Here is a 57,118-nt window from a genome sequence, read left to right on the forward strand (position 1 = left end):
CCCTTTGTCATAATAGCGGGACCGGGACTGCTTGCTGACAAGGCAGAAGATCCCGAATTTGTGAAAGAGAACAACCTGTCGCTGGATGTTAACTACTACATAAAGAAACAGATACTGCCACCCGTTGAGCGCATCCTGCGTGAGTTTGGAGTGGATGCATCATTTTTGGATTATGATGAAAAACAAATGGGGCTGGGAGATTTCGGGGGGGGTGGCAGCATTGTGAACGAGCATGTAGCCACACAGGATGACATGGGACCAAAAAAAGCGAAAAAAAGCCAGTCAAAACTATTTGATTTTTAAATTCACGAAGGAGTTTACCATGGAAGTCCATCTCATAAACAGTTCGCCATACGATGCCAACGCGTACCTGATAGTTGCTCATAGACCCGTGTTAATAGATGTGGGCATGAATGCGTCCCATCTCCTTGACCGGATATCAGCCATAATAGAGCCCACTGATATTGGGACCATAATCCTGACCCACGGTCATTATGACCACTGGGGTGCGGTGGAAGAAGTGAGCAGTGCAACGGGAGCAGATATCGTCATCCATGCCCGGGATGCACCCATGCTTGCAGATAAAATGGCCAGCGCGGCTGCAATGTTCAGGGGCAAAGCTGCATCTTTCATTCCCGAAAGGATGCTTCATGAGAACGATACGATAGACCTGGGGAACGGTAGTGGTCTTGAGGTTATCCATACACCGGGACACACGCCCGGATGCATATGTCTGTACCACGCACCTACAAGATCATTGTTCTCCGGCGACACCGTGTTCCAGGGCGGCGGTTTCGGGCGCACTGACCTTGCCGGTGGTGACCAGCGCTTGCTTGTGGAATCACTGGAACGGCTGGCAGGGATGGATGTGAATGTGCTCTATCCCGGGCACGGTGAGGTGACAGCGGTTGATGCATCAGGCCAGATACGCCTGTCACTGCAACTTGCAAGGACGTATATGCGATAGGAAACCGCTGCCAAACGATTATCACTCTGAACGAATAATGGGATAGTATGGACTACGACATTAAGGTGCATACGTGGTGGGAGCACAGGATAAGGAAGATAAGTATACGGTCCGGTGAAAATAAATTAAGTATCTGGTTCGCCCATTTTGGGGAACTGGACCTGGAGGACAGGAAGACCCAGAACATCTTCGCAGGTATCATGCAGGGTATCTTCGGACAAGCGGTGGATACACCTTCGGTACACGTGGATATTGTCAGGGGGGATAAGGTTAAACTTTCCAGGCATGTACGAAATACTGAGGAGATAATGGACAGTTTCAGGGAGGCTTTTGAGAAGTGATGAAGGTAAATACTGAGCATTCCCGTGATGTTGAAGATACATTTGATATGGACTCATTTATCTTACAGGATGAGCGGGAGCATATGTTATTCGAACTGCACAGGTACCTCGTGTGGGTCGGGGAGCCATTACCCGAGGACATTGACATTGACGGTCATCAGATTAAACTGCATGACCTTATCTGGAAATTGACACAAAAAGAAAAGTTGACAGAAAATGAACGTAAATGTATTAAAGGCCTGATCCAGACTCTTGAACAAAAAGAAAAACTGGATGAAGAACGTATCGAGAAAGCGAACCTTACCAGGGCACAGGCCGAACAGCTTCATGATGAGGCGGCCGGGTTGTTAAGGGCTATCATGGATTTGAAGGATCTGGAGGAAGGCAGGATCAAAAAAGCTGATTTTGATGAAGCGTCAACAAGGGACAGGGTTCAGGATGCAAGGCGCTGGATGAATTTTATGAAGCAGATGAAAGATTGATGTATGGTTTTAACCAATATTTCTGTCATGAACGTAATCAGGACGGGATTGCTATCCATAACCATTTGAATCAGGTAGTGCGCAATCCGGATTGTCTTGATTGTAATCCGAGATTCCATAAACGTTAAATACCATGTACACAATCGTACCTCAATGCACACATATATACAACTGGTTTGAACATGCACACAATAATAGATAGTATAATCACATCAACCGAAAACCGGGTCAAAGGGTTAAAGGATGTTGGTTCGGGGAAATCCCTTACCACCCGAAGTCTTGCCAGGTCCATACAAGCAGTACATGACAGGAATGGCATCCCTGTGATAGCCGAGGTCAAACCGTCATCACCTACTACCCATAACAGGGATGTCAGCCCTGCAGATGCCGCACAAATCGCAATGACCATGGAAAAGGCAGGAGCTGTAGCCATCTCCGTCCTTACAGAACCGGATTATTTCCACGGCAGCCTTGAAAACCTGGAACAGGTCCGGAGGGCTGTGAACATTCCGGTATTAAGGAAAGATTTTATCATCGACGAGAAACAGCTCTATGAAACACACAGCGACCTGATACTGTTGATAGCCGGCATACTTGGTGACCGGTTGCCTGGCTTTATCGACCTTGCCAGGCGCAGGGGACTCCAGCCACTGGTAGAGGTCCACAACCATGCAGAATGTATGGCAGCACTGGATAGTGAAGCACATATCATAGGCATCAATAACCGTAATCTCATGACCATGGATATCGACCTTGCAACCACAGAAGAACTGGCTCCGGTCATCAGGAAGCACAACCCTGAGATAATAATAATAAGCGAAAGCGGCATATTGACACCCCGGGATGCTGTCCGGATGGTACAGGCAGGTGCCGATGCTGTTCTGGTAGGCACATCCATTATGAAGGGTGACATTTACCTCAACACCAGGTCATTGGTCGAAGCTGGAATACCTGGTTCACACGACCAGCACGACTAACACGTCAAGTACTTCAAAAACGTCAAACACTTCAAGCATGTCAAGTATTTCAAATACGTCAGCACTTCAAACACATCAAGCACGGCAAGTATTTCAAATACGTCAGCACTTCAAACACGTCAAGCACGGCAAATAAGGAACACATATCAAATGCATAAAACTGGCAATGAATAGAGGAAAATTCATGAACATCACACAAAAAGGCAAATTCGGGCGGTTCGGCGGGCAGTTCGTACCCGAGGTGCTCATGCCTGCACTGGAAGAACTGGAAGAAGCATATGAACGCTTCAGGGATAATCCTGATTTCAAAAAGGAACTTGATTATTACTTGAGGGATTTTGCCGGCAGGCCGTCACCTTTGTACCATGCACGGCGCCTGAGTGAAAAATACGGTGTCAAGGTGTATCTTAAACGCGAAGACCTGGTACACGGCGGCGCCCATAAACTGAACAATACCCTTGGCCAGGCGCTCCTGGCAAAGTACATGGGCAAGCGGAGGCTCATTGCAGAGACCGGGGCCGGCCAGCACGGTACGGCCACTGCCATGGTCGGAGCGAACCTTGGAATGGTCACAGAGGTCTATATGGGTGCTGAGGATACCCGGCGGCAGCGTATGAACGTGTACCGCATGGAACTGATGGGTACAAAGGTCATACCTGTTACTTCCGGCAGCCAGACCCTGAAGGATGCCATCAACGAGGCGCTACGGGACTGGGTGAGCAATGTGGAAAATACTCATTACCTCATCGGCTCAGTAGTGGGCCCCCATCCCTACCCCACCATTGTAAGGGACTTCCAGAGCGTCATCGGTAACGAGGTCAGGTCGCAGATATTGGAAAAAGAAGGGCGACTTCCAGATTCCATTATCGCATGCACGGGTGGCGGCAGCAATGCCATGGGTATCTTCCATTCCTTCGTTCCTGATACCGGTGTGAAACTGTTTGCAGTGGAAGCAGGTGGAAGCGGCCTGAAATGCACAGACAAGGCTGCACTGCACTCCGCATCCCTGAGTGTGGGCGAGGAGGGAGTGCTGCATGGCGCGCGGACAAAGATATTGCAGGACCCCTACGGCCAGATACTGGAATCCCACAGCATCTCTGCTGGTCTGGATTACAGCGGTGTGGGTCCTGAACTGGCCTACCTGGCCGAAAATGGGAGGATCATTCCGGTGAACGCCGATGATGATGAGGCACTTGCTGCTTTCCATGAACTGAGCCGGCTTGAGGGTATCATTCCTGCACTTGAATCATCCCATGCCCTTGCCTACCTGGCAAAAGCGGCAGGTTCAGGTGAACTGGGTGATATTGTGGTCATCAATATATCAGGACGAGGCGATAAGGACCTTGAGACCGTGCTGGAGAAGGGGGTACAGGTATGAGGATATCTGATACGTTCAGTGAACTGAAAAAGAACAAAGAAGGAGCGCTCATAGCCTATGTATGTGCAGGTGACGGAGACACTCCGGGAATCGTGCGCGCACTCGTCAAAGGCGGTGCAGATATCGTAGAATTGGGATTGCCGTTCTCTGACCCTGTGGCCGACGGACCCACCATCCAGGCATCCATCCAGAGGGCGCTGGATGCGGGCATGAACCCAGATAAATATTTCGCTATGGTCAGGAACCTGGATGTGGATGTACCGCTTGTGGTGATGACCTACTACAACCTGATATTCAAACGCGGGCCCGAGCGGTTCGTGAAGGATTGCCTGGAAAGCGGTATCACAGGCATCATTGTACCCGACCTGCCGCCAGAGGAATCCGGTGAGCTCGCAGGGTATTGTGAAAAGAACGGGGTCGACCTGATATTCCTGGTGGCACCTACGACAAAAGGAAGCCGGCTTGAGGATATCCTGAAACGTGGTACAGGATTTTTGTACCTGGTATCCAGGCTGGGCGTTACGGGCGTCAGGGCCGATATTGCCATGTCCACGAAAGAGGTGCTGGACAGGGTCAGGACCGATACACCCCGGGCTGTGGGGTTTGGCATATCATCGGGCGAGCAGGCCGCCGGTGTGTTCAAAAGCGGCGCTGATGGCGTTATCGTTGGTTCTGCCTTTGTAGACATCATAGCCAGCGGGCAGGATGTTATCGGACGGCTGGAGGCGATGGCCAGCGAGCTTAAATCCAGTCTGCGATGAAATGATAACGGATACGGGTATTGCTCATCGTATCCAGGCCAGGTGCCCAGTCATCTGCGCGATGAATCCGAAATGATAACGGATACGGGTATTGCTCATCGTATCCAGGGTCCGGGCTCATGCATGGTCATGCACCCAGAACTCACCGTCTGTAGTCATTTCCTTTTTCCATATCGGTACCTCTGACTTCACGCGCTCGATGGCCTCGCTCAGGACCGGGAACAATTGTGTCCTGTGGGATGATGCGACAACGATATAGACAATATCCTCGCCGGGCCTTATCTTCCCGGTCTTGTGATGGATAACGACATCCATGATACCGTCCTTTTCCTTTAATTCAGTAGATATCTTCTCGATGCTCTCCCGTGCAAGGCTTTCATACTGTTCGAACTCAAGCGTTTCTGTCTGCACATCCCCGGTCATCTCACGCACGATACCGGTGAACGTACCGATGGCACCAGCCTTTTGTATAGCTGGATTGCTGCGCACTTTCCTGACCAGGAGCTCCAGCGTGACCCAGTCCGGTTGGGAGCGGATGACCTCGACCAATCCGGCAATATCCACATCAGCATGTTCAGGTAGGTTCGCCACCACGTTCGAGACCCCGGATGGATAATCAAGGTCGCCCAATACGATCTTTGGAAGGGAACTTTCTTTATCACCTTCAATGATGGCAAAATCCATGCCGCTATTGGCAAGGGCATTCAGTGCTTTTTCAAGAGTTGGCTCCCGTGCCACAGTGACAAGTTCGGACGCGGTGATACCAACAACCACTTCTGCACCTGCATCGAACTGTTTTCCTGTGTCTGTATTTTCCGGATTGAAGCGGTGATGCATCATGTGTTTCACCGTTCCGACGCGACCGAATGCACCAAGCGCTTCAACAAGACTGCAGACAAGTGTGGTCTTGCCAGATTTCTTATGCCCTACCACAGAAATTACTTTCATGATATTATCCTCCATTTTCAAGATATATAAGGGGGCTGCGCGATACCGTGAACGGAACAGAATACCCATCGTGCAAAACACCCGGACGTTACCGCATTCTCTATCCGGCATCCCCCTTGAAGATGTGTATCTCACGTTTCTTCAATGATGCATTCACCCGTTTCCCAACACCCATCCCCATCCGCTTATAGCTGTGGACAGGCAGTTCTATCTCAAGCATCATTCCTGTATCAGATACCAGCCTTACCTGGTAGGTAGGACCAGTATGCATCGACCGTATCACCTCACCAGATACCTGGTTCTCCTTTACTGCAACTCCAATTGGCCGGTCATCCCTTACTATCATTACCTGTTCCGGCCTTATACACCAGTATATCTTTTCGCCATCAGGAAAATGATAATGGTCGGCCATGAAGGTAGAATCCCCGGCACGGATGAGAGTAAGGTTTGCACGCGCATCGGTTTCCTCTATCACACCCTCAAAGATGTTGTGGACTCCCACAAGGTTGGCCACTGAAAAACGTGAAGGATGACTGAACACGTCCTGCGGGGGACCGACCTGCTCCACTTTCCCCTCATTGAACACCACAAGCGTATCAGCCATGGTGAAAGCCTCAACAGGGTCGTGGGTGATGAATATCACCGGCACCTGGAACGTCTCCTGTATCGACATCAATTCATCCCTCAGGTGCAGCCGGGAAATGTTATCAAGTGCGGTCAGGGGTTCATCCAGCAAAAGCAAACGTGGTCGACGGATAAGTGCCCGTGCCAGTGCCACCCTCTGCTTCTGTCCTCCTGATAATTGGGACGGTTTCTGCCCCTGCAATCCCTCAAGCTGTAACAGTTCCAGCATCTCATTCACCCGTTCTTTCCCTGCATCGTTCGGGAGACCGTAGCCAATGTTCTTCTCTACGCTCAGGTGAGGGAAGAGGGAATAGTCCTGGGACATGTACCCGATATTGCGGGCCTGTGGTGTGAGGTCGACTCCCCGGGATGAGTCAAAGAACACCGTACCGTCGATACTGATGAACCCGTCATCCGGTCTCTGTAATCCTGCAATGGACCGCATGACCAGTGTCTTGCCCGCCCCTGACCTGCCAAAGAACACGACCATACCGCCAGGCGCATTGAATCCCACATCCAGGTCGAAGGAGTGGAATCGCTTGTGTATAGCTATCTCAATTCCCATCCAGCCACCTCCCGGTCCTGAAGGTCAGGTATATGATCAAAAATGATACGAACGTGAGTATCCCGGCCAGCAGGTTAGCTGTTCCCATGTCACCGGATATCATGGCACCGTATATCGCGAGGGGCATGGTATCAGTACTTCCCGGGATGTTGCCCGCCACCATCAATGTGGCTCCGAACTCGCCCAGCGCCCTGGCAAAGCTCAATATGATCCCGGCCATGAGACCCTTACGCGCAAGCGGCAGGGTGATACTGAACAGGGTATACGTCCTTGACCGCCCCAGCGTATAGGAGACCATCTCAAGGTCCGGGTCCACCGCTTCAATAGCTGCACGACCTATCTTTATCATGATCGGGATAGCCACGACGACGGCTGCGACGACCGCTGCACCCCAGGTGAACATGAGGGAAAAACCTGTCAGCTCATAAATGGGCCCCCCGATGACGCCCCGCCGTCCTAAGAGCACTATCAGGTAATAGCCCGTGACCGATGGCGGCAGTACGAGCGGTAATGTGGTCAGGGCATCCACCAGGTCCTTTCCACGAAATTCGTATCGTGCCAGCAGGTATGCCGTTCCGGTACCAAGAACAGCTATTATACCCGTGGCCAGAAGTGCAACCTTCAGGGATAACAACATCGAGAACAGGATATCTGTTGCCATTTCACACCTCAGTGGTTGGAATGAAACCAGACTGTTCCAGGAAGTATTCATCGGAGGCAACCATTTCCACAAACCTGCCGGCAATCTCCGGATTATCTGACGAAGCGGTCACTGCGATCGTATAGACGATAGGTGAATGAAAGGAATCAGGGATGCTCTGGGACACCCGTACCTGGCCGGTGATATCGGTCAGGTACACGAACCCGGCATCAACTTCATCCCTGGCAACGTAGTTCAAGACCTGCTTGACATTTGACCCGTACACCAGGTTGTCTTTCACATCCTCCCAGGTGCCGGAATTCTCAAGTGATTCCTTCGGGAACTTCCCTGCAGGGACATGAGACGGGTCTCCAATAGCGATACGGTCAAAAGTATCCAGGTTCTCCAGGGTCGCGTCTGTCTCACCCCCTTTCGGTACAATGATAACCAGGCTGTTGGCTGCAAAAACCCTTCTGGACCCGTTCATGATAAGACCCTGTTCCTGAAGACCATCCATATAATCCTCAAGGGCCGATACATACACATCCACGGGTGCACCCTGCTTGATCTGGGTGCACAGCACACCGCTGCTGGCATAGTTCATGGTTACCCGTACACCCGGTTCTGCCTGCTCGAATTCCGGGCCCAGTCCGTCAAAAACCTGCTGCAGGCTGGAAGCCGCTGACACGGTGATGACCATATCATTTTGTTCGGTACATCCCGATATGGAAACGCTGATAATACCGATTACACCAATCAAGAGTACGAGAACTGGCCATACCAGAGCACTCTTCTTCCTGGGAACAGAAGTCCGTACAACCATAGTTCACGTTTCGCTCCTGTTAATGAGGTATTCAATGGCATGAACGATATCCTCTACCTGTCGTGCATCTGAAGGGTCCTTGATGGTAGCAATTACCTCTTTCCCCTTCCCGAAAATGTCAATATCTGCCTCATCTCTGGCAATAATGACCCTGGGCCACTCCGAACGATTGAATCCGTCTGCGAGTATCACATCCCTGTCATCCAGGTGTCTGGCGATCTCATCCAGGGTAAGTTCCTGATCAACCCTCTTCACCAGAGCGAACATGGTGGGGGATGATATGCATACAGTCCTGGCGCCTGCCTGTGCATGGCGCCAGGTATCCTTACCTTCATGGTCTACCTCAAAATCGTCATGGCTATGATGTTTGATAGTACCCACGCTGTACTTCTTTTCAGTGAGGCTGTGAATGAGTTTCTCTACAAGCGTGGTCTTGCCACTGCCGGATGGACCGACGATGCAAATACGTGGTTGAAGGTTCGATGACATATTATTCATCCTCGATCTTGCCAATATCTTCCATTGTGTTGATGTTCATGAATGTCCTGAGGTCAGGGTCGATGTCCTGTATCTCTTCCATAGCCACGAATACCACATCCTTGAGCTTGAAAATGGGGGCCAGCGCTATCTTATCATTGCGAAGAATGGCTTTTTCTGTTTCCACTGCCATCGGGCTGGCACGGTAAACGGCGTGCAGCGGTTCCAGGACCTCGTTCTCCCAGACCGGTATGGCAGCATCATGCCCCTGTGCGCGGTCAAAGAGCAATTGCACGACACGGGTATCCAGGTATGGCATATCGCATGCGGATATGAACACGTATTCCCCTCCTGCCGCTTTCATTCCTTCCAAAATACCGGCCAGGGGTCCAACATCATGATAGTTATCGAGAACAACATCCAAATCCTGTGTGTATCCTCTCAGCGTTTCCTGTTGTATTTGGTCCCTTACCGATACTATGACCTCGTCCACAACAGTCTCAAGTACTTCTATGGTCTTTTCAAGTATGGTCCTGTTCCCTACGGGTAACAGGGCTTTTTCCCTGAATCCCATTCTCCTGCCGCGACCGCCGGCCAGTATCAATGCAGACCTCATAGTCCCTATATAGCCCTGCAGTATCCCTGACCTGAGCAGACCTTACAGACGACCTTATCGTCGATCATACCGGTCAGGCCGGAAGGTACCAGGTCTTTGCATTCAAAGCATTCAACGATACGGGTGCTCTCGAAATTCTGTCCCATATCAACAAGCACTTCCTGGATATCCAGGTACTTCTCATCCATCACCAGCAATTCTGCGCCCAGTTCATCCTCCTGTTCATGGCTCAGTCTGCCCAGGCGCATCATCCATGTTTTCATCAAAGGGGACAGGTCCTGAGCATCTTGCTTCAATGCCACCCTGATCCCATTATTGGTTTCAGTATTGGAAATGGTCAGGGCCAGTTTACCATAATCCTCGACAAATGCATTCCCGTGACCCACAGTACAACCAGTAGCCGCCTGCATGGCATCTGCCAGGCAACGGGCGGTCTCTGAAATGCCCATTATCCTTTTATGACCGCGCTCCACTGCCAGTCGTTCCAATGCAATCTCACTCATACGCAATCCTAGGGCAAGCCCGGGTGCAAGATGACCGTGAAGGTTTACAGCCAGTTCTATTATCTCTTTATCATTCATTGTATCACCTTAATTGAACAGATGTACCGTAACCGTCTCTCCTTTTGTGATATCTTTGTCTGTGATAACGTACCCATCCACTACTGAGGACCGGGGCGAGGCAGATATTAATGAAACGCCGTATGGGTCTCCTGCCGAAAAGAGGGAAAGGTCTGACCCATCATATTTCATGGTCTCCAGACCGGATGACCCCTGTTTAACGAACAATATATAGCTGTTACCGTCCTGCGGGAGTGAGATGTTACTGTTCATTATTACACTGGTGGATGGTCTGGGTATGTTCGTGAAATAGTGTCGTACTACCAGTTCCAGGGCCGCAAAGGCCCCAGTGGGTTTTCCCGGGAGGCCAAATACCGGAGTATCATTCACCACCCCCACAGCCAGGGGTTTTCCGGGTCGTATCCTGACCTTGTGGAAGACCATTTCACCCAGTTCCTTTATGGCAGTATGCACATGGTCCCGCTCGCCTACTGATACACCACCTGTTGTCAGGACCACATCGTAATCGCCTGTTGCGGCTTCGATCATATCGAGTGTCATATCATAATCATCAGGAACGGTACCTACCAGTTCGGCATCACATCCCCATTCCTGCATGAACCCTGCAACCATCAAAGCATTCGTATTCTTTATCATGCCATTGAATATCTCGGTCCCTGTGGAAATTATGCCCACGTTCATTTTCTTGAGTACCGCAACTTCATCCACATCCAGGCCGTACAGCAGGGCCATGCTTTGGGGAGATATCCTCTGGTATTTGTCAAGTATCACATCCCCTTCCCGGTAATCGGTACCTGCCCGTAACACATGGGTCCATGGAGGAACAACGGGACCTGTCAGTATATCTCCGGAGACCTGTGTATCCTCAAATTTTACTACGGCATTGGCTCCGTCCGGAAGAAAAGCACCCGTGGCTACGGCCGCTGCCATTCCAGGTCCAATGTGTACACCTTTTTCATCTCCCGCATATACCCGCTCGTTGACCTGCAGGGGATACCCGTGGTCGGTATGAACGGCATAACCGTCCATGGTTGCAATATCATATTCCGGAGATATCCTTGTAGCCACTACTGATTCGGCAAGTTCCCGACCCAATGCTTCATTCAGGGTGACCGGTTCATGTTCCCTGTAATAATAATACCTGGATTTCAGGTCGGTCACGGCATTTACTGCTTTTTTGACAGATATCATTTCCATGAAATTCACCCGATTAACAAAAATGATTGTTTTTGTGTGTAATATTAATAATTTTGCTTAACATATAAATATTATGGGGTGAAATTATTGACTGTATGGTTAATACGACCAACCTTACCGACAGGCAGATAGAGGTGCTCAAAATGAGGGCAGGTGGGATAACCCAGAGCCAGGTCGCCCTACAACTGGGTACCACCAAAGCGAATATCAGTATTATTGAAGCCCAGGCCAGGAATAATATAACCCGCGCAAAGAACACGGTGGAACTTGTCAAGATCATCAATGCCCCCATCTGGATAAAAGTGGTGCCAGGGACAGATATCTACGAGATCCCTGGCATGATATTCAATGAGGCAGATATACATAATATCTGGATCCCAAAGGGAGGTCCATCCCTGCTTTCACTTATTGAAGAAAAAGCCCAGAACAAACTTCGGGAACGCAGGGTATTGCATGCTATTGAAATTGGCATAACCAACGAAGGTGACATTCTGGTACAATGATGTTCCATGAATGGTCCATTTCCCACACGAGGGGTTAATCCGATATACTCAGGTTGATTTATCGGAGTCTGTCTAAAAAAATCACTTTCGATTTATTTAATTACTACTTTAAAAATAGTCTATGCAGCCATAGATTTTTCAATGCAAAGAAAAATTAGACAATCAATTACGAAAAAACCTGAGGATATAGTATGAACATTTCGAGACGGTCATTTTTAAAAGTAGTTGGCGCTTCAACTGCCGGTGTCGCTGCAGGAATTACAACACACCCAATGTTGACAACTCTTGCTGAAACTGATACCACAAATTCTACGAACCTCCTTTCAGGAGGAGGATGGAAAGCCACTACCTGTCAGGGCTGTACGTCATGGTGTGCCAAACAGGTATATGTGGAGAACGGACGGGCCATCAAGGTCAGGGGGAATCCCAACTCTAAAGTGAACGGTGCCGCCAGCTGTCCAAGGGCACATCTTGGATTGCAGCAGGTCTATGATCCCGACAGGACAAAGACCCCTATGAAACGTACCAATCCAGTGAAAGGCAGGAATGAAGACCCAAAGTTCATACCCATATCCTGGGATGAAGCACTGGATACCATAGCTGATAAATTAATAGAACTCAGGCAGAACAATGAATCCCACAAGTACCTGCTCCTGAGAGGACGTTACTCTTTTATGGCTGATATCCTTTACAGCCGGACGACCAAAATAATCGGGTCTCCCAATAACATATCCCACAGTTCTATTTGTGCCGAAGCTGAGAAGTTCGGCCCCTATTATACAGAAGGTGAATGGGATTACCGGCAATATGATGTGGAAAACACCCGTTACATACTCCTGTGGGGAGCTGACCCGATAGCTACCAACAGGCAGGTTTCCTATTATCTGAGCGTATGGGGAGAGATCCTTGACAGAGCTCAGGTGGCCGTTGTAGACCCGCGGTTATCAGCGACTGCCACAAAAGCTGATGAATGGGTGCCCGTCAAACCTGGGCAGGACGGAGCACTGGCAGTTGCTATAGCACACGTGATACTGACCGAAGGATTATGGAGCCGTGAATTCGTTGGTGATTTCACCGATGGCACCAACAGGTTCGCAGCTGGCCAGGAGGTCAATGAGGAAGACTTTGAGGAAGTACACACCTACGGGATAGTAACATGGTGGAACAGGGAACTCAAGGACAGGACACCTGCATGGGCATCTGAAAAGACCGGGCTCCCTGAAGACCAGATACGACGGGTAGCACTGGACTTTGGAAGAGCTGCCCCCTTTGCCATTTCATGGGTCGGCGGAGGTCCGGTAATGCAGACCAGAGGTGCTTATGCAAGTATGGCCTGCCATGCTTTGAACGCTCTTGTCGGTTCGGTGGACAACCATGGCGGGACCATGAAAGCAAATAAAGCATATTATACCTCATTCCCGAGCGAAAAGGAGTTCCTTGATGATATTGCCCATGAAGGGTCTGGTAACAAAAAAATAGACCACCGGGGAACAAAGCAATTCCCTGCCCTGAAAGATGGAAAGTCAGGTGGCGGTGTGATGACCAATTATGTCGCTGATGCCATTATCAATGACGATCCCTATGACATCAAGGTAGTCATAGGATATATGAACAACTTCGTATTTTCCGCACCCCAGACAGAACGCTGGGTAAAGGCACTCTCCAAGATACCGTTCCTGGTGCACCTGACCACAAATGCATCCGAATTCTCATGGTTCGCAGATATCGTGCTGCCGGCATGTAACCATATGTTCGAGAAGTGGGGATATGTACCGGTCCATTCGAACGGGTATACCCATGTCACTTTGCTCCAGCCAGTTATCGAACCGCTCTGGGATGTGAAGATCGATGAGACAGAGATTCCCTGGCTGATCGCCGAGAAACTGGCAGAGAGGGGCTTTGACAACTTACTGAGGCATTTCAAGGAATACATAGACCCTGAGACCGGGAAAGCACCCACGAATGCAAAGGAATTCGCATTATATGCCTTGAAATATGCCACCCAGGACCTCTGGGACCCCGACAAATACAAAGGGGGAGACAGATTCAACGGATGGGAAGATTTCAGGTCGACCGGAGTGTGGAACTCAGACCCCTATTCATTCAAAAAGAGGTGGAGTGACATGAACACCAGCACAAAGAAGTTCGAGTTCTACAGTAAGACCCTTGAGAAAGCACTGACCGGACATGCTGAAAAACACAAGACCACCGTGGATGACATAATGGCTACCTGCAATTACCAGGCGAGAGGGGATATGGCATATATCCCCCATTATGAAGAACCATACATGATGGGAAGCGAAACTGAATTCCCGTTCGTCCTGGTGGACCACAAATCCAGGCTTAACCGGGAAGGAAGGTCTGCCAATTGTGAATGGTACCACGAGATAAAGGATGTGGACCCCGGTGATACCTCAAATGAGGATGTGGCCAAGATAAATCCGCTGGATGCACAAAAACTCGGCATTGGTACCGGCGATAAAATCCGGCTTGTATCTCCCACAGGCCAGCTGGAATGTACAGCAAAACTATGGGAGGGGACCAGACCCGGGACGGTCGCCAAATCCTATGGCCAGGGGCACTGGGCATACGGGAAAGTGGCATCCAGGGAGTTTGGTAAAAAACCTCTTGGTGGAAACAATAATGATATAATCCCGGCCGAATACGATCGTTTGAGTGGTTCCTCTGCATTTTATGCAAATGCCAGGGTTAAGGTAGAGAAGGTGCAGGAGGTGGATTAAATGACAAGATATGCCATGGTAATAGATCTTCAACGGTGTGCCGGTTGCGGTGCATGTATCATCACCTGCAAGAACGAGAACAACCTTCCAAAGGGTATCACATGGTCCAGCAGGATCACCAGGACATCAGGTACGTTCCCGAACGTGAGATTTGATTATATCCCCACACTCTGCAATCATTGTGAGAAAGCACCCTGTGTGAAGACATGCCCCACAAAGGCAATGCACAAGAAAGAGGGAGATATCACCATGCATGATGCAAATAAATGTATCGGCTGCAAAGCATGCATGGCTGCATGTCCGTATGGTGTGATATACTTCAACTGGGAAGAACCCCACAAACAATGGAAGAACACTACAGCAACAATAGAAGGATGTACATCTTCTCCTGCAGAGGTCGTTTCGAAATCCGGAGGGAATACGTTACCCTACTATAATAAGGACCGAGCAGGTACCCTGCCCGGTATAAGGCCAAAGGGGATCGTGGAGAAATGTACCCTGTGCGACCACAGGATCGAGAAAGGGGAACTGCCCTATTGTGTGGAGGGATGTCCGGCCAATGCAAGGATAATCGGGGACCTGGACGATCCTAATAGTGAAGTGAGCCATCTTCTTGGTAAGTATGCTCCAACACGCCTGAGGGAGAACATAGGTACTGAACCAAAGGTGTTCTATATCAGGGATTTTAATCCGGCTGCATATTCAAAAACCAAAGGAGGTCTCTAAATGAAAATCACTAAGACCATGGAAGCTGCCTGGTTCGGATTGCTAATACTGGCTATACTGGCCGGTCTCTATACTGTTCTTAAAGCGTTCCAGGAAGGGCAGGTGATATATGGAGGTACTGATACACTGTTCTGGACCATTCCCCTGGCGGCTTACACATATTTTGCTTTGATAAGTACCGGTCTGGCATTCGTGGCATCTGCTTCAATAATATTCGGTGTGGAACGATATAAGCCATTAGTAAATCGTGCATTATTCGTGGCTATTGCCGCTTTTGGAGCAGGGATAATTGCGATCATTATGGAGCTCGGTTACCCGGGGAATATCATGAACTATATCACATCTCCTAATTTGACTTCTTCCATATGGTGGGAGACGGTTATGTTGAGTGTTTTCTTCATATTCCTGCTTGTGAATTTCTGGATGGTGCAAAAAGGTAAAAAAGCCATGGTTCCAGCTGTGGTTCTGTTCATATTTGCCATAGGTTCGTCATCTACCTTAGGTGGTTCATTCGGGCTTGTGGAGTCCAGACCTGCCTTCTTCGGTGAGTTCATGCCTGTATACTTCCTGTTTACCGCATTATTGGGTGGTATAGCAGGAATAGTATTTGTGACCCTTATCTACCACAATGTCACAAGTAAAACAATACCAGAAGAACAAAAGACACAAATGAATAAAGTAGGAAGGGATATGGCCATTGTTACCGGGTTCGTCCTGATCATTTTCATATCCAGGACCATCATTAAGATGTATTCCAATTCGACCGGGTTTGCAGGATTCGAGCATATTTTTACCCACTGGCCCTATTACTTTGAACTGGGACTGGGATTGCTCCTGCCAATATTGTTGATGGCAATTCCATCAGTCCGTGCTTCTGTTAAAGGTAAGGTTATAGCATCATTCCTTGTCCTTATTGGTATATTAGCAGGCAGGATATCCCTCCTGATGTCCGGACAGGTTAACCTGACCGGTTCTGTTCCGGTTGGGCTATCTGAAATACAGACATATTCACCAACCATTTGGGAATGGCTGGTTCTGATATTCGCTATGTCTACAATGCTTCTGATTTATACTCTGGGGGAGAAGTATTTAAATTTAGAGACAACGTAATAGGCGATAGCTCTTGGTAAGTATGGGGCCCGATACGGGTCCATACCTACCATTGATTGAGATTATGAGGAGTGAAAAATGAACGAAAACGATTTTTTAATTCATGAAAAGGCCAGAGGTGATGTGTATAGATTTCTTTCACAGTGCTACCGTGGGCCTGACCATGACCTTATTGAAAAAGTGAACGACCTGCAAAAAGCTGCAGATATCATTGACCCTGGCACGGGAAGTATCTTCCCAAGTATTGAAAAACTCAACGAATTACTGATAGACCACTCACAGCTGTTTGTCGGGCCTTTCAAATTGCAGGCCCCCCCCTATGGCTCCGTATACCTGGAAGGGGAGAGGAAGGTCATGGGCAACTCAACCCTGGATGCGATCAGAAGATACAAAGCAGCCGGACTGGATATCTCAGACGACCACAAAGAATCACCGGACCATATTACTGTTGAACTGGAATTTATGTATTACCTCATCCATAAAGAGTTGCAGGTAATCAAACAGGCCGATATAGAAGGTACCCTGGATAACCTGAATGTGCAGGTCCGGTTCCTTCAGGACCATCTTGGCGCATGGGTGCCTGGATTTTCAGATAATATCGAACAAAATACCGGCACCGGATTTTATAAGAACCTGGCCGGGTTCACAAGAGCTTTTATTGAAAAAGACATGGCCGACCTGAGAGAAACAATAGATGGACTTTCATCGTGATGTCTATTGAAAGATCACATTGCATAGGTACAGTGATGTATTGAACTTCCCCTGAAAAGGCTGTATGTCGGACAACTAACTATATATTGGTAATTTAATATATATCTGTCATGGAAATCCCGTGACCTTTTCAACCGGGATTTCTTAATGACCAGGCAGGTTTTATACACAATGGGAACCGGTATATTTGGATTTCTTAAAGTACTTGATGGGATATCTGATAAGGATCTGGTGAATATCGATATCAAAAAATGTATACGATATCTCAATAAGCATTCATCCTGTTCAAGATGTCAGGAAAATTGTCCTACCGGTGCGATAAGACTTGATGGGCAGGATATCAGGATCGATGGCTTCTTATGTACCGGCTGTGGAATTTGTTTGAATGTTTGCCCGAACCCGGTATTTTCACTTAAGGATATTGAACCGGGAACAGTAGTTAAAGCGGCAAAAGACAGTGAATTGATAACCATATGCTGCTCTGGAAAGGGCACATCCCTTCAGGTCCCTTGCCTTGGGTTCTTGAATGAGGCTGTCCTTCTTCAGATGGCTTCAATAAATAAGGAGGTGGTGCTGAACATGTCTGCATGCCAGATGTGTGATTATTCAACAGCACGTGAAATAATCCTCGGTCACATTGATGCGGCAAATTCAGTGCTCCAGTGTTTCCTGGTGAAACGTCAGATCAAAGTAAAGGATGACGACACTGCTATTAAACCTGAACATGAATCCTTTACACGGAAATTCATCACCCATTTCTCTGATCGAAAACCCTGTTACGGATACTCCAGGCAGTCAATGTTCATTGATGCATTGAAGACATTGGGCCCTGCCAGTCTGAAGGTCATGGACGCAGGGAATCTGCCATTTGGTACTATCGAGGTCAGGTCATCCTGTAATGGATGTGGGATATGTGTTGCCGTATGCCCCATGGATGCCATAACCATTGAAAAGAATGATGATTTCCTCTTGATGTTCAAACCTTTCCTGTGTACCGGTTGCGGTCTGTGCAGCCAGCTGTGCCCGGAAGGTTCCCTATGTCCCGGAACAGATATCGACCTTGATGTTCTGTTCAGGGAAAAAACGACCAAAGTCATACAGATAAAAAGAGTGAAATGTAAAGAGTGTGCAACGTTGTTTGTTCCGTCTTACGAACAGCTGCTATGTGCTTCCTGTAAAAAGAACAAAGATATTGAAGATTCTTTTTTTTCACACAAACAGCAATGATGAATACTTGATTTTGATACACTTCGATATTGGGTGGCTATCATAGCTATCATTTGGATTTATTGCGGTGCTTGATAAAAAAACCGTTGTTTATTTCAGGTTGAGAGAAGAGGAAGGAACAGAGCCAAAGGTATTTTACATCCGGAGCTTCAGCCATTCCGGACATGTGTGAAATGCCACAAGAGCAATCCTGATGGCGGGCCGGACCTGTGTCCAAGGATAAAGGTCACCCAAAAATATTCAAGGTATGGTCCGCTATCAGGAACGGTTGGCATAACATATGAATGAGGACCTGCAAAAGGGTCCATCTTTTTTTTATATTCCAGAATTCACATTGCAATTATCCAGGAATCTTTCATTGAACACTATATTTAAATCATTCTCGCCCTTAGTTGAATGTAACATATATGATCCGCACATTCATAGCCGTAGAACTCCCGCACGACATGACAGAGGCCATCCGAACGATCCAGCAGGAGATGGATTTCAAAGGTTTGAAACTGGTAGAGCCCGACCTGGTGCACCTGACTATGAAATTCCTGGGTGACATACCGGAATCACAGGTGGAACCCATTTCCCAGGCCCTTGCCGGTATTGACTGCCCCCCGTTCCCTGCCATGATCGCAGGGGTTGGCGTGTTCCCCAAGCCTGCATACATGAAAGTGATATGGCTGGGTGCACGGGGTGAGTTCGAACATTTGCATGGGGAAGTGGAGCGTACCCTCAAAGAGTTCAGGTTCAAGAAGGACCGCGGGAAATTCACGGCTCATGCCACCCTGGCCCGGGTCAGGCATCTGGATGAGCCAACTAAGGAACATCTGGCACAGGTACTGACCGGGTTGCAGGATGTGGACCTGGGCGAGTTCACGGTCGAACACATCACAGTTAAAAAGAGCACACTAACGCCCAGGGGACCCATATACGAAACCCTGAAGAAAATCCCACTATAACAATACAAACATGACTAAAAACAACATATTGACAGAGATCCTGGGCAGAATAAAACCCACTGCGCATGAACAGCAAAGGATGCACAAAGTTGCAGACCAGATCATATCACTGGTTGACCAGGCGGCCGCTGGTTCGGGCTTACCTGATGTTTCAGGTGCGCTTGTAGGTTCTGCTGCAAGGGGAACCTGGATATCGGGTGAACATGACCTGGATATTTTCATCATGTTCCCTGAGGAAACATCCAGAGAAGAACTGAAAACCATGGGACTGAGAATTGCCAGGCAGGTGGCGTCCAATGCTGTTCGGTTTGAAGAACGTTATGCAGAGCATCCATACATTCATGCATATTTTGGCGATTTTGAGGTGGACCTTGTACCCTGCTTCAGGGTCGGGAGTGCAGCGCACATAAAATCCGCAGTTGACAGGACACCTTTCCATAATCTGTTCATTCTTGAAAGGATAAAGGGACTGGAAGATGAGGTGCTGTTGCTCAAACAGTTCATGAAAGGCGCAGGTGTGTACGGTTCAGACCTCAGGACCGGCGGGTTCTCGGGATACCTCGCAGAATTACTCATCATCCATTACGGTACGTTCGCCGGTGTACTTGAAGCTGCAGATAGCTGGAAACCCGGCATTACCATAGACATTATGGAACATGGGGACAGGAAGCATACTGACCCGCTGGTTATGGTGGACCCCACCGATCCGGGCAGGAATGTCGCAGCGGCACTGACACTGGACAGGTTTGCAGGGTTCATTGACAGGGCACGGCAATACCTGGTTCCTTCTGTAATTGAACCGCTGGAACAGTTCCTTCCTGGAATGTTGGAACAATTCTTTCCCTCTCAGGAAACACCCATGAGTGATGTGGAATTCGACTTCATTACCGGTACACGCGGGACATCCCTGGTGGCCGTGGTCTTTGACAGGCCAGATGTGGTTGAGGACGTGCTCTATCCCCAGCTGTTCATGCTGCACGGCAGTATTACAGAACTGCTGTCACGGTATGGATTCCAGGTCCTGAACAGTGATGTATGGGCTGGTGACGGGGAAGCGGCTGTAGTGCTGGAAATGGAAGTGCAGCAACTACCACCCGTAAAAAAACACCTGGGACCACCTGTCTGGGAAAAGTCCCATGCCGGAAGCTTCAAACTGAAGTACCTGCAAAATAAGGGTTTATCAGAGGTATATATCGAGAAAGGCAGGTATGTTGTGGATGTGCATCGAAAATACACGGATGTAGCCGAACTTTTACGCAATGAGCTCCATACATGCCGGTTGGGTAAACACGTGGGCAAGAATATACAAACGGGCTTCAAAGTGTTGCAGGGCAGGGAGTTACTGGAAATCGATTCTCAAAGGTTCAGGGAATTCCTTACAGGGTTTTTCCACCTGAATGCAGGTCAATAACTTTCTCTACGAGATGGCGTGTAGAGGCTGATACGTCTCTCATTTCAGTGACTTCTCCCATCTCCGGAACATCACCCATTTCACCAAGAAGGGCCCTGAATATCATGACCACCGAATCTGACAGTGCACCATAATCATACCCCCCTTCCAGTGCAAGTACCAGTTTCCCGCTACAAAGTTCTTCTGCAAGCAAACGAACCACCCCGGTCATCTGTCCAAAACCTGCAGAGGTCAGGTTCATGCCTGCCAGGGGGTCGTTCCTGTGCCCGTCCTGCCCTGCACTCACCAGAATGATGTCTGGCCTGAATTTACGGGCGGCAGGTGCCAGAATCTCATTGAACACATACAGATAATCAGCATCGTTGGCACCCCCGGGCAACGGTACATTGATAGTATATCCTCTGCCCTCCCCCACTCCAATCTCATCCACCCTTCCCGTACCCGGATAATGGGGGTACTGGTGAATGGAAAAATAGAGCACCGAACTGTCCTTGTAGAATGCCCGCTGGGTGCCGTTGCCGTGATGCACGTCCCAGTCAACGATTAGTACCTTTCCCAACCCTTTTTGTTGCGCATACCTGGCCGCTATTGCCACATTGTTGAACAGGCAAAAACCCATACTCCTGTCCGGCTCGGCGTGATGGCCAGGAGGGCGCACCAGGGCAAATACACTGTCCATCCCATCCAGGACCGCATCCACTCCCACTATAACACCGCCGGCAGCCAGCAAAGCAACCTCATACGAGCGAATACTGGTCGGTGTATCCCTGTCCAGGGCCATTTTCTTCGATGAAAAGTCCCTCACGATACGAATATGGTCAGAAGTATGTACCAGTTGTAATTGTTCAATGGAAGCATGAACCGGTTTTACAGGACTTAGCAGGTCAATAAGATGAGAATCGCCCAGGCGATTCATAATGGCCTTCAAACGCCCGGCATTTTCCGGATGCATGCCTGTATCATGCTCCAGGTAATCCTTAGAATATACAATTCCCACCTGCATGCAAGTACAAACAGCAGGATACGTAATAAATGTTACAAATCAGAGTCGGGTCAGGTCAATAAAACCTGCAAGGTTAACGACACCTATTGCGCCGACGACCTCTCCATTGCTGTCCTTGATCGGAGAAACGACGACAGGAACATCCTTATACGGACCTTTGTCTGCAAATCCGTGTATGGTCTTGCCTTCCTCCATTGCTCTCTCAAGGTAAGCCCCAGTGTAATTATAATCAAGAACCTTATTATTCTCTATCCTGATGCCTTTTTTATTCTTGCTTCTCATGGTAATAGGCAGTCCGACAGCAGAAAATATGGCCATAGCTATCGGTTCTAACTCCTGCGCCGTAGAATCCCTGGTAATTGCTATTCCGACCATTTTTTTACACCACGTTCCAGATGAAATAAACTATACTTAAAGGCTCCGAATCATCCGCGCATTTTTTCAAGGTCCATAGTACACCCGGCACCCTGTCCGATTCCCTCATCCACCCTGACATGCAGGCCGGTAATATTACCCGTAGACCCATTCTCCATAATTCCCACTGATAGTTCATGTAAGAAATACTTACAGAGGTCTTCAGCGCTGACTGAATGTATTGGCAGCAGCAATACATCATCCTGAGGCAGGACATAGTGTTTACAGCTTTTTACGATCTCCACGGTATAATGTCCGTTCTCTTCAGTTATCTTCAACCGCGGGTCATCTTTTGCAACCAGTACCCTGTGGTCAAGCCGGTCACAGATATCCTTGACAATATCTTTGAGTACCATGAAATCAATTATGAACTCCCCTGCCTGGGTTCCTTCAACACGCACGCTAACCGCATATGTATGACCGTGCAACCGCCCGCATTTCGGATGGTCAGGTATCAGATGACTGGCAGAAAATCTGAGCTTTGCCATCCAGCCATCAAGTTCAATAAACAATTTCGTATCACCAGGGAGAGGTTTAAGGGTTTCCATACCAATAAACTCTTTGTATGGCCCGAAACCAGAAAGACTATTTCTACCACAAAGCAAAGAACGAGGGGTATCGTTCCAGAGCTTCTTATAAACTGGACCAGATCAATAAAAAGCACAACGTCATCAAAGCCGGAGATTCGGTAGTGGACCTGGGCGCTGCTCCGGGGGGCTGGCTGCAAATGGCAAAAGAACTGTCTGGCGGAAGGGTTGTTGGTGTGGATCTGCAAAAGATAAAGCCCATTGATGGTGTGGAGACCATTAAAGGTGACATCACTCGAGACACTACACTTAATAAGATCGAGGAGATCATTGGCGAGCACGGGGCCGATGTGGTGATATGCGATGCGGCACCTAACCTGACCGGCAGCTGGGACCTTGACCATGGCCGCTCCATTGCCCTAAGTGAATCTGCATTAGCAATTGCAAAAAAGCTATTAAGACCGGGAGGCAACTTTGTGGTCAAGGTGTTCCAGGGAGATATGTTCAAAGATTTCCTGGATGAAGCGAAGGAGAATTTCGTGTATTTACGCTCATTTACGCCCCGAGCCTCACGCAAAGAAAGCGCTGAGATATATGTGATAGGAAAGAAGTTCCTGTCAACTTTGATCAAGAAGGGCCAGGAATATGATGTGGATATCCTGGAAATCGGTGACCAGGGGGATGGCATTACCAGGGTCGGAGATTTTGTGGTATTTGTACCGGATACGAAGCTGGGACAGCACATCAGGGTACGGATCACTGATGTGAAACCGAATTTTGCTTTTGCAGACATTATAGAAATAGGGTGACCAAAAAATCTCACAATTATTATTATCATGACAAAAGTTTAATTTCTATCAGGTACATTTAATACTATATGTCACTTCCTACATTCTGCCCAAAAACAGGTTCTGGTTCGTGTATCGGTGATAGATGCCCTGTGTATGTCACGGACTGGCGGTCCAAAGATGAATACTGCAATGTGGGTTATTATCCGGACCACGAACGCTCTTCCCAGGGCGAACCAGTAGTAGATAATTATGCATCTGCCTTTAAAGTAAATATGAAGCACAAAAGTGATGTTCATACCCGGTTGGACCTGAATTCGATGTTGCACGGATTGCAGGAATGTGAGGAAAATGCAGCCAATCCAGAGGTTGAAGTCGCAAAACCAAAAAATAAAGTACACAGAACAATGAACCTTATGAACCTGGGTGATTTGTCAGATGACTATGAAGCTCAATTTTGGGCGTAAAAGTATTGGTAGAGCGCTATAATGTGATTACTTATTATTATCGATACCAGTCCTAACAGGTCTACCCTTCCTTTTTCATTGCCATGGATATCAGTTCTGCCAGGTCCATCACAGTAATCCCGGCATCGGATAGGTTCCTGAAACATAAAGGGCATGACGTAACCACATAGTCAACACCGCCGGGAATATTATTCGTCAGTTCTTCTGTAATAAAGCCAGAGAGTTCCGGATATCCCAATCTGACACCACCCCCGCCACCGCAGCAACTGGCATTCTCCTTTGAAGCTTTCATCTCAACAAGGGTGCAGACCTTTTCAATAACGTTTCTTGGAGCATCATATATCCCGTATGTCCTGCCCAGGTGACACGGGTCATGATAGGTTACCGAGATGTCACATTGACCCAGAGATAGCTCATCAAGCCTGTCATCCAAAAACTCTGAAAAGTGCAGAACATCAAAGGCCTGGTATTGTTCCCTGAACATCGAATAACAGCCGGCACAACCAACAATTATCGTATGTGCACCTGCTTCCCTGAACAACCGGGAATTATGTTCGATCACACCTGACGCGTCCAGTCCCATCCTGAACAGTGGTGAACCACAGCACTGCTCATTCTCCAGGAATCCAACCCCGAACGTTTCCAGGATCCTGTATGTCGCCGTTGCCGTAGATGGATACCTGTATGAAGCCAGGCAGCCTGCAAAATATACATACCCGGAATCGCCGGGAACCCGGGGTGCGGTCATCCATGCGGTCCTTGCTGATTCATCGCCCAGCGAGTTTCCCGTGTTCCTGATACGCTCCTGCATTTCCAGCTGGTGAGGTGTTGCATGGCCCAAACCTACCAGTTTACGCCGTGCTGCCCTGGTCACCTGCTGCGGATTTGCCCCAGAGGGACATACAGTCACACATTGCTGGCAGGTAGTGCATGTCAATATACTCGTTACCATTCCCGCTGATGGTTCAAGCCCTGAAGCCATTCCCATTGCCATGTGCATCCTCCCCCTGGCTCCGGAAGATTCCCAACCTTGCACCTGCTGCGTAGGACATACCGTACGGCAGCGGCCGCATCGCACACATTTGACAATTTCTCCCAGGTATTCCCTCATTCCAGGCCCACCTTCAGGGGATTCATAATATTATGAGGGTCAAGTGCCTTTTTTATGGAGTCCATAACATCCATTGCACCACCGTGCTCCTGGTTCATGTATATCCCGCGGGCACCTCCTATACCGTGTTCTCCCGACACGGTGCCATTGAGCCGCAGAGCCGCACGATGGATGTCGTCGGCCGTCTTCTTCAGCACTTCCCACTGCTCTTTATCAAGTGTATCAATAGCCATCCCCGTGTGCAGGTTGCCGTCCCCGGCATGGCCGTATGTCATTATGGTAAGACCATGCCTGTCTGAAATGCTGCGTATCTCCCTGAGCATCTCAGGAATTGCGGACAATGGGACCGCCACATCTTCACCGATATAGACCCGGGTCTTGCCAGGACTCAGCCGCGTAACCGCAGCACCTGCCAGGCGGCGGGCAGCCCACAGTTCCTTCATCTCCGGTTCGGAATATGCAATGGTAACATCAAAAGCTCCAAGTTCGCGGCAACAACCAGCCACCCTGGCCGCGCCGGATTCAACACTGCAAGGGGCACCGTCCACTTCGATAAGCAACAGAGCTTCACATTCAGGGATACACAGGTTTGTATCATACGTATTGACTGCCAGGATGGTGGTACGGTCCATCAGTTCGCATGCAGATGGCATGATACCCTTCTCCATTATGGCTGGCACGGTACGGCCGGCAGCTTCCAGGTCATTGAAATGGGCCAGCACTGCCGCACGGGCCTCAGGTAATGGGTGTATCTTCAACCTGGCCCTGGTGATGATACCCAGCGTGCCTTCCGAACCTACCATCAGGGCGGTGAGGTCATATCCGGATGCGGATTTCATCACCTTGCCACCGGTCAGGATGACTGCCCCGTCCGGCATGACCACTTCAAGGTCCAGCACGTAATCAGTGACTGTACCATATTTTACTGAGCGCATGCCGCTGCCCCTGTTGGCTATCAGCCCGCCCAGGGTGCACATTTCGCTGCTGCCCGGGTCAGGGGGGAAAAAGAAACCGTGGGTTTCAAGTGCACGGTTCAGGTCAGCGTGGATGAGTCCCGGCTCAATTAGTACCTGCAGGTTCGGGATATCGATCTCAAGTATCCTGTTCATCCGGCCCATGTCCAATACGATGCCGCCGCACAGTGGTACTGCTCCACCTGCCAGGCCGGTACCCGCGCCCCTTGCAATAACAGGAATGCGGTGTTTTTGGGCCAGTTTTACAATTTCTGAAACTTCGGCAGTTGTGCTGGGCATGACCACATAATCCGGGGTACCCTTAATGTACGAAGCGTCAGAGGAATAACAATACAATTCTGCCGGGTCATTGGAAACGCGGGATGAGGTGACAATGTCCTGAAGCCTGGTGAAGATGTCCATGATACTTTTCCTTTTTTGCCATCGTGGGTACAGTAGTATTGAGTACAAATTTGATATATGTTTGGCAATCCGGACCTGAATCAATAATCATAAAAACCATCAGGATGTTTAGAGACCTATTATGACAATGCTCTCAAAACAGGAACTAACGGCCGCAATGAACACCCGGCCACCACTGGTGGAACAGATGATAGACCCCAGTATACAGACCCAGCCTAACGGTCTTGAGCTGACCCTGCAAAGTGTCCACAGTTTACAGGGCCCGGGGTCTGTTGCTTTTGATAACAGTGAACGTATCCTGCCTGGTACCAATCTTCTTGATTTTGATGTGGATGGGTGGCTTCACCTTGACCCTGGCATCTACAAGGTCATCTATAACGAAGTTGTGAACATCCCGGAAGGACTGGCTGCCATTGCCAGGGCACGGTCCAGCCTGCTGCGCTGTGGTGTGGCCCTGGAGACCGCTGTATGGGATGCCGGATACAGCGGGCGCAGCGAGAGCTTACTGGTAGTGCATAATCCTGATGGTTTCAGGCTTAAGCGTAATGCCAGGGTGGTGCAGCTAATCTTTTTCAAACTCAGCAGTGATGTAAGCGAAGGCTACAGCGGTATCTACCAGAATGAAAATAAATAGAACAAGAATCGGGAAAATTGTCCTATAAAGGAATGATGTGAAAAAAAAGAGAACAGGGGTCAAAGAAAAGGTCCGGTTAAGGCCTATTTCTCATGACCAGTCCTGCTGTTAAGAGTACCATTAAACTGAACAATACCCCGATGGAAGGTGACCCGTATTCGGGGATATCCCTCTGGCCACCATTTCCTGTATTCCTTGAGCTTGACGGTACTTCGGTCTTGATGATATAGGCATTTCCACCGGTTCCAAAAGACTTGGTCTGTCCTGCCAGTATAAATCCTCCATCAGAGGTCTGGGCTACCGAATAGCCATAATCGTCATTCTCTCCGCCAAAGACCTGGCTCCACTGCTCATTTCCATCACTGTCCAGCTTCAGGAGATACACGTCATTTGCTCCATATGTGTACTGGTTGGTCTTACCGACAATGATATAACCTCCGTCCCTGGTGTTCTGGATAGACCGGGACTCTTCGATGGTATCACTTGCTCCAAAGAACTTCTCCCAGACTTTTTTACCCTCAAGGTCAAGCTTGATGACATATACATCAGAATTAGCCAGCACATTTTTTGATTTGGAATGCCCGGTTACAACATACCCGTCCCTTTGCTGGACAATTGAATATGCCTGGTCGTCATTGTTACCGCCAAAACTGGATGTCCATTTCACATTGCCATTGGAATCTGTTTTTATGACATACACATCATAACTTCCATCCCCGTTCGACCGGGTATATCCTGCAATGACATATCCATTATCCGACGTCTGACGGATGTCATAAGCGCCGTCCTCCAGCCCGCCGCCAATGCTTTTGTCCCATTGTTTGTTTCCGCTGGAGTCGAGTTTGATAATATATACATTACCGTCAATGATGTTCAACCATGATTGTCCGGCCGCAATATAACCGCCATCAGAGGTCTGGATTATGGACTCGCATATATCGGTCTGTCTGCTGCCATAATGCTTATCCCACTGGAGATTCCCGGAAGAATCCAGTTTCAGAATATAGTAATCAATAACTCCTACATCGAAGGAACGTGTACCTCCTCCTATAATATAACCACCGTCCGAAGTCTGCCGGATGGATTTGGCAAAGTCTATTTTCGGTCCTCCGTAGTTATGCTCCCATACCACATCACCCGATGAGCTAAGCTTAACCACGTAAACATCTTCAGTGTTACTCATACGTTTCGTCATACCGGCAGCAACATACCCGCCGTCTGAGGTCTGTACAACGTCATAAAAAATCTCTTCCCGGTTTCCGCCCAGGTCTGCTGCCCAGTCAGCCCTGGGTGCTGTATCCGCAGATACAGCCAGCGGTGTGAGCAATAATAGTGCAAAAAAGAGAGCACTCATCATTTTATATCTCATAATGTTTTTCACCAGTATATGATTTATACGAACCACTATTAATAATCTTTTACAGATTGACGTGAAATTACTTTAAACGCTCAATAATTCGCTGTTTCTTGTCAATAGCTATCCGGGCAGCTTCATCGACCCTGTCACACATGACCTTGAAGTCCAATGGCTCCGCCTCACCAACCAGTTTTTTTATGGGGGTATAGGCAGATTCCCTGAACCTTGGAGAAAAGTCCACGGTCCTGCCGTCAATCTCAAGTTTTGCACCGCTGCCATGCCCAACCCTGCCGATCATATCTGCTGCAATACCTTTTGAACCAAGCACGGAAAGGATGGCATCAGCAGCATCAGCAGGAGCAATTATCAAGAGCGCATCAAGGGATACTCCCAGGTAATCGATCTCAAGTTCTTCGAGCATTGACAGAACCGAAGGATTCACCAGCGGTCGGATACGCTCTTCCCGGAACACCAGTTCTACACCCGCGGTCCTTGAGATCTCCTTAGCATCGCCGCGTACTCCACCGTTGGTCACATCCGTCATGGCATGGATGCGTTCCAGCAGTCCTGCATCCATAATAGCTTCACAGGCCTCTATGAATTTGAGATTAATGGTCTCATCGACAATCTCATGTTTACCATAATAGAGAGCCGTGGTCGAGATAGTGCCGCCGCCTGCCCCTTCAGTCATAAGTATAACGTCACCTGGTTCGGCCAGTATCCTTGCAGAGACGGTCCCGGTGATACCGACTGCGCCCACACCGCCGGTCATACGCTCACCAATGACCATATCCCCCCCTATGCGCAGGGTACTGCCTGTTATAAGAGGTACACCGGTCAGTTCTGAAACGGTTGTTATACCTGCAATGTGGTCGAATATCTTGCCCACATCCCCGTCATCGGCAACATGGATGTCGGACAGCATAGCCAGCGGCCTGGCCCCCATTGCATAGATATCACGAAGCGCAGCCCTTGCCACATGGAAACCAGCCAGGAATGGGTAATCGCTGAGCCTGCTATGGATACCGTCCACCGTCACCACCAGATACTCACCGTTGCCGGTCCTGACCACTCCCGAATCGTCCAGGTGCGATGTATCCACTTCCGCCGATGTTTTGCCTATCACCCGTGCTATCTGCTCGTGGGTATAGAAATCGCCCATTCCCCGGCTGCCAACACCAAATTGCCCCATGGTAATGCCTGAGGTGACCGGTTCAAAAATATCTCCTTTCGGTTCCAGGGTGGCGCTGGCTTCCACCATAACTGCATGGGCTAATTCTTGTGCATGCTGTTCGGTAACATTCCCGCCCTTGATCTCACGTATGCGACGGGCAAGTCTTTCCTCTATCTGCCCCTCACTCTCACCCGATAACAAAGCGCGTTTAGCATAACCTTCAATGTCCATGTCCAGAGGGATGCATATATTGATTATTAAAGGTTCTTAAAATCGTACTATGGTATTACCCGGTATTACCACACCAGAGAAATACTTTTCAGTTCCCTGCTGCGATCCAGCTCTTTCAATATCACTCGCACTTCCTGGTCAGTGATGTTACCTGCCCTCTGGCTCATGCGGACCACCTGGCTCACCTCGATCCGACCGGTGTGGCTGAGCAATTTGACAATACGCAGTACTGTATTTTTCTGCCATTCATGCTCTCTTGTCTGGTACGTACGTATGGAGCGAAGGAAATCTATCTTCCGGAATTCGGGCCAGTACGGTGCACAGAAATAAGCTGCACATTCGCTGCCATTGGCCTGCCAGGGCAGGAAATTGGACATTCTCTCATCACCGCCGGTCCTGATTATCAGGTCAACGTCAGGCACTGCCAGGCCGGGAGATGGATAGAGATGGGATGAAATTACCTCTTCATTAATATCTGATACTGTCATTTCACCGCTGGAGATCTTGCCGGCGAGGGTCTGTGCGGTATCCACGATTTCCTGGCGGCCTCCGTAAGCCATGGCAATATTCAGGTACAGGTTGCTATAATTCCTGGTCATGTCCTCTGCACATATCCCTGTCTGCTTAAGAGCTTCAGGCAGCAGGTCGATATTCCCCAGCATCCTGACCCGCATACCTCTCCTATGAGTACGCTCATCATCCATTAATTCCTCCAGCTTTAAGCCCATAAGTTCAAACAGTTTCTGCTTTTCATCCTCTGAACGGTTCAGGTTCTCGGTAGAGAATGCATAGACGGTTAATTGTTTCACGCCCAGTTCATAGCACCAGTCAAGTACTCTTTCAGTGGTATTCGCACCCTTGATATGACCCTGCCAGGTGCTCATTTTCAACTTACGGGCATACCTGCGGTTCCCGTCCATGATAATTGCAATATGTTCTGGTACCCTGAACTCCTTAATCTCATGGGTGAGCAAATATTCATACCCTGAATAAAGGAACATATCAACGCTTCTTTTAACCACGCCTAAAGCACTTTGCATACCAGTAATCATAGAGATTCAATATACAAATAGTTATTTGATTAAAATGATAGATTAATATGATTTGAATGTTTTAAATATGCTGTTGTATCAGTGGTTATGAATTATATATATGGAACATCAATAAGAAAGGTAACTAATAAACCCGGGTTTTTAAAACATGACTGCAAACTTTCTCTGGATATCACTGGTCTTTTTCACCATTGCGTCTGTGCTCCCTCATAAATTCAAGCTGCAACGAATGCCTGTCGGTGCTATCGGATGGATATTCTTTGCACTTTATTGGGCATTACAGCCTATCTATTACCTGAAAGAAGGCGACATTTCAATGGTACTGCTGATGTTGGTGGTGGCGTTTTTTTGCCTCATAATTGCACACCTGATGATAGGTACTTATGTAATGACAAAAAAAGGCATACCACTGGATAATCCAATCGACAGACCAAAGACATTACTGGCTGTTACCACGGTCACTGCCATAGGGTGTCTGTTCTATTTCCCTTTTGCTCAAATTGAATCTTTGAATCATTTAATCATAAGTACGGTTACCTCGCAGACGTTCTGGCTTTCACAGCAGGTGGGATTCCCTGTGGAAAGGGCGGATTGGAATATGATCCGGCTCGGAATATACCGGGTCGAGATAATACTGGCATGTACTGCTATCGAAAGTATCGCCCTGTTCTTCGGCCTCATATTAGGGACAAGAGCAGAAGCCAAGAAGGTTTTGCTGGCATTACTGGCATCCATTCCTGTAATTTATATCCTCAATGTTATCAGGAACACATTCGTGATAGGAGCTTACGGGTATGAATGGTTCGGGAGCGGGCCCATGATAGTGAACCTGTTTGGCCATGAATATTTCCTGCATGATTCGGCCAGCTTCTACATAAGCCACCACCTGATAGCCAAAGGCGGGTCAGGTATAGCATTGTTCTTCATTGCCTATGCAGTATTGAAAACTCTCCCCGAACTACTGGACCTCATCGAGGAAATCTGGCAACTGGTAAAGGTTGACTTGAACCACCTCAGGGGTGGGTAGGGATTCTTGCCCGCAATACCGGGACACTGATCACGGGATTGTTCGTCACTGCCCTTGTCCTGGCACTGGCAGCCCTTATATTATCTTCGACCTTGCTGGCCAGGGAATCGGCGCTGGTATTTCTCCTGGATTTTTTCTTTATCTGGTTCTTCAGGGACCCGGAGCGCATACCCGGAGGAGATGATACTGATGTCGTGTCGCCTGCTGACGGTAGAGTGGTAGATATCCGGGGAACTACGGTATGCATTTTCATGAACATACACAACGTGCATGTGAACCGGGCTCCCTTGAGCGGGAAGATAGTGGCAATGAAGCACACGGATGGTGGATACCTGCCTGCCTTCTGTAAGGATTCACATCGCAACGAGCGTAATTCAACATGCATAGAGTCGGATTTTGGACTGGTCAAAATGGTCCAGATCGCTGGTACGGTTACCAGAAGGATTGATTCCTATTTCAACGTGGGCGACACGGTGGTCAGGGGCGAGCGTATCGGTATGATACGATTCGGTAGCCGTGTGGATGTGACACCTCCACCAGGGTACAAACTTATGGTCAGAAAGGGGCAAAGAGTACGGGCAGCAGAAACGATTATTGCCAGTAAGATAGACTTTGATGAAAGGGAGGCAGACTGCATCCATGCATCAGAATAATGAAAATCCCAGTATTTACAAATTGATACGACTTCCTGACCTGGTGACATTGTTAAATGCGCTGCTCGGCCTGACTGCTATCCTGATGGTAGTCCAGTCACCCTCCAATGTCCTGCACGCTTCCATTCTCATTGTACTTGCGGTGATTGCCGACGGAGCTGATGGTGCAATTGCCAGGAGACTGGAATACGGGGTGCTGGGGGAGCACCTGGACTCGCTGGCCGACGTGATATCCTTTGGAATGGCACCTGTTGTGATCGCCTTCGCACTACTGGCACCCCAGTACCATTACCCAGTATGCATTATAGGGGGTGCATTCCTTGCCAGTGGTATCCTGAGACTGGCCAGGTTTGGTGTTATTGACCAGAAAGGCGGGTTTATCGGCATGCCTATCACCACATCCGGCCTGATGGTCTCCCTGTATGTGCTGGCTTTCAGTAGCGGAGAAGGACCATTGTTCTCGTACGGTCTGCTGGCTACCATGCTGCTTTTATCGGTATTGATGGTAAGCCGGATACGATATCCAAAGGTCAGGGATGCCCGCCTCATTGGAGTGATGACTGTCCTGCTGATACTGATGGTAATGTCTTTCTATCTGGGCAGTGCGCCCGGGCTTATGGTTACGGCCCGGGCAAATCTTGTGTTGATAGGGGTGTATATCCTGTCTCCGTTATTGAATTTTAGGAAAAACCGGTGATAATGGCTGTTTGTATCTGAAAATTGTGGATTATTTCATTTCCGCGGTATAAGAATTCAGGAATGTCAATAGCGGTTAAGAAATCCCCTTTTCCGGTGGTTTAAAATTCCAACCCGACAATCCTCATCAGCCCCCTCTCCTCATCAACCAAACTAATTTATCCCCGGGACATATATGCCTTGATATGGACCCTTCACTCTTCCCCTTTGACCTCTCCACCCCCTCGCTACTGCGTGTCCAGGACCTGGTCAGGCAGCGGGCTGTCCTCTATGATGACCATGCCACACCCCGGCTCATAGCAGGTGTGGACCAGGCATTCATGCAAGATACCATCATCTCAGGCATTGTGGTGGTTGACTACGGATCCTGTGAGGTGGTCGAGGAGGTATACCACAGGGCACATGTGGAATATCCCTACATCCCCACATTTCTTTCATTCAGGGAAGGGCCTGCCATTGTTTCAGCCTTCGGGAAACTGCACCATATGCCTGATATCCTGATGGTGGATGGCTGCGGTATCAACCACCCGCGCAGTGCAGGTCTGGCCACTCATGTTGGCGTGGCGCTGGATATACCTACGATAGGAGTGGCCAAGAATATACTGTGCGGGATTGGGGATGAACCTGTGGAACTGGGTGATGTGAGCCCGCTGGTCTTTGAAAACAGGCAGGTGGGGTGGCTTATCAAGTCATGCAGCAGGTGCAGACCCATCGTGGTGGCGCCCGGGAACAGGGTAAGCATGGACGGGACGCTGGATATCACGAAACACATGCTGCGCGGGCACAAACTGCCCGAACCCTGTCTGCTGGCACACAGGTATGTGACCAAGCTGGCAAAAACAATAAAGCACCTTTAGAACATCCAGACCCATCGATATCATGCAAAACGAACCGGACCCAAAGTACAAATGGCGCGCAATGTTAGTCGTATCCATTGGAATATTCATGGCCACCCTGGATGGCAGTATTGTAAATATCGCACTGCCCACCCTGACAGACTATTTCAGCACTGACATACTCACCATCGAATGGGTGATACTTTCGTACCTGGTCACCATCACAACCCTGCTGCTTACCCTGGGCCGGCTTTCTGACATGTACGGACGCAAACCCGTATTCTCTTTGGGCCTGTTGATCTTCTCTCTGGGTTCCGGGCTGTGCAGCCTGTCGGCATCAGCGACCCAGTTGATAGCCTTCCGCGTTGTACAGGGTCTGGGAGCCGCCATGGTAATGGCGAACGGTCCTGCTATTATTACGGACGTGTTTCCCCATACCGAACGGGGCAAAGCAATGGGACTTATTGGCACCGTTGTCAGTATCGGTTCAATGGCCGGACCGGCTTTGGGTGGTTTTCTTATCCACCTGTGGGGCTGGCAGAGTATTTTTTACATTAACATTCCCATAGGGCTGCTGGGAACAGTATACGCCCTCAGGATCCTGCAGACCGACCAGCCCCGTGCCTGCCAGAAATTCGATGTTCCGGGTGCCGTCTTCATGTTCATATCCCTGATATCTCTGTTATTGGTGATTACCAGGGGCCAGGAGCTGGGCTGGGATTCACCGGCAATACTCAGCCTGTCGGTCATGTTCGCAGTCTTTTTGGCAGGTTTCGTTATGGCAGAAAAAAAGGTCGACCAGCCGATGGTAGAGTTATCCCTGTTTCAAAACAGGCCGTTCTCAGCATCGAATGCCAGCGGTCTATTAAGCTTTGTTGCCATGTTCACCGTAATCCTTCTTATGCCCTACTACCTGGAAAAAATACTGGGATACAATCCCAGCCATGTGGGAATGGCGCTGATAGCCGTTCCTCTGGTCATGGCGCTGGTGGCACCCATCAGTGGCTGGATATCTGATAAGACGAATTCATTTATCCTCAGCAGTATCGGGATGGGCGTTTCGTGTCTTGCCATGTTCCTGCTGGGCAACCTGGACCAGAACGCTACGTTCCCTGACATCGTGGTCAGGCTCGGGATGATAGGACTTGGGATGGGGCTCTTCCAGTCACCCAATAACAGCATTGTCATGGGTTCAGTACCAAAAAACCGGCTGGGGATCGCCGGTGGAATGCTCGGAATGGTAAGGAACCTTGGTATGGTCACAGGGGTTGCCATTTCCGGAGCGGTTTTCACCAGCGGGTTCCAGTCCAACCAGGCTGCTGGATTAACCTACGAAGCGTCCTTCCTTGGTGGTTTCCACAACGCTTTCATGGTAGCCGCAGTGATATGCGTGGTAGGTATCATCATGTCGCTCATGCGGGGAAAAAGCAGGGAAGAATAATCTTTCGTACTTACTCTTCCAGGTCATCGATGAGTTTCATTATTTTAATGGCCTTGTGCTTGTATTTTGCGCGTATGGATTGGTACTCTTTTTCTGACAGGGCACCATCGGCATAGTCCTCATCCAGTTCATTAAGGACCTTTAACAGGGCTTTCTTCGCTGATTTGAGCTCACCTATATCGAAACGTTCCAGATCTTCTGAATCGAGCACAGAAACAGCAGACACGCTGTGCCCAACCTCCTCACTGGTTTCGATGTCTTCCCCGGACCCTTCATCATATTCCTCGGTTTCCTGTTCCAGATAAATATCTTCATCCTCTTTTGCTGGCCTGGCTTTTTTCGTTCCCTCTGTTAAGCCCTTGCCAGGAAGAGTTTTGCCCCTCAGGATAGGAATACCGATAACCAGGATAATGATCAGCAACAGGAGCAGAATTAGAGAAACACCTTCCGTGTCAATGCCTGAACGACTCAGTACAAAAGATATCTCAATAAATTGAGGCTGTGCCCAATTATATGTCATCGCCCCTTCCAGGTTCTCGACTGAATCAGCCTCTATCTTGCTGCCGTCTTCATTGACAATCCTGGTTTTCAGGTCATCTGATTTGACCAGTTTGACAACCAGTGCCGGCAAGCCGGATGCAGGGATATAGTTATAGTTCACGTTCGTGGGATATTTCAGTTTCTTGGTATAGGTCACAGATTCGGTCATTTTACCGGTAGGTTCTGCCGGCACCATGTACTGCACCCGGTACATGGGAGTCATGCCAGTTCCTGCCAGAATAGTGTCATTCCATCCGATGACGTTATCATTGACAAAATAAACATTCAAAGGAATACCAGGGGTGTTTGCAGACATCCCAAGTTTTCTCATTTCCTCATTGAATATTCCATTTGGCACCCATGAAAATATTGGTCCAGTGTAGTTTCCAGTTCCAATATTTTTGAATACGATGGTTTCAGCTACTTTTAGATAGCCTGGATTTGAAACTTGGTCAATTTCAATAAGATGTAGTACTATAACGACATTTGAACCATACGACGTGGCCGCACCACCCATTATACTCCCACCATTACTGCCACCTGTGGCATAATCTTCAAAAGCATATACCGGAGATGTAAAAAGCAGCAATACCAGGACAGACGATACAATAATGGACAGAGCCGGATCTTTTCTTTTCATTGATGAGTACTTCCTTTATATCCTAACGAGATTATGATGGTTATTTAATAATGTGACCTGCTTTTTAGTATAGTTATTCACGTGATTTTTCAGAAGTAATTTATTTTAATAAATACAAGTGAATATATATAACAATTTCTATACAGTTTTTATTATTCACTATATATAATTCTACTTAAATTGTTGTTATTGTTTCACTCACATTCTAGTCCTTCACCATAAACCCCTCAAAAACCGGGCTTTAATTAATTCTTTGTGTCTACGAATTAATAATCTCATGAGGTAAATCCCAAAAGTGAATATTTTTAAGTTAGAAGAGGCACCCCAGGAAATAGGGTAAAACGATGCAGAGCTTGTCGTTCCAATATTATCAAACTACCTCGGATGCTGCGAACTTTCACCGACATTGATATGACCATCAGGTGTATAAATAAAGGCAGATTAATGTAAACACGTTTGCTAATCTTTATCTATTCTCTGATTCTAGATTCCAAATAATTGATCGGAAAAACCGGATGCTCTGGATACATGGATAATGGTAAATGGAGAAAATATCATGGAATTTGAAAAGGTTGTCAATGAAGAAGATGTGCTCTGGTTCGAATTTACCTGTCCGTTCTGTTCCCGGTCATACCGTATCAACAAGACATGGGAACGTGTCGATGGGGGAAGTACATGCATGTATGACTACCCGGATGATAACATCCCGGATGATCACTGCCAGCACCTGGTCTCATGGGACAACTCTGAAGGTGGCAGCGATTACAATTGTGAGATCAATGAACTGGAATTTTTGACCAGGATGTCAGACCTGCCGTTTCGGGTCTGGGATGTGCTCCAGGAAGTGGTGAACAATGATGGTCTTCCTGAGGGTTGTGAGGTTGGTATCAGGGCATTTTATGTGAACAGCTATATCGTATTTATTTTCTGTAATGACCCGCAAACCCTTGCACATGTGGTGCTGGAAAAAACCAAAGAACATATTCGCAGATATAATGACCAGTATTGTCTGGACGCCGTTGACCTTGAGCGTTATTCAGAAATTCTAGTACCTGAATAATCGAGCCTGAAAACTGTAAATGGCAATTAAAGGAAGTGGACATATCACCGGAGTGGAAGAACTAATAGAAGTCGTTAGAAGCGAACAGGGGAAGGAAATAATTCACATTGATAGAATTATCGAACAAATGCAGTATCTCGATATAGAAGATGAAAGAGAGGTCCAGACCCTGGTCGAACTATTACAGCAAGAAGACGATGGTTATCTCCGGAGTGTTGCAGCTATGGCCCTCGGAGAAATTGAGAATAACGAGACAATTGAGCCACTTATCCGGGCCTTCACAACAGATGAGGACAGCCTTGTCCGAAGTATGGCTGCACTGGGTCTTGGAAATTTAAAGAGCGAAGAAGCAGTTGAACTACTTATCCAGTCCTTAACAACAGACCCTGAACAGACGGTCAGAAGTGACATAGCATGGGCCCTGGGGGAGATAGGGGATACAAGGGCAGTTGAGCCCCTTATCTCGTCATTGAAAAATGATGAAGAAAGGCGGGTCAGATGCAGCGTGGCACGGGCTCTGGGAGAGATACGGGACAAAAGGGCTGTGAGCCCGCTGATAAGAGCTCTCAGGGATGACCATAGATACGTCCGGATGGTGGCAGCAAAAGCTCTTGGAAAGATTGGAAATAAGAAAGCAGTCGTGCCGCTTATTCAGGCATTGAAAGGTGCCTCTCTGGTACATGAGAATGCCATCATTGCACTTGGCAGGATTGGAGACCACAGAGCGCTGGGCCCTCTGGTCGGGATGTTACGTGAACCCTGGGGAGAATATGAAGAGGTCAGGAAATACGCAGCCAGAGCACTGGGGGAAATGAGGAATACCAGGGCTGTTCCCAGCCTTGTTCTTGCTTTGGCGGATGAGGATATTGAGGTTAGCAGGTGTGCAGCCGAGGCTCTGGGTGAGCTCATGGATAAAAGAGCTGTTGTGCCGCTTATCTATTTCCTTGAGATGAGCAGTGACGAGATATTCCGCTTGAACGCAATTTCTGCACTTGGACTTATCAATGACAAAAAAGCGGTAGAACCTTTGATAAAGATCCTGTTGAATGATGAAAGCAGTATGGTCCGAATTGAAGCAACAACCGCTCTCATGCTTTTAATGGATGAAAGGGCAATTGAACCGCTAATCCAGACTCTACGCTTTGACCCGGATAGTGAAGTGCGAAAGGAAACAATGTTTCCTCTTTGTTTCATTATGAATAAAGTAGCGGTTGAGCCTCTGTCCGACATATTGGTAACAGAAATAGACAGTGAGGTCCGTAATGCTGCAATACATCATTTATCAGTACTGAAAGATGAAAGGGCGGTACCGGCTCTTATCCGGTCTTTTGTGTCAGATAAAGACCGTGAGGTCCGGGAGAATGCTGCGCGGGCCATAAAAAATATTGGGGGGGTCAATGCCCCTGGAGCATTGTTCCAGGAAATGGAAATCAGCGAGGAATGACCTCCTATGATGGGGGAGGTACGGATCAGGACCTTTTACAGATATGGTTATGTTGCATACGTATTCTGCAATGACCCCGAAACACTGGAGAAGGTGGTGTTTGTAAGGTAAATAAGGTGGTAGATATTGGCATGGAATTTGTGATGGGGTAATTGCTGTCTAAAAAAAGGTTACAATATACTAGTAATCTCAATACGAGGTGCCTTCTCATCCCCAGATACAGCATCAATTAAACCTTTAATGGCATCATATGCTTTGTTTTCCAAAATACCGTTTATATGCATGAATTGAACTGCTTTTATCATTGCCCCCTTAAGATGTTCGATGTATTTCAGCCTGTTCTTGAGAAGAGCTGCATGTTCATCTGAAACATCTTTCATTTCTAATAATTTCTTAATATCTTCAAAGCCATCAAGTTTTTTAATACACTTTTTGAGTTCACTTCTGGTATTGCTTAAAATATCATCACCCTGGCGCAATGAACTGATTTTAAAATCGTTTTGTGTGAGTACTCCACCATCAATAAGTATGTGGCTATTCTGTAATTGAAAAAGTCGATGCACAGTCATCTGGGTTTCCCCCCAAAGAGTATAATAATTCTGTATTGTTGATATCACGTTTTTTCACCTCAAATAGTAAATATGACTATAATACAGATTAAATTAATTTGACAAAAATCTTCCCATGAACACCTATTAATAATTTTATGGAGGAAGATATTTAATTTTTATGGCGGGATTCTCAGCATATGAATGGAGATATTGATTATGTCCTGCACACCAAGGCATATCTTTATATTTTACCCCTGCTAATATATTATAAATTACATTTTTAGCAGGGTTAATATTGTGGTTTATGTAAGCAGAAATCTGGAGAACCTGATAAAGGAGAATCTTGACAAACCTGAAATAATTGCAATTCTCGGGCCAAGACAATCAGGAAAAACAACTCTTCTCAAGCATATTTTCCAGACTCTTGAAAATGCAGTGTTCATAAGTTTTGATGACAGGATGGTACTTGAGATGTTCGTTGAAGATGAGAAAACCTTCGCAGAACTTTATGTAAAGAATAATCGGTACCTCTTCATAGATGAGTTCCCGTATGCAAAGGAAGGGGGGCAGAAGTTAAAGTACATTTATGACCATTACCCGGATACAAAAATATTGGTATCAGGCTCTTCTGCTCCCGGGCTTACAATTCATGGTATTAAATATCTCGTAGGCAGGATATTTGTCTTCAACCTGTATCCACTTTCCTTTGAAGAGTTTCTAAGATACCGGAATGTGGAGCTTTTTGATACCTACCTGAGCAGGAAAGATGCAATTCGGGCGTATCTCTATGAAAGTGGCGAATTGCCTGTGATCAGCAAACCGCTTATGGAAATGCTAAACGCAATCTATGATGAGTATATTGTCTATGGCGGATATCCCAGGGTTGCAATCTCAAAGTCCGGTGGAGAAAAGAGGCTCGTTTTGAAGAATATATACAGCACTTATTTTTTACGGGAAATAAAGGATATGTTGAGCTTAACTACGGATTTTAACCTGAGCAGGCTAATCAAGGCGCTATCAATAGAACTTGGCGGGCTTATATCCTATTCAAGTCTTGGCGAAGTTTCAGGTTTTGACTATAAGGGGCTTTTATGGCATCTCAACATTCTTGAGAAAACATTTATCTGTAAAAGGATTGTTCCTTTTTTTACCAACAAAAGAACTGAGATAATCAAGATTCCAAAAGTGTATTTTTTTGACAATGGGTTCAGGAATACCATTATTGATGATTTCAGGCCCTGCGATATCAGGCAGGATATCGGCATGCTGAATGAGGCATTTATTTTTTCCCAGTTGACATATGGGGGTGTGGAAGTAAAGTTCTGGAGAAGTAAATCCAAGGCAGAAGTTGATTTTATTGTGGAAAAGGAAGGTAGGCTTATTGCTATAGAATCAAAGAGCAGCTACCAGCGCAAGTCAAAATCCCTGATGCATTTTAAAGAAAAGTATGAGCCCTACAGGACGATTATTGCATCAAGGGAGGTCCTCAAGGACAGTGATGGTGTATTATACCTGCCGTTCGCATTCATTACCTCGATACTCGATAATGCGGGCAATAACATGTAACATTGTGCTTTCTTCTGCCTGTGAGGTTTACTATACGATTCTATCAGACTGTTAAAAATCCTCATCCAGAATTTTGAAGGGGACAGGAGATGTGCATGCCTCTGATTCTGGTAAAGAAGGGATTTGTTATTGTTTTAGCGCCTTTTGTAGTACCTTAGTGACATGTTTATGGCGTCTTTATGGCGTATTTATGGCCCTATATGTCCCAATTAGATTATAGGCCGTTCCCGTGTGCCAATCCTACTGTGTCAGCGAAACCTGTGCTATAAAGTACAGAGCGGGCACAGGTTATCAGTGCAGAAGAAGTGGCAGTTGGTCAGGTGCAGGAAGGGGGGCAGCAGGGAATGAAGAAATATATAGAGAACACTTTTATCACATAAATAATATATTTTAACTGGCTCAGGCACTTCCCAACATAGCCCCATCTTCAAATCCCACACACCGACCCCTCCCCCATCCTCAAACATCTCACCGACACATTTCTCGAACTCCTGAAACGCAGGCATATCACGTATCCCCTCATCCCCATTACCAAAAGCATCCAGCATAGAAGTGTAATACCATGCAACTGAGTCCTTTGAGGCATTGAAGATATCCCACACACCGTCCCCCAGCCTGTCATAGTCCCTGATGATATCCCGTAGATTGGCTCGTGTACCGGCACAGGAGAGCAGCTTCATATACCGACCTGTATTTTTGATTAAGCTGATGGTATGGAACTTGCGTTCAGTCCAGACCTTGCTTTTTGCTCCCTCTGGCATTTATCAGTTATTCCGTCTGGGAAGTCACATCTGTCAGGGTCGCCACCTCTTCGCCGAACGCATCTCAGATATCGGATAGGGTGTAATCTTTATTTTCTAGAACATCATGCACTTATTTAAACATTAAATATAGATGGTCTCATGTAATTTTCACCCCGACATCACACTATAAGTACTATAGTGGTTATAGTAATAAAATAATATGAGTGCTACAACCACAATTCAAGTAAAGACAAACACGCGTGATGCCTTACTTGAAATTGGACATATGGGCGATGACTATAACACGGTCATTGAAAATCTGATTATTGAACACAATCGTAATTGCCTTGTTGAACACAGTAAACAGGTTGTCAAAGAGCGCAAAAATGATTTTGTCAATATAGATGACCTTTGATGTATTGGTTCTTCCAGATATTTTTAAGAACCTCCCGCCCAATTTTAGGGATAACATCAAGGCAGCAATTAAAGAGTTGAATGACCCTTTCCCAGGATCTGGAAAAGGTGAGAAAAAGGAAATTAAAGGTGCTAATGATGTTGCATATCGTTTAAGAGTAGGAAGTTTTCGCATCTTCTATCGAATCGATAAGGAAAAACGTACCGTTTACGTATTTGACATTTTGACAGCAGAACAGGCACATAAAAAATATGGCCGATTGTGACTTCAACTCAATGATTCAATTTCACGTTTTTCTTTAACATTGTGGGACTACATCAGCAAGTATGCGGAGGAGCATTGCTCCCCATGGCTGGCTGCCACCCTGCCGCCCTGAAGGGCTGCGGTGGCAGGGTCAGGTATGCATGGGGTTGTTGGTGTACTGCATTACTCATCCCCCAGCCTGTCATAGTCCCTGATGATATCCCGTAGATTGGCTCGTGTACCGGCACAGGAGAGCAGCTTCATGTCCCGGCCTGCATTTTTGATAAACTCGATGGTATGGAACTTGCGCTCAGTCCAGGTCTTGCTATTTGCTGTCCAAATTTATTCGTTCTTGCGGCTCGGAAGTCATGTCTAACAGGGTCGCCACATCGTCACCGAATGCATCTCTGATATCTAAAGTAAGGAGTGTACACAGACATCAGTGCAGGAGGGGGCTGGTCAGGTGTGGAATGGCGGCAGCAGGGAGTGAAAAAAGATATCGGTACTGGAATAATTTCAAATATCAGAATAATTATATAAAATCAACAAATTCATCGTTGGTTAAACCAGCTTCTTTGATTATTCTGCTTAGTGTCCCCTTCTTCAAAGAGTTATGTAATGGAACCGTGACTTTAATTATATCATCGCCTTCAATGTTTTCCAATCTCACATGGCTTCCCCGTTGCCTTACTTTTACAAACCCCGCTTTTAATAGAACTTTAATTACTTTCTCGCCTGAAACTACTGGTAACTTCATAGAATATACCCATAGTTAGACAGCAACTTCAGCAACTTCAGCAAAGTTCGTTAAAATTGGATTTTCGGTAGGTTCTAAATAAAGTTCTATAGCCTCTTTAATGTTATTTAGCGCTTCTTCTTTACTATCACCCTCAGAAATACATCCTGGAAGTGAAGGCACATATACCACATAGCCGCCTTCTTCAGCTGGCTCTAAGACTACTTTGAACTTCAAGACTTTCACCTAGAATTTTATATGCTGTTTTATGATATAAATCTAATTCATTAAATGAAAAATTTTGATTGTTAACAACCTTCACGCTTACTCAACAGCCAGAGCACGGTGAATGCATGGGAGCGGGCACAGGCATCAGCGCAGGAGGGGGGGCGAGTGCAAGTGGATGTAAGATGTTGCTTCTGTTTAGCATCACTCAATTTTTATATTTTAACAGCCATGTCGACACTCCAACGGCACAACAACTGTATATAACTTCCCATCACTGCAACCCAATCAACTGGCCCCAGCACTTCCCAACATAATCCCCCCATCTTCAACCCCTCTCACACCGACTTCTCACCCATCCCCAAACATCTCACCGACACATTTCCCGAACTCCTTAAACGCAGGCATATCACGTATCCCCTCATCCCCATTACCAAATGCAGCCAGCATAGAAGTGTAATACCATGCAACCGAAGTCTTTGAGGCATTGAAGATATCCCACACACCATCCCCCAGCCTGTCATAGTCCCTGATGATATCCTGTAAATCGGCCAACTTGTCGGCACAGGAGAGCAGCTTCATATCCCGGCCTGCATTTTTGATTAAGTTGATGGTATGGAACTTGCACTCAGTGGAGGTCTTGCTTATTGCTCCTGTCCGTATGTATTAGTTCTTCCGGCTCGGAAGCACCATCTACCAGGGTTGCCACCGCTTCGCCGAACGCATCTCTGATATCGGACAGGGTGTAATCTTCATCTTCTACAACATCATGCAGCAATCCGGCGATAACCACGTGCTCGGGGGCATTATTCTTCATGAGGGTGGAAGCAACGTCCAGAGGATGGACGATGTAGGGTATGGTTGAACTTTTCTGGCAGGTGTTTTTATGGGCATTATAGGCAAAATTGAATGCTTCAACGATTGGATTATTATCTTGAAAAGTCATGGTTTCCATGTTCCATCTTACTTTGTATTAGTTTTTGTAACTTATTATATTCGCCAGTATGCTGTCCGGTTTAAAGTATTTGAATGTCCAGAAGATTTTGTCCATCTATCCTGGCAGCAGGGAGTATAATCTGATTACATTAATGTGATTGAGTGGGAAGCGAGAGAGGGGCACCATAATCCACAGTGATAGAAGAGGATTGAGATTGAAAAATCATTTTACATTTCAGGTTTTATCATCCACACTTAACTTCGTATCTACCTTTTATTTGCTCGATTTTACCGGATCTTTTTAGCCTGGTTAACGAAACTAATAACGTTTTTTCATCACATCCGAATCTGTTGGTTATTTCAACCATAGTCATAGGATTGATAGTCAGTTCCCTTATGATTCTATCTTCAAACCATTGTTCCATTTGCTCATGTGACCTCTTTGAGATGCGTTCTGTTATTGGGGTTTCAAGACCAAATGACGTTTTTAATTTGTACAGCTTATCATGGAGATCGATCTCACATATCATATCATGTCTTGATTGATCGATACATTCTGTAAATATAACTTCCCAGTCAAGACCCGACCTTGCCAGTAATAAAAGATCGTCTTCATCGTCATCTCTTTGAGTGACGCTTTTAAGAAGGAAGATATCTTCTTTTGAAATTATCCAGACCTTCAACTGCCCCTTTTCCATAAGGATTTTTGCCCGGTTGATCATGCCGGGAGATAACCTGAGTTTTTTACATACATATTCATGGAAAATATCCCACCTGAAACCATCAGCGTTTTCAAGTATCCGGGTTGCAGACATCATTCTGTATTCGGGTGTCAGCTTGCTGATCTTTTTTTGTTTGTAATCTGATATCTCAAGAGCTAAGACCAGTTCCTCTACCTCCTTTTGGGTAGAAAATAGAACATCGATATCTTTTGTAGCAGCTTTTACACCATATCGTATCATAGCAGCGCCGCCTAAGAGGTAAAGGTTAACCGGTATTGTCAGAGCATTGCCGACCTTTTCCAGTTCTGCGAATACATACTTTTCATTAAATCCTATTCGTGACATTTTATGTCATACTCCGCTGCTTTTTGTTTAATATACAAGGGTGATGGCATGAATTTTTCTTCAGGTTGTTCCCAGGTATTTACCAGGTTTACTATGCTTCCTGCAATATCAATGCCATACTGGTGTGAAATTTTTATAAACCGATTTGAATCGATTTTTATTTTTAGCATGTACAGTATCACATAGGTAAGGTTCCTTTTGCTGTATGGATCTAGGGCAATTGCATGGACTGCAATTTCTTCGCAGGACAGTTCCCTCAATGAATAGAAATAATGGTTTTCGGTCTGCATGAGCGGGATTATTTTTGATATTGCAGTTAATCCAGTGGGTTGGATATTTTCATGTCTGATAGTTATGTCTGAAACTAAAAGAAATTCAAAGCCATGTGATGTGATAAAACGACCATGCGATGATAATTTGTTTAATGTGGATACTGCAAAGTAGGAGCAATAATCCCTGATGAATTCCCTGATATCCTCCAGGTCAGGGGATAATTCGTATTCTGAATCCCGTTGAAGCACAATGGCATGATTTTTAAATTCCCTGATATTGCGACGGATAGTTGCTTCTGATATCCCGCTCTCATCAATCAGTCGGATAAGGTTTGCTTTTCCGGTGGACAGTACGGCCAGGACCTTTATACTTGACCCCGCTAAAAGTTCAGCAAGGGGCATATAACTTCGTTTGTGAAGGATGGTCATGAGTTTAACAGCATGCAGGTTGCAACTCAGTCCCACATGCTTTGTGATGCCCGTTTTGGAGACCTCCACAAACCCTTTATGTTGTAATGCTGTTACTACCCTCGAAATATATCCTGCAGTAACTCCTGTTTGCCTGGCAAGCTCGCTCATGGTGGGTGAATTATCGAGAATTGCTATTATTTTCAGTTCGAGTTCTGAAAGTTTGAAGTCCATTACATGTCAAAATTGTATAATATTATATAAGTAGTTTACTAATATGATTGTTACGAAGAGAAACTCACCCTTTTTTCTACATTAAGCTTTATTGTAGTGATTCCAGTTTTCATACACTTCTTCACTTCCCAACATACCTCCCATCTTCAAGCTCCATACACCAACCTCTCACCCATCCCCAAACATCTCCCCCTACACATTTCCCGAACTCCTGAAACGCAGGCATATCACGTATCCCTTCATACCCATTACCAAATGCAGCCATATCACGTATCCCTTCATACCCATTACCAAATGCAGCCAGCATAGAAATGTAATACCATGCAACCGAAGTCTTTGAGGCATTGAAGATATCCCACACACCATCCCCCAGCCTGTCATAATCCCTGATGATATCCCGTAGATTTGCCAACTTGTCGACACAGGGGAGCAGCTTCATATCCCGACCTGTATTTTTTATCAAGTTGATGGTATGGATCTTGCGCTCAGTCCAGGTCTTGCTTTTTGCCCCCGTCCGCATGTATTAGTTCTGCGGCTCGGAATTCACGTCTGCCAGGATCGCCACTTCATCACCGGACTCATCTCTGATATCTAAAGTAGGGAGTGTACGCAGGCAGCAGTGCAGGAGGGGGGCGCGTGCAAGTGGATATAAGATGTTGTACCTGTTTAGCATTACTCACATTTTATATTTTAACAGACATATTGCCATTCTAACGGCACAACAACTAAATCTAACTTCCGACCACTGCACCCCCATCCACCTGCACCCACTCATGGACAGCGGTGTCCATATCCCAGGTTGTCAACAAAGGGGGCTCTTAGGCACAATAATTATTGTTTGCAGCCATAAAAAAACCGTTATTAAGCGGTGGATGTCAATAAACTGTTTTCGAAAAATGTCTTGAGAATCTCTTTTTTGATAGGTTTGGGTATTTTCCTGCTTTCTTTTATGGCGGTCTCAAGCCAAAGTTCCATTCCTATTTTTACTTCTTCCAGTGCTTCTTCTTCAGTTTCTCCGAAAGCTGAACATCCTTGAAGTTCTGGAACTACAGCGATATATCCTTCATCTTCTTCGCTATAAAATATCTCTATTGCATATTTATGCATCAGTATCATCTTCTGTTATGAAATCATATTGTTCTATTATCTTGATAAATTCTTTTACCTGATAAGGCTTTGCCTTGCCCCCTACGTCCTGAAAATTTAGCATTTCTTTAATTCCTTCTTTTGCATATATCCTATGGCTTCCTTTTTAGCTCTTGAATATAAAACCAAAGACTTCTGCCGCTTTGCATAGTTTTTCAAACCGAATATTTTTAGGATTATCTTTCAACTCCTCAAATATTCGGCGTTTATTCATGTGCGTGAAAATGACTTTATAAGTAAAAAGTTAGTTGTTTTTATCTGGGTTTTGAATGTATAAAAAAATAACACATCTGTACCTGCAGCCTGTTTGAAATAATCCTCACAGCTGGCTGCCACCCTGCCGCCCTGAAGGGCTGCGGTGGCAGGGTCAGGTATGCATGGGGTTGTTGGTGTACTGCATTACTCATCCCCCAGCCTGTCATAGTCCCCGATGATATCCCGTAGATTTGCCAACTTGTCGGCACAGGAAAGCAGTTTCATGTCCCGACCTGCATTTTTGATTAAGTCGATGGTATGGAACTTGCGCTCGGGCCAGGTCTTGCTTTTTGCTCCCGTCCGCATGTATTAGTTCTTGCGGCTCGGAAGTCACGTCTGCCAGGGTCGCCACCTCATCACCAAACGCATCTCTGATATCTAAAGTAAGGAACATACGTAGGTATCAGTGCAGGAGGGGGATAAAAAAATTAGCAACTAACTCGTGCGAACTGGTACGAACTCTTTGTCGCGATATATTGCACCTAAATTATATTTTAACAGCCATAGCGACACTCCACCGGCACAACAACTGTATATTACTTCCCACCACTACTACTCAATCAACTGGCCCCGGCGCTTCCTAATATACCACCCTACCTTTAAACCCCTCCCCCATCCCCAAACATCTCACCGACACATTTCTCAAACTCCTTAAACGCAGGCATATCACGTATCCCCTCATCCCCATTACCAAAAGCATCCAGCATAGAAGTGTAATACCATGCAACCGAGTCCTTTGAGGCATTGAAGATATCCCACACACCATCCCCCAGCCTGTCATAATCCCTGATGATGGTCCGTAGATTGGGTCATATACCAGCACATGATAGCTGCTTCATATCCCGACCTGCATTTTTGATAAAGTCGATGGTATGCGCCTTGCGCTCTGGCCATGTCTTTTTTTTACCCCCGTCCGCATGTATCAGTTCTTCCGGCTCGAAAGTCATGTATAACAGGGTCGCTACTTCATCACCGGACCCATCTTTGATAATTAAAGTAAAGAGCTTAAACAGGTATTAGTACAGGGGGAGGGGAGGGATTAAATAAAAATTAACAACTAACTCATGCGAACTGGTACGAACTCTTAGTTGCACAGTATTGCATTTAAATTATATTTTAACAGCCATGGCAACACTCCACCGGCACAACAACTGAATACAATACCCCACACAACATCCAGCGCATCGCCACCCCCATACAAACACCCGTGCAGTAGGACCACAGGAATCATCCCCACTGTTGACACCCTCCCCCCGAAGGACCCCGTTGTCAGAATCGGTTACACCAAGGATTGCTATCGTACTGCATCACCCACACCCGGCCAGCAGTAATTATAAATCCCATCCTTTTCATAGCGCTACCCCGTATCCCTGTATAGCCAGCCAGACACGAGGCAAGAGCCTGACTCTGCGGCATTGTGAGAAGATGACCGACAATGGACCAGCCTACTGAACATCCAGACGACGTCAACCCATCAGGACCGGTGGCAGGGATACTAGAAAGTTTTGTATAGAATTACACAATTGTTTGTACAATATTATCACAATTATTTTATAATGTAAGATCAATAAACTAATGAAATGATTCAGAAACATATATTCACGACGGACCAATTTGAAGATAAAAATAGAATGAAAATTGCCTTACTGATAGATGGCGATAATGCACAACCATCTTTAATTGAGAAAATTATAGCAGAAACAGGAAAATATGGACCAAGCACTATCAGACGCATTTATGGTGATTGGACAACACCAAACATGAATGGGTGGAAAGAATCGTTAAATAATCTTGCAATTCAACCTATCCAACAATTCCGTTTTACTATTGGAAAGAATGCTACTGACAGTGCAATGATTATTGATGCTATGGATATCCTTCATAGCGGTTTAGTTGAAGGTTTTTGTATTGTCTCTAGTGATAGTGATTATACAAGACTAGCGACAAGGATCCGTGAAAGTGGAATTTTTGTTATGGGAATTGGTCAAAATAAAACACCGAAACCCTTTGTAAATGCATGTAATAGATTTGTATATACTGAAAATTTAACTCTCAATGATTCGAAATTAATCAATGCAAAGGATGCAGAGAAATCATTAATAGTTGACGAAAAAGCCAAAATATTAGAACCTATTCCCCTACTCAAGGAAGCTTTTGAAATGGCATTAAGAGAAGATGGGTGGGCACAATTAGGCACTATGGGACATTATTTACCTCAGCTAGATCCTGGTTTTGACCCAAGATCGTATGGTTTCAAACAATTATCACAACTAGTCAAGGCACATTCAAATATATTTGAATTGAAACATCAAGATGATGGTTCTATATATCTGAAGATAAAAGAATGAATATTTTGCTTCGAAAATCAATAAAAAATATATGAAATGTGATATGACTGGGAATTTATTAAACTTTAGTGAGATTAATTATCGAGTTCATCTATCTAACATACGAATATCCACTCAATTCGGCCCATACATTTTACAAGGTATTGTCATCAAGATAACGCCAACGACTTATAAACCGCATCAATTGGATCTTCATAAAAAGATATCTGGAACTTACTAAATAAATCCGGCGGCACTGTTGACATTTTTGATGCCACTGATATCGGGATGAGGACTTTCCTAGCTCCAGCATCCATGCAAACCTGCAAGAGGTCAGATAAATTATCTATACTACTAATAGAACCGCCTATAGTAATTGTACCCAAGATTGCAGTCTGTTCTTGTACTGGTTTCTCCAGAGCACCTGAACATAAACTAAGAAAAGCTGCAAGAGCCAGATCATCAGACATTCCCACACCTGTTAGGTCTTGCACATGTAAATGGAAATCTTTTTCTTTTATTGAAATACCTTGACTGACTGATTTTGCATTTGCCTTAAAATAGTTAAATGCGGTTTGAATAGCTTCTTTAGCTTTTGGATTTGAACCAAGACCTGATTTTTCATATTTTCCGGAACCTGGAACAACCTGTAACTCTAACTTATACACTCCAATCTTGCTGGAGGGAGCAGCAGACACTGCATAAACCTGCCCTGGTTTTGCCATCCCTGCAGGAATGATCTTGCTTCCACCGCTCTCCGGGACCGTTACAAAATGTTCAATCATATCTTCATTGTCGATATAAGAGAAATTAACATCATAAAATTCAATCCCACCGATTTTCTTTAACTGCTCCTTAACCCTTCTTCGTCCTACCATTGCATATTCAAGGATCTCTTGTGCTTCCTCTTTGGATATGTTCTCGTCAGGGTATACCAGCTTCATCAAACCGGAAAATGTCTTTTTTACCGCAATGACATCTCTCTGGTTCAAATTATTTCCGAGCTTGAAATAATTGAATATATTGTCACTGAAAGACCGTTTTCTCATTTCTCTGAGGAATTCAGCAAAATAATCTACAATAAAACCATACCTATCAGTGAAGTGTTCTGGTCTGAACTTTGGAACCTCCCACCCTGGCAGATAATAGTGGATCCTGTCAAAAAATGCACTATCGTTATTCATCCCTTCGGGGAATGGAGCAAATAGGTGGAATGTTTTGAGCAACGATGATATGCTCTGGTTAACATTGCCAACAAAAACAACGGATGCATTTGCATTTATCTGGTCTTTTCCCCTGGCAAATGAACCGGATGCCATGTAATCTTTGAGTATCTGTATTCCATCCTTGTCTTTGAACCGTATCCCTGCAACTTCATCGAAGGCAACAACGTCCCACATCCCCACGAGTCCTACCTGTCTTGTACTCATGTTAAAGAACAGGTTTGCAACCGTGGTCTGTCCCCCGGATATCAATATTGAGTTAGGGGATATTTCCTTGAAAACATGAGATTTTCCGGTACTTCTCGGTCCGAGTTCACACATATTATAATTGTTTTCAACAAGAGGCACAAGCCGTTCTATTAAATGCCATTTTGCCGGATATTCCAGTTGTGTGGGTTCCATTCCGATGGTTCTTAGAAGGACGTCTATCCACTCATCTTTTGTGAAGTTCTTCCTCTGGTCTATAAAATCATTTATGTTAACATTTGGAATCTGTATGGGTTTTAAGTCAGCGATCATAAATGGGGACTGGGAAGAATCAGATAAATATTCCATCTTGATGATGCACCAGATACCACCACCGAGCAGTTTTTCATATTTTTTTATATAAAATGGGTCAACTTCAACTTTCGAGATTCCCAGATTAGAGAACAATGCTTCGTAAACATCCCGTTTTTCATTGAGCTTAACGGTAACTTTGTCTATTATAGTATAGTATCCGGTTTCTCGTATTTTTGACTTGATCAATTCAGCTTCATCAGGGCGAACGTAATTCTCTGAGAGTATATTTTTTACTTTCTTGACGCCCTCTTTGATAAGGTCTTCATCATCTGTGGCACAGTTTGATCCTAAGAGGTATTCTAACACATATACGGGAACATTATGACCTACTTTCATAAGTTTAGTGAGGTCCTTTCTTACCACCTTTCCTGGGAAATAGGTGTTCAGTTTATTATCGATCTCAGTGTTTGAATCTATATCTGCCATTTTCATCTGCCTGACTTATTGATTGGTTGAATTTATTAAAAGTCATCTGTTATTAGAATGTCCACTATCATGGGAATCTCAAATATTTCCTGCTGCAAAGCCTTAGAATCGTCATCTTTCCCAATTAAACTATAAGTTTTATTTTCGATATCGCTACTCAGGGTTAAAATTACTTCCTGGATCCTTTCTTCTGGTTCATCAGAAGTACTGTCTGCAATCACCAGTTTTTCGTCACTGACCTTTTGTCCATCAGTATCATACAAGGCAAGCTTGAAACTCAGCGGCTCACGTTTGTCGGTCACCTTTCCTGTTTGTAGTAATTTTACCTTAAAGGTGCTGTTGGTTATCTTTTTATGGGAATCTAAGACTGTGACCTCCACTTTGCCGTGTTCGATCCCTTTTCTATCAAGGTCTGACTCATATTTATTTTGGCTGTAAATAAGGACAGGTATTACAATTTCCTGCAATGAAGCCCCCCCATGGACGTAATTCACTCCTCCGCCTTGTGATTTGAAACGCAGGTCTCCTAATGGAACGTATATATGCATCTGTTTATCTGAATCCATTGTAGGAGCCATATTGAATTTATGTATATTTCGTAGCGTCAAATCCTGTTCACTCATGATGAAACGTTTATTAGCCTCGATGATCTTGTTTTTATCAAAATCCTGTGTTTCAAGTTTATCAACGTTTTCGAGATGTTCTCTTTTATAAATGAAACCATGGTCTGATGTGACTATGATTTTTGACACATTGAGAGATCTCCCCAGATATTTGATCATCTTGTTAATATCCTGTATAGTAGATTCCACTGCATTGAAGACATTATGTTCTGAAGATTTGTTATCTCCTGTTTCGTCAATCCTGTTGTGATAAATGTAAATAACCCTTTTTTTGGTCTCGTTTCTTGCATCGTCCCTTTTTAACGCCTTGAGCTCATCGAACTTAAATACATTAGAATCGCTGACACTATTTGACAGGATCTTACCCCTGTTTTCAGTTCCCTCTGAATCAATTCCATCAACAAAGATATGATTGTTCCTGTATTCGAGCTTATTATGCGGCAGCAGACTTGCCATTCCAAGCTTTGTGTATGATGGGAGTGAGCTTGCCATTGCTTTTAGTTCGATAGTGCCTATTGAGCTTTTGTTAACCACATCTTTTAGTTCGACTGCTGTTTCGTATCGCAATCCATCCGATATGATGACTGCTACTTTATCCTTGTCATTTCTTCTGAGGATATTGTCTATATATATGTTGTAAAATTTGTTCTGGTTATCGATGAGTTCGATGTTCCATGTATCTTGAAGCTCTGAGTCGATCAGGTCGCTCCAGCGGGTGAGAAGTTTATTAAGCAATTTATTATAAAGATTTTCGACTATATCCTTGATATCTCTCTTGAGTATCTCTTTCTCACTGTCCTTATCGTAGTGGTAATAGAACTTGCGGTAAAAATAATCTATTAGATAGTACCGGTTCATATACCCCTTAAAGAGTTCATTCAGGCTCTGTTCATTGATACCTTCCTGTTCAATCTCTTTTGAGAACTGATGAAGCTTAATTGCATTTTCAAGGGCACAGTAGATGTTCCGGTATGTTTGATACCAGTGTTTTGTTTTTCTATTGTCTATCCATTCTAGATATTTGTTGAAATCATCGCTGCCTTCGGTAAGTTTCGTGACTATTTTTTTGATGATGTTCTTGTCAAATAAGTCGATGGATTCGGCTTCAAGATAGTCTTCTACTTCGTTTTTGTTCAGAAGTGATGTCAGATTATTCTCAAGTTTATGTTCGTCGGCTGCGAGCAAATTGTTACAGTAAGCATCAAAATCTTTGGAGTATTTTGAATTGTCCATCCATCCTCTTATGAATATCTCACATTCGTTGCTATGCCTATTGATATATTGTTCATAGGATTTCAAAACGACACTTGCATTCCTGTCTATGTGGGTTATTATGAAGCTAAGAAACAGTTTCTTCAGGGTCGGATGTTCTGATGAATACCCGAAACGCCTCCTGATAATATCCCAGAATCTATCTACAAGCCCGAATCTATTGAATTCACCCCAGATTGTGTTATCTTCTTCTTCCAGGGAACCCATTAGAAGATTCCTGACTATCTCTTTTTGATCAATTGTAGAAGACCTTGAAAGTGCTGCCAGCATTCCCAATACAAATGTATCCTCTTTCCAATCATTGCGGTAATGCCGCTTGAAAGCTAAAACACGGTCTTTATGTGTAAAGAACTTTTTATGGTCTTCTAACAATTTATCGAGGTCGTAACCTTCGATGCCGAGTTCACTTTTGATATCTGATATCGTGCTGTTCTCGAATCTTGATGAATAAAGTTGAATGTCAAGTAGCCAGTTGGATTGTGCGTCTCGTTCTGCTTCAGGTGAATAAATAAGATAATCCGACTCTGTATCGTCTTTTTCAAGGAGCTTTTTGGTTTCGAAGAAGTTGTTGTTGAGAATGTGGAGATTTATGTCTTTTTCAGAGAGAGAGGATTTAATCTGCCCAAGTTCTTCTTCATCTTTAACTGTCCCGTCCTTATCGTACCAGAATACGAGTTTTCTTTTCTCGTAGTCATCTTTGACTTCGAATTTTTTAAGGATGCTCTGGATTGTCTTTTCTATGTTTTGCATATTTTCGACCTATGTATAGAACGTTATATGTTTTGGCGCCTTTTGTAGGGCCTTAGTGATGTGTTTATGGCGTCTTTGTGGCGTCTTTGGCGTCTTTGTGGCGCCTTAGAATGTATACAGTTCCTTTTCCAGTAATCCCAATTTGTTCAAGGAGTCCTGCTGATACCAGATTTACTAAATCTCTTGACGCTGTTCTGTTAGAGGTATTACAAATTTCCTGGTATTCTTTATTGGTAATCTGTCCTTTTTCCTTGACATACATCACAGCTTTGATCTGCCTTTCATTCAGGTTCAGGCTGTGGAGATATTCATCATCATAGACATCTTTTCTAAATACAACCTGGAATCCCTGGTATTCCTCAAATATCGGTTCTGGAAGTCCGGCTTCGAGACAGTGTTGTTGTATTTTTTCTATGCCGCTGCCCCATCTTTCAATCAATTCAGTATCATATAATACTTCTGCCAGTCCTTTGTTTCGCAGGGTTGATGAATGTGGTTTGTATAGTTCTTCCAGTGTTATCCCATAGGGTAAAAACCCGGGACTCCTGATTATAAGTTTGTCGTCATAGATTCGTACTTCGATGTCTGAGAAGATCGTATAGTCCCGATGGCAAACGGCATTGATGAGGGCTTCTCGCAGGGCTTCTAATGGGTAATCCCATTTTTGCTCTCGTTCTGGCCTGCCTGTCATCACAAATTCGACATTGATGTTTTTGTGTATGAAGTCCATAGCTTCGTCTATCTGCTCAAAAACGGTGCCAACGATCATCCTGTCATCAATGACAATATGCCCTTTTTTGAACCTTCCACAGTGTATCGCAGCCTGGGAAATGAATTTATTTGTCTCTTTTGAAAACAGAAGGATTGCTGCCCGTGTGGGCTGCCCCTGCGTAATCAGTTTCATTTTTTCAAGAACCGGCATTGGTTCTTCATCGTCCCCTATCTTTTTCCTGCCGGTTTCTTTTGCTTTTTTGATATATCGTTTGACCTTTTCAATGTCAATATCTGAAAGCTTTGCATCTTTTGCAGGATATTTGTCCCAGCTCATTCCTGTAGAATGGAGGTGCATTTGTGCAACTTCCTGTGCGCTCATTGCACGATTGCTGCTGTCCTCTCTTTTGAGGCATTTTCCTTTTGTTGATACGGGTTTTATTGGATTTTCTTTTATTTTTACTGCGACGACGGTCTTTCCACTGACTTTTATCTGTTCGATCTCAGGGATTATGCGGGGGTCTGTGCTCTGGGATATTTGATTTGTCCACTGGTTGAGTGTTTCTTTTCCGATTTTGATACATTTGATGTTGTTTTGGTCGGATACGCCTATAAAAATCGTGCCGCCCCTTGTATTGGCGAAAGCTACTGCTGATTCGATGGTTCGGTCATCGAATTTTTCTTTGAATTCGATGGTTTCTGATTCTCCGGTTTTGATGAGGTCTGGGAGGTTCATATTGAAATTCCAAAAAGTTCTCTTTGATTTCTCCTTTATCCGCTGTTTTTTACCGTTGTCTTCGGATGCTGTGATGTCTGATGCTTTGCGATAAGTTCCCGGACCGCAGGAACTAATTCAACCGGGACATCTATTGTAGTCTCAGTTCTGTCATCATAGGCTGCCTCATCCTTGGCCAAGGCTTCCTCTTTATGTTTGTTTTTCATAATGTCAGAACTCTGTGTACCCCTCTTTATCCCATCCATTTAGGAATTTACTTTCTTTCATTCTTTCTTTCGACTCCTGCGCTTATATGATATTAATGACCCTTTTTGGCTAAGAAATCCTTACCTTTGGCTGTCAGGCGGTATTTTTGCTTGCTGCTACGGGGCTTATCAGGGATTGTCATTTCAATATAATCAAGTTCCAGAAGGTTCTTGATTTGTTTTTTAAGTTCTCCTGATACGGTCCTGTGACCTACCCCAG

At 45.9% G+C, this 57,118-nt stretch carries 64 protein-coding genes (1 of these 64 running past the window's edge); 29 read left to right on the forward strand and 35 right to left on the reverse strand.

The features are described 5' to 3' along the window. The 7 genes from K0A89_02035 to trpA all read left to right on the forward strand — a co-directional run. On the forward strand, positions 1-303 hold the end of the coding sequence (locus tag K0A89_02035; protein MBW6517266.1) for a DNA-directed DNA polymerase. 2,442 nt of this gene lie to the left of the window's left edge; only the last 303 of its 2,745 coding nucleotides appear in the window; its start codon lies off the left edge, out of view; the stop codon is at positions 301-303. 19 nt (positions 304-322) lie between these two features. Next, on the forward strand, positions 323-967 hold the full coding sequence (locus tag K0A89_02040) for an MBL fold metallo-hydrolase (protein ID MBW6517267.1): 645 nt from the start codon (positions 323-325) through the stop codon (positions 965-967). Between the two features lie 47 nt (positions 968-1,014). Beyond that, positions 1,015-1,308 (forward strand): hypothetical protein, encoded by a 294-nt coding sequence (locus tag K0A89_02045; protein MBW6517268.1) that lies wholly within the window; start codon positions 1,015-1,017, stop codon positions 1,306-1,308. After that, a complete protein-coding gene (locus K0A89_02050; protein MBW6517269.1) occupies positions 1,308-1,790 on the forward strand; it encodes a methyl-accepting chemotaxis protein in 483 nt (160 codons plus the stop codon). Before K0A89_02045 ends, K0A89_02050 begins: the two co-directional genes overlap by 1 nt. 182 nt (positions 1,791-1,972) lie before the next feature. Further along, on the forward strand, positions 1,973-2,767 hold the full coding sequence (locus K0A89_02055; protein MBW6517270.1) for an indole-3-glycerol-phosphate synthase: 795 nt from the start codon (positions 1,973-1,975) through the stop codon (positions 2,765-2,767). A gap of 184 nt (positions 2,768-2,951) precedes the next feature. Further along, positions 2,952-4,145, forward strand: coding sequence for a tryptophan synthase subunit beta (trpB, locus tag K0A89_02060; protein MBW6517271.1), 1,194 nt, complete (start codon positions 2,952-2,954; stop codon positions 4,143-4,145). Next, positions 4,142-4,906: a tryptophan synthase subunit alpha gene (gene trpA / locus K0A89_02065; protein ID MBW6517272.1), complete on the forward strand. Its 765-nt coding sequence runs from the start codon at positions 4,142-4,144 to the stop codon at positions 4,904-4,906. Before trpB ends, trpA begins: the two co-directional genes overlap by 4 nt. Before the next feature lie 117 nt (positions 4,907-5,023). Here trpA and K0A89_02070 read toward each other — a convergent pair whose 3' ends face one another. From K0A89_02070 to K0A89_02105, 8 genes are all read right to left on the reverse strand, one after another. Further along, complete coding sequence (locus K0A89_02070; GenBank protein ID MBW6517273.1) at positions 5,024-5,854, reverse strand: molybdopterin synthase; 831 nt, start codon at positions 5,852-5,854, stop codon at positions 5,024-5,026. Between the two features lie 100 nt (positions 5,855-5,954). Further along, complete coding sequence (locus tag K0A89_02075; protein ID MBW6517274.1) at positions 5,955-7,043, reverse strand: ABC transporter ATP-binding protein; 1,089 nt, start codon at positions 7,041-7,043, stop codon at positions 5,955-5,957. After that, complete coding sequence (gene modB, locus K0A89_02080; protein MBW6517275.1) at positions 7,033-7,704, reverse strand: molybdate ABC transporter permease subunit; 672 nt, start codon at positions 7,702-7,704, stop codon at positions 7,033-7,035. Before modB ends, K0A89_02075 begins: the two co-directional genes overlap by 11 nt. A gap of 1 nt (position 7,705) precedes the next feature. Then, positions 7,706-8,506: a molybdate ABC transporter substrate-binding protein gene (gene modA / locus K0A89_02085; protein ID MBW6517276.1), complete on the reverse strand. Its 801-nt coding sequence runs from the start codon at positions 8,504-8,506 to the stop codon at positions 7,706-7,708. A gap of 3 nt (positions 8,507-8,509) precedes the next feature. Next, on the reverse strand, positions 8,510-8,995 hold the full coding sequence (gene mobB / locus K0A89_02090) for a molybdopterin-guanine dinucleotide biosynthesis protein B (GenBank protein ID MBW6517277.1): 486 nt from the start codon (positions 8,993-8,995) through the stop codon (positions 8,510-8,512). Position 8,996: 1 nt separating this feature from the next. Next, positions 8,997-9,599, reverse strand: a complete 603-nt coding sequence (locus K0A89_02095) for a molybdenum cofactor guanylyltransferase (GenBank protein MBW6517278.1) — start codon at positions 9,597-9,599, stop codon at positions 8,997-8,999. A 5-nt stretch (positions 9,600-9,604) separates the two neighbouring features. After that, positions 9,605-10,180, reverse strand: a complete 576-nt coding sequence (locus tag K0A89_02100) for a hypothetical protein (GenBank protein MBW6517279.1) — start codon at positions 10,178-10,180, stop codon at positions 9,605-9,607. Between the two features lie 9 nt (positions 10,181-10,189). Continuing rightward, on the reverse strand, positions 10,190-11,377 hold the full coding sequence (locus tag K0A89_02105; GenBank protein ID MBW6517280.1) for a molybdopterin molybdotransferase MoeA: 1,188 nt from the start codon (positions 11,375-11,377) through the stop codon (positions 10,190-10,192). A 95-nt stretch (positions 11,378-11,472) separates the two neighbouring features. Between K0A89_02105 and K0A89_02110 the strand changes: the two genes are divergently transcribed. From K0A89_02110 to K0A89_02145, 8 genes are all read left to right on the forward strand, one after another. After that, positions 11,473-11,880, forward strand: a complete 408-nt coding sequence (locus K0A89_02110) for a Tfx family DNA-binding protein (GenBank protein MBW6517281.1) — start codon at positions 11,473-11,475, stop codon at positions 11,878-11,880. A 191-nt stretch (positions 11,881-12,071) separates the two neighbouring features. Beyond that, positions 12,072-14,621, forward strand: a complete 2,550-nt coding sequence (locus K0A89_02115) for a molybdopterin-dependent oxidoreductase (protein ID MBW6517282.1) — start codon at positions 12,072-12,074, stop codon at positions 14,619-14,621. Next, positions 14,622-15,347: a 4Fe-4S dicluster domain-containing protein gene (locus K0A89_02120; GenBank protein ID MBW6517283.1), complete on the forward strand. Its 726-nt coding sequence runs from the start codon at positions 14,622-14,624 to the stop codon at positions 15,345-15,347. It abuts the gene before it with no gap. Further along, complete coding sequence (nrfD, locus tag K0A89_02125; GenBank protein MBW6517284.1) at positions 15,348-16,457, forward strand: polysulfide reductase NrfD; 1,110 nt, start codon at positions 15,348-15,350, stop codon at positions 16,455-16,457. Positions 16,458-16,535: 78 nt separating this feature from the next. Beyond that, positions 16,536-17,168, forward strand: a complete 633-nt coding sequence (locus K0A89_02130) for a molecular chaperone TorD family protein (GenBank protein MBW6517285.1) — start codon at positions 16,536-16,538, stop codon at positions 17,166-17,168. Positions 17,169-17,339: 171 nt separating this feature from the next. Further along, positions 17,340-18,395 carry a 4Fe-4S dicluster domain-containing protein gene (locus tag K0A89_02135; GenBank protein MBW6517286.1) on the forward strand — a complete coding sequence of 352 codons (1,056 nt, stop codon included), beginning with the start codon at positions 17,340-17,342 and terminating at the stop codon, positions 18,393-18,395. A gap of 407 nt (positions 18,396-18,802) precedes the next feature. Then, positions 18,803-19,345, forward strand: a complete 543-nt coding sequence (gene thpR / locus K0A89_02140) for an RNA 2',3'-cyclic phosphodiesterase (protein ID MBW6517287.1) — start codon at positions 18,803-18,805, stop codon at positions 19,343-19,345. A gap of 10 nt (positions 19,346-19,355) precedes the next feature. Continuing rightward, positions 19,356-20,756 carry a CCA tRNA nucleotidyltransferase gene (locus tag K0A89_02145; protein ID MBW6517288.1) on the forward strand — a complete coding sequence of 467 codons (1,401 nt, stop codon included), beginning with the start codon at positions 19,356-19,358 and terminating at the stop codon, positions 20,754-20,756. On the opposite strand, the gene K0A89_02150 is transcribed toward K0A89_02145, so the two are convergent. The 3 genes from K0A89_02150 to K0A89_02160 are packed head-to-tail and all read right to left on the reverse strand — an operon-like array spanning position 20,722 to position 22,721. Next, complete coding sequence (locus tag K0A89_02150) at positions 20,722-21,759, reverse strand: histone deacetylase (protein MBW6517289.1); 1,038 nt, start codon at positions 21,757-21,759, stop codon at positions 20,722-20,724. The two genes, K0A89_02145 and K0A89_02150, sit on opposite strands and share 35 nt — an antisense overlap. A gap of 39 nt (positions 21,760-21,798) precedes the next feature. Beyond that, the gene (locus K0A89_02155) at positions 21,799-22,134 is read right to left on the reverse strand and encodes a DUF2111 domain-containing protein (protein ID MBW6517290.1); all 336 of its coding nucleotides are present in this window, start codon (positions 22,132-22,134) and stop codon (positions 21,799-21,801) included. Positions 22,135-22,184: 50 nt separating this feature from the next. Continuing rightward, complete coding sequence (locus K0A89_02160) at positions 22,185-22,721, reverse strand: 6-pyruvoyl tetrahydropterin synthase family protein (protein MBW6517291.1); 537 nt, start codon at positions 22,719-22,721, stop codon at positions 22,185-22,187. A 17-nt stretch (positions 22,722-22,738) separates the two neighbouring features. Here K0A89_02160 and K0A89_02165 point away from each other — a divergent pair, with 17 nt between their 5' ends. Together K0A89_02165 and K0A89_02170 are read left to right on the forward strand one after the other, a co-directional pair. Continuing rightward, the gene (locus K0A89_02165; protein ID MBW6517292.1) at positions 22,739-23,509 is read left to right on the forward strand and encodes a TRAM domain-containing protein; all 771 of its coding nucleotides are present in this window, start codon (positions 22,739-22,741) and stop codon (positions 23,507-23,509) included. Between the two features lie 68 nt (positions 23,510-23,577). Next, positions 23,578-23,955 carry a hypothetical protein gene (locus K0A89_02170; GenBank protein ID MBW6517293.1) on the forward strand — a complete coding sequence of 126 codons (378 nt, stop codon included), beginning with the start codon at positions 23,578-23,580 and terminating at the stop codon, positions 23,953-23,955. A 61-nt stretch (positions 23,956-24,016) separates the two neighbouring features. On the opposite strand, the gene K0A89_02175 is transcribed toward K0A89_02170, so the two are convergent. Both K0A89_02175 and K0A89_02180 read right to left on the reverse strand, forming a co-directional pair. After that, positions 24,017-25,066: a (Fe-S)-binding protein gene (locus tag K0A89_02175; GenBank protein MBW6517294.1), complete on the reverse strand. Its 1,050-nt coding sequence runs from the start codon at positions 25,064-25,066 to the stop codon at positions 24,017-24,019. Next, a complete protein-coding gene (locus K0A89_02180; GenBank protein ID MBW6517295.1) occupies positions 25,063-26,442 on the reverse strand; it encodes an FAD-binding protein in 1,380 nt (459 codons plus the stop codon). The genes K0A89_02175 and K0A89_02180 overlap by 4 nt, the downstream gene beginning before the upstream one ends. A gap of 121 nt (positions 26,443-26,563) precedes the next feature. Between K0A89_02180 and K0A89_02185 the strand changes: the two genes are divergently transcribed. After that, entirely contained in the window at positions 26,564-27,076 is a 513-nt protein-coding gene (locus tag K0A89_02185; protein ID MBW6517296.1) for a deoxyuridine 5'-triphosphate nucleotidohydrolase, read from the forward strand. 76 nt (positions 27,077-27,152) lie between these two features. Here the strand turns inward: K0A89_02185 and K0A89_02190 are convergent, their stop codons facing one another. The 3 genes from K0A89_02190 to uppS form a co-directional block, all read right to left on the reverse strand. Continuing rightward, positions 27,153-28,445, reverse strand: coding sequence for a hypothetical protein (locus K0A89_02190; protein ID MBW6517297.1), 1,293 nt, complete (start codon positions 28,443-28,445; stop codon positions 27,153-27,155). 67 nt (positions 28,446-28,512) lie between these two features. Beyond that, on the reverse strand, positions 28,513-29,838 hold the full coding sequence (locus K0A89_02195; GenBank protein ID MBW6517298.1) for a hypothetical protein: 1,326 nt from the start codon (positions 29,836-29,838) through the stop codon (positions 28,513-28,515). 65 nt (positions 29,839-29,903) lie between these two features. Then, positions 29,904-30,839 carry a di-trans,poly-cis-decaprenylcistransferase gene (gene uppS, locus K0A89_02200; protein ID MBW6517299.1) on the reverse strand — a complete coding sequence of 312 codons (936 nt, stop codon included), beginning with the start codon at positions 30,837-30,839 and terminating at the stop codon, positions 29,904-29,906. Positions 30,840-31,038: 199 nt separating this feature from the next. Here uppS and artA point away from each other — a divergent pair, with 199 nt between their 5' ends. From artA to K0A89_02225, 5 genes are all read left to right on the forward strand, one after another. Beyond that, positions 31,039-31,917: an archaeosortase A gene (artA, locus tag K0A89_02205; protein ID MBW6517300.1), complete on the forward strand. Its 879-nt coding sequence runs from the start codon at positions 31,039-31,041 to the stop codon at positions 31,915-31,917. Positions 31,918-31,919: 2 nt separating this feature from the next. Beyond that, entirely contained in the window at positions 31,920-32,570 is a 651-nt protein-coding gene (locus K0A89_02210) for a phosphatidylserine decarboxylase (protein ID MBW6517301.1), read from the forward strand. After that, positions 32,557-33,267 (forward strand): CDP-diacylglycerol--serine O-phosphatidyltransferase, encoded by a 711-nt coding sequence (gene pssA, locus K0A89_02215; GenBank protein MBW6517302.1) that lies wholly within the window; start codon positions 32,557-32,559, stop codon positions 33,265-33,267. Before K0A89_02210 ends, pssA begins: the two co-directional genes overlap by 14 nt. Positions 33,268-33,451: 184 nt before the next feature. Next, complete coding sequence (locus K0A89_02220) at positions 33,452-34,123, forward strand: endonuclease V (GenBank protein ID MBW6517303.1); 672 nt, start codon at positions 33,452-33,454, stop codon at positions 34,121-34,123. Positions 34,124-34,145: 22 nt separating this feature from the next. Continuing rightward, the gene (locus tag K0A89_02225; protein MBW6517304.1) at positions 34,146-35,543 is read left to right on the forward strand and encodes an MFS transporter; all 1,398 of its coding nucleotides are present in this window, start codon (positions 34,146-34,148) and stop codon (positions 35,541-35,543) included. Positions 35,544-35,553: 10 nt separating this feature from the next. Here K0A89_02225 and K0A89_02230 read toward each other — a convergent pair whose 3' ends face one another. Then, on the reverse strand, positions 35,554-36,723 hold the full coding sequence (locus tag K0A89_02230) for a hypothetical protein (protein ID MBW6517305.1): 1,170 nt from the start codon (positions 36,721-36,723) through the stop codon (positions 35,554-35,556). 556 nt (positions 36,724-37,279) lie between these two features. On the opposite strand from K0A89_02230, the gene K0A89_02235 reads away from it, so the two are divergent. Both K0A89_02235 and K0A89_02240 read left to right on the forward strand, forming a co-directional pair. After that, the gene (locus tag K0A89_02235; GenBank protein ID MBW6517306.1) at positions 37,280-37,783 is read left to right on the forward strand and encodes a hypothetical protein; all 504 of its coding nucleotides are present in this window, start codon (positions 37,280-37,282) and stop codon (positions 37,781-37,783) included. Between the two features lie 19 nt (positions 37,784-37,802). Then, positions 37,803-39,227, forward strand: a complete 1,425-nt coding sequence (locus K0A89_02240; protein MBW6517307.1) for a HEAT repeat domain-containing protein — start codon at positions 37,803-37,805, stop codon at positions 39,225-39,227. 170 nt (positions 39,228-39,397) lie between these two features. Here K0A89_02240 and K0A89_02245 read toward each other — a convergent pair whose 3' ends face one another. After that, a complete protein-coding gene (locus K0A89_02245; GenBank protein MBW6517308.1) occupies positions 39,398-39,844 on the reverse strand; it encodes a hypothetical protein in 447 nt (148 codons plus the stop codon). A 231-nt stretch (positions 39,845-40,075) separates the two neighbouring features. Between K0A89_02245 and K0A89_02250 the strand changes: the two genes are divergently transcribed. Then, positions 40,076-41,344, forward strand: a complete 1,269-nt coding sequence (locus K0A89_02250) for an ATP-binding protein (protein MBW6517309.1) — start codon at positions 40,076-40,078, stop codon at positions 41,342-41,344. Between the two features lie 263 nt (positions 41,345-41,607). On the opposite strand, the gene K0A89_02255 is transcribed toward K0A89_02250, so the two are convergent. Then, positions 41,608-42,105, reverse strand: a complete 498-nt coding sequence (locus K0A89_02255) for a hypothetical protein (GenBank protein MBW6517310.1) — start codon at positions 42,103-42,105, stop codon at positions 41,608-41,610. 202 nt (positions 42,106-42,307) lie between these two features. Here K0A89_02255 and K0A89_02260 point away from each other — a divergent pair, with 202 nt between their 5' ends. Together K0A89_02260 and K0A89_02265 are read left to right on the forward strand one after the other, a co-directional pair. Then, on the forward strand, positions 42,308-42,502 hold the full coding sequence (locus K0A89_02260) for a hypothetical protein (GenBank protein MBW6517311.1): 195 nt from the start codon (positions 42,308-42,310) through the stop codon (positions 42,500-42,502). After that, positions 42,492-42,767, forward strand: coding sequence for a type II toxin-antitoxin system RelE/ParE family toxin (locus K0A89_02265; protein MBW6517312.1), 276 nt, complete (start codon positions 42,492-42,494; stop codon positions 42,765-42,767). Before K0A89_02260 ends, K0A89_02265 begins: the two co-directional genes overlap by 11 nt. A gap of 510 nt (positions 42,768-43,277) precedes the next feature. Here the strand turns inward: K0A89_02265 and K0A89_02270 are convergent. The 12 genes from K0A89_02270 to K0A89_02325 form a co-directional block, all read right to left on the reverse strand. Further along, positions 43,278-43,502, reverse strand: a complete 225-nt coding sequence (locus K0A89_02270) for a type II toxin-antitoxin system HicA family toxin (protein MBW6517313.1) — start codon at positions 43,500-43,502, stop codon at positions 43,278-43,280. Between the two features lie 15 nt (positions 43,503-43,517). Continuing rightward, the gene (locus K0A89_02275) at positions 43,518-43,718 is read right to left on the reverse strand and encodes a type II toxin-antitoxin system HicB family antitoxin (protein MBW6517314.1); all 201 of its coding nucleotides are present in this window, start codon (positions 43,716-43,718) and stop codon (positions 43,518-43,520) included. A 339-nt stretch (positions 43,719-44,057) separates the two neighbouring features. Then, on the reverse strand, positions 44,058-44,288 hold the full coding sequence (locus tag K0A89_02280; GenBank protein MBW6517315.1) for a hypothetical protein: 231 nt from the start codon (positions 44,286-44,288) through the stop codon (positions 44,058-44,060). A gap of 46 nt (positions 44,289-44,334) precedes the next feature. Then, complete coding sequence (locus K0A89_02285) at positions 44,335-44,652, reverse strand: HD domain-containing protein (protein ID MBW6517316.1); 318 nt, start codon at positions 44,650-44,652, stop codon at positions 44,335-44,337. A gap of 235 nt (positions 44,653-44,887) precedes the next feature. Then, positions 44,888-45,709 carry a hypothetical protein gene (locus K0A89_02290; GenBank protein ID MBW6517317.1) on the reverse strand — a complete coding sequence of 274 codons (822 nt, stop codon included), beginning with the start codon at positions 45,707-45,709 and terminating at the stop codon, positions 44,888-44,890. Next, positions 45,697-46,623 carry a MarR family transcriptional regulator gene (locus tag K0A89_02295; protein ID MBW6517318.1) on the reverse strand — a complete coding sequence of 309 codons (927 nt, stop codon included), beginning with the start codon at positions 46,621-46,623 and terminating at the stop codon, positions 45,697-45,699. Before K0A89_02295 ends, K0A89_02290 begins: the two co-directional genes overlap by 13 nt. Positions 46,624-46,744: 121 nt before the next feature. Further along, on the reverse strand, positions 46,745-47,143 hold the full coding sequence (locus tag K0A89_02300) for a hypothetical protein (GenBank protein ID MBW6517319.1): 399 nt from the start codon (positions 47,141-47,143) through the stop codon (positions 46,745-46,747). A gap of 3 nt (positions 47,144-47,146) precedes the next feature. Continuing rightward, complete coding sequence (locus K0A89_02305; GenBank protein ID MBW6517320.1) at positions 47,147-47,296, reverse strand: hypothetical protein; 150 nt, start codon at positions 47,294-47,296, stop codon at positions 47,147-47,149. 188 nt (positions 47,297-47,484) lie between these two features. Continuing rightward, a complete protein-coding gene (locus K0A89_02310; GenBank protein MBW6517321.1) occupies positions 47,485-47,730 on the reverse strand; it encodes a type II toxin-antitoxin system HicB family antitoxin in 246 nt (81 codons plus the stop codon). Between the two features lie 438 nt (positions 47,731-48,168). Then, a complete protein-coding gene (locus K0A89_02315) occupies positions 48,169-48,330 on the reverse strand; it encodes a hypothetical protein (GenBank protein MBW6517322.1) in 162 nt (53 codons plus the stop codon). Positions 48,331-48,623: 293 nt separating this feature from the next. After that, the gene (locus K0A89_02320; protein ID MBW6517323.1) at positions 48,624-48,785 is read right to left on the reverse strand and encodes a hypothetical protein; all 162 of its coding nucleotides are present in this window, start codon (positions 48,783-48,785) and stop codon (positions 48,624-48,626) included. A 48-nt stretch (positions 48,786-48,833) separates the two neighbouring features. Then, complete coding sequence (locus K0A89_02325; GenBank protein MBW6517324.1) at positions 48,834-48,971, reverse strand: hypothetical protein; 138 nt, start codon at positions 48,969-48,971, stop codon at positions 48,834-48,836. 633 nt (positions 48,972-49,604) lie between these two features. Here K0A89_02325 and K0A89_02330 point away from each other — a divergent pair. Then, positions 49,605-50,372, forward strand: coding sequence for an NYN domain-containing protein (locus K0A89_02330; GenBank protein ID MBW6517325.1), 768 nt, complete (start codon positions 49,605-49,607; stop codon positions 50,370-50,372). A gap of 149 nt (positions 50,373-50,521) precedes the next feature. Here the strand turns inward: K0A89_02330 and brxL are convergent, their stop codons facing one another. The 4 genes from brxL to K0A89_02350 all read right to left on the reverse strand — a co-directional run bounded on the left by brxL (position 50,522) and on the right by K0A89_02350 (position 56,832). Further along, positions 50,522-52,561 (reverse strand): protease Lon-related BREX system protein BrxL, encoded by a 2,040-nt coding sequence (gene brxL, locus K0A89_02335; GenBank protein MBW6517326.1) that lies wholly within the window; start codon positions 52,559-52,561, stop codon positions 50,522-50,524. 35 nt (positions 52,562-52,596) lie between these two features. Next, a complete protein-coding gene (gene pglZ, locus K0A89_02340; GenBank protein MBW6517327.1) occupies positions 52,597-55,206 on the reverse strand; it encodes a BREX-1 system phosphatase PglZ type A in 2,610 nt (869 codons plus the stop codon). 64 nt (positions 55,207-55,270) lie between these two features. Then, positions 55,271-56,653, reverse strand: a complete 1,383-nt coding sequence (locus K0A89_02345) for a helix-turn-helix domain-containing protein (GenBank protein MBW6517328.1) — start codon at positions 56,651-56,653, stop codon at positions 55,271-55,273. 35 nt (positions 56,654-56,688) lie between these two features. Continuing rightward, on the reverse strand, positions 56,689-56,832 hold the full coding sequence (locus tag K0A89_02350) for a hypothetical protein (GenBank protein MBW6517329.1): 144 nt from the start codon (positions 56,830-56,832) through the stop codon (positions 56,689-56,691). Positions 56,833-57,118: the final 286 nt, after the last annotated feature.

It is taken from the genome of ANME-2 cluster archaeon (genome assembly GCA_019429385.1).
Taxonomy (GTDB): domain Archaea; phylum Halobacteriota; class Methanosarcinia; order Methanosarcinales; family Methanocomedenaceae; genus Methanocomedens_B.

Coding starts and splice junctions, on each gene's coding strand:
- K0A89_02260 (MBW6517311.1), top strand. CDS start 42,308: ATGAGTGCTACAACCACAATTCAAGTAAAGACAAACACGCGTGATGCC.
- K0A89_02305 (MBW6517320.1), bottom strand. CDS start 47,296: ATGCTAAACAGGTACAACATCTTATATCCACTTGCACGCGCCCCCCTC.
- K0A89_02255 (MBW6517310.1), bottom strand. CDS start 42,105: ATGCCAGAGGGAGCAAAAAGCAAGGTCTGGACTGAACGCAAGTTCCAT.
- K0A89_02220 (MBW6517303.1), top strand. CDS start 33,452: ATGGACCCTTCACTCTTCCCCTTTGACCTCTCCACCCCCTCGCTACTG.
- K0A89_02325 (MBW6517324.1), bottom strand. CDS start 48,971: ATGACTTTCGAGCCGGAAGAACTGATACATGCGGACGGGGGTAAAAAA.
- K0A89_02230 (MBW6517305.1), bottom strand. CDS start 36,723: ATGAAAAGAAAAGATCCGGCTCTGTCCATTATTGTATCGTCTGTCCTG.
- K0A89_02145 (MBW6517288.1), top strand. CDS start 19,356: ATGACTAAAAACAACATATTGACAGAGATCCTGGGCAGAATAAAACCC.
- K0A89_02160 (MBW6517291.1), bottom strand. CDS start 22,721: ATGGAAACCCTTAAACCTCTCCCTGGTGATACGAAATTGTTTATTGAA.
- K0A89_02290 (MBW6517317.1), bottom strand. CDS start 45,709: ATGTCACGAATAGGATTTAATGAAAAGTATGTATTCGCAGAACTGGAA.
- K0A89_02235 (MBW6517306.1), top strand. CDS start 37,280: ATGGAATTTGAAAAGGTTGTCAATGAAGAAGATGTGCTCTGGTTCGAA.
- K0A89_02150 (MBW6517289.1), bottom strand. CDS start 21,759: ATGCAGGTGGGAATTGTATATTCTAAGGATTACCTGGAGCATGATACA.
- K0A89_02055 (MBW6517270.1), top strand. CDS start 1,973: ATGCACACAATAATAGATAGTATAATCACATCAACCGAAAACCGGGTC.
- thpR (MBW6517287.1), top strand. CDS start 18,803: ATGATCCGCACATTCATAGCCGTAGAACTCCCGCACGACATGACAGAG.
- K0A89_02165 (MBW6517292.1), top strand. CDS start 22,739: ATGGCCCGAAACCAGAAAGACTATTTCTACCACAAAGCAAAGAACGAG.
- K0A89_02070 (MBW6517273.1), bottom strand. CDS start 5,854: ATGAAAGTAATTTCTGTGGTAGGGCATAAGAAATCTGGCAAGACCACA.
- K0A89_02265 (MBW6517312.1), top strand. CDS start 42,492: ATGACCTTTGATGTATTGGTTCTTCCAGATATTTTTAAGAACCTCCCG.
- K0A89_02155 (MBW6517290.1), bottom strand. CDS start 22,134: ATGGTCGGAATAGCAATTACCAGGGATTCTACGGCGCAGGAGTTAGAA.
- K0A89_02345 (MBW6517328.1), bottom strand. CDS start 56,653: ATGAACCTCCCAGACCTCATCAAAACCGGAGAATCAGAAACCATCGAA.
- K0A89_02240 (MBW6517307.1), top strand. CDS start 37,803: ATGGCAATTAAAGGAAGTGGACATATCACCGGAGTGGAAGAACTAATA.
- K0A89_02105 (MBW6517280.1), bottom strand. CDS start 11,377: ATGGAAATGATATCTGTCAAAAAAGCAGTAAATGCCGTGACCGACCTG.
- K0A89_02295 (MBW6517318.1), bottom strand. CDS start 46,623: ATGGACTTCAAACTTTCAGAACTCGAACTGAAAATAATAGCAATTCTC.
- K0A89_02110 (MBW6517281.1), top strand. CDS start 11,473: ATGGTTAATACGACCAACCTTACCGACAGGCAGATAGAGGTGCTCAAA.
- pssA (MBW6517302.1), top strand. CDS start 32,557: ATGCATCAGAATAATGAAAATCCCAGTATTTACAAATTGATACGACTT.
- K0A89_02135 (MBW6517286.1), top strand. CDS start 17,340: ATGGGAACCGGTATATTTGGATTTCTTAAAGTACTTGATGGGATATCT.
- K0A89_02310 (MBW6517321.1), bottom strand. CDS start 47,730: ATGCATAAATATGCAATAGAGATATTTTATAGCGAAGAAGATGAAGGA.
- K0A89_02095 (MBW6517278.1), bottom strand. CDS start 9,599: ATGAGGTCTGCATTGATACTGGCCGGCGGTCGCGGCAGGAGAATGGGA.
- K0A89_02175 (MBW6517294.1), bottom strand. CDS start 25,066: ATGAGGGAATACCTGGGAGAAATTGTCAAATGTGTGCGATGCGGCCGC.
- K0A89_02170 (MBW6517293.1), top strand. CDS start 23,578: ATGTCACTTCCTACATTCTGCCCAAAAACAGGTTCTGGTTCGTGTATC.
- artA (MBW6517300.1), top strand. CDS start 31,039: ATGACTGCAAACTTTCTCTGGATATCACTGGTCTTTTTCACCATTGCG.
- mobB (MBW6517277.1), bottom strand. CDS start 8,995: ATGTCATCGAACCTTCAACCACGTATTTGCATCGTCGGTCCATCCGGC.
- modB (MBW6517275.1), bottom strand. CDS start 7,704: ATGGCAACAGATATCCTGTTCTCGATGTTGTTATCCCTGAAGGTTGCA.
- K0A89_02280 (MBW6517315.1), bottom strand. CDS start 44,288: ATGAAGCTGCTCTCCTGTGCCGACAAGTTGGCCGATTTACAGGATATC.
- K0A89_02100 (MBW6517279.1), bottom strand. CDS start 10,180: ATGAATGATAAAGAGATAATAGAACTGGCTGTAAACCTTCACGGTCAT.
- nrfD (MBW6517284.1), top strand. CDS start 15,348: ATGAAAATCACTAAGACCATGGAAGCTGCCTGGTTCGGATTGCTAATA.
- K0A89_02180 (MBW6517295.1), bottom strand. CDS start 26,442: ATGGACATCTTCACCAGGCTTCAGGACATTGTCACCTCATCCCGCGTT.
- K0A89_02285 (MBW6517316.1), bottom strand. CDS start 44,652: ATGACTTTTCAAGATAATAATCCAATCGTTGAAGCATTCAATTTTGCC.
- uppS (MBW6517299.1), bottom strand. CDS start 30,839: ATGTTCCTTTATTCAGGGTATGAATATTTGCTCACCCATGAGATTAAG.
- pglZ (MBW6517327.1), bottom strand. CDS start 55,206: ATGCAAAACATAGAAAAGACAATCCAGAGCATCCTTAAAAAATTCGAA.
- K0A89_02195 (MBW6517298.1), bottom strand. CDS start 29,838: ATGGACATTGAAGGTTATGCTAAACGCGCTTTGTTATCGGGTGAGAGT.
- K0A89_02185 (MBW6517296.1), top strand. CDS start 26,564: ATGACAATGCTCTCAAAACAGGAACTAACGGCCGCAATGAACACCCGG.
- trpB (MBW6517271.1), top strand. CDS start 2,952: ATGAACATCACACAAAAAGGCAAATTCGGGCGGTTCGGCGGGCAGTTC.
- K0A89_02270 (MBW6517313.1), bottom strand. CDS start 43,502: ATGAAGTTACCAGTAGTTTCAGGCGAGAAAGTAATTAAAGTTCTATTA.
- trpA (MBW6517272.1), top strand. CDS start 4,142: ATGAGGATATCTGATACGTTCAGTGAACTGAAAAAGAACAAAGAAGGA.
- K0A89_02045 (MBW6517268.1), top strand. CDS start 1,015: ATGGACTACGACATTAAGGTGCATACGTGGTGGGAGCACAGGATAAGG.
- K0A89_02040 (MBW6517267.1), top strand. CDS start 323: ATGGAAGTCCATCTCATAAACAGTTCGCCATACGATGCCAACGCGTAC.
- K0A89_02330 (MBW6517325.1), top strand. CDS start 49,605: ATGATTCAGAAACATATATTCACGACGGACCAATTTGAAGATAAAAAT.
- K0A89_02225 (MBW6517304.1), top strand. CDS start 34,146: ATGCAAAACGAACCGGACCCAAAGTACAAATGGCGCGCAATGTTAGTC.
- K0A89_02130 (MBW6517285.1), top strand. CDS start 16,536: ATGAACGAAAACGATTTTTTAATTCATGAAAAGGCCAGAGGTGATGTG.
- brxL (MBW6517326.1), bottom strand. CDS start 52,561: ATGGCAGATATAGATTCAAACACTGAGATCGATAATAAACTGAACACC.
- K0A89_02300 (MBW6517319.1), bottom strand. CDS start 47,143: ATGCGGACGGGGGCAAAAAGCAAGACCTGGACTGAGCGCAAGATCCAT.
- modA (MBW6517276.1), bottom strand. CDS start 8,506: ATGGTTGTACGGACTTCTGTTCCCAGGAAGAAGAGTGCTCTGGTATGG.
- K0A89_02190 (MBW6517297.1), bottom strand. CDS start 28,445: ATGAGATATAAAATGATGAGTGCTCTCTTTTTTGCACTATTATTGCTC.
- K0A89_02315 (MBW6517322.1), bottom strand. CDS start 48,330: ATGCGGACGGGAGCAAAAAGCAAGACCTGGCCCGAGCGCAAGTTCCAT.
- K0A89_02050 (MBW6517269.1), top strand. CDS start 1,308: ATGAAGGTAAATACTGAGCATTCCCGTGATGTTGAAGATACATTTGAT.
- K0A89_02120 (MBW6517283.1), top strand. CDS start 14,622: ATGACAAGATATGCCATGGTAATAGATCTTCAACGGTGTGCCGGTTGC.
- K0A89_02075 (MBW6517274.1), bottom strand. CDS start 7,043: ATGGGAATTGAGATAGCTATACACAAGCGATTCCACTCCTTCGACCTG.
- K0A89_02115 (MBW6517282.1), top strand. CDS start 12,072: ATGAACATTTCGAGACGGTCATTTTTAAAAGTAGTTGGCGCTTCAACT.